The following is a 55,537-nucleotide window of genomic DNA, read 5'->3' as shown; positions in this document are numbered from 1 at the left end:
CTCGACGTCAAGCGGTCGGATGCCACCGCGTCGGGGTTCGTCGTGACCACCCACGGCGGTCGCACCGAGACCTCGCTGGACGCCCTTGATTGGGCACGTGAGGCGATCGCGCGCGGCGCCGGCGAACTGCTGGTGAACTCCATCGACGCCGACGGCACCAAGGAGGGTTTCGACCTCGAACTCGTGGGCCTCATGCGCGAGCTCTCCAGCGTCCCGGTCATCGCCTCCGGGGGAGCGGGGACCGTCACCCACTTCGCCCCCGCCGTGCACGCCGGGGCCGACGCCGTGCTGGCGGCGTCGGTGTTCCACTCCGGACAGCTGACCATCGCCGACGTCAAGGACGCACTGGCTGCCGACGGCATCCTGGTGCGCGGACGGGAGAACGCGACATGACCGAGACCGTGGACGAACGCATCGCCCGGGTCGCCTTCAACGCCGACGGCCTGGTCGCCGCGATCATCCAGCAGTGGGACACTCGCGAGGTGCTCATGCTGGCGTGGATGGATGCCGAAGCCCTCCGCCGCACCCTCACCACCGGCCGGGTGACCTTCTGGTCCCGCTCGCGGGGCGAGTACTGGCGCAAGGGCGACACCTCCGGTCACATCCAGCTCGTCCGCGGGGCGCGGCTGGACTGCGACGGCGACGCCGTGCTGGTCGAGGTGGAGCAGGTGGGCGCCGCCTGCCACACCGGAAACCACACCTGTTTCGACGCCGACGACCTGCACCCGCAGACGGCGCCGTCATGACCCGACGGGCACGCCTGGTCGCCGTCCTCGCAGTGCTGGTCGCGGGCGGGGTGTGCGTCATCTCCTCGACGCAGACGTGGCTGGACGTGACCCTCACCGGCGGTGCCGAGCAGGCGCTTGCCGTGTCGGGCACCGCCGCCCTACCGGTCCTGGCGCCGCTGGGCCTGGCCGCGCTCGCATTGGGGCTGGCGCTGACGATCGTGGGGCGCGTGCTGCGCTACGTCTTCGGTACGTTGGCGGTGGCGATCGGGGCCACCCTGATGGCCATGACATGGCCGGTGACGCAGCCACGCCCGATCGACCAGGTCGCGGCCACCGTCACCGACGCGACCGGGCTGAGCGGAACCCAGGCGGTCTCCGACCTCGTCGCGCAGACCACCGCGACCCCGTGGCCCTGGGTGACCCTCGCTGCCGCGATCGTGCTCATGGCAGGCGGCGTCTTCACGCTGATCACCGCTCACCGCTGGCGCGGATCGGGTCGCCGCTACCGCACCGACGCTGACACCGCCGGGCCCGCCACCTCACGTCCGCACGACGCGATCGACTCGTGGGACGACCTCTCCCGCGGCGCCGATCCGACATCCTGACCCCGCTAGACTGAAATTCAGCGGCCACCCAGCCGCTGCGCACGCGAAGGAGACCCATGAGCAACCCCATCGGCGACCCCGGTCACGGACACTCCCCGGCAGCGTGGACCGCCGTCGTGATCATGCTGCTCGCGGTGGTGCTCGGCACCGTGTTCTTCTGGCTCGACATGCCGGCACTGGTCTGGGCCTCCGCCGGTCTCCTCGTCGTCGGCGCGGTCGTGGGCCTGATCATGGCCAAGGTCGGTTACGGCGTCAACGGCCCCAAGTACGCGTCGAAGCAGCATTGAGCATGCTCGCGGGCCTCACGGCCGGCGCAGTCGAGGATGCCGAGCAGCGAGCGCTGCTGCGCCCGCTCGCCGAGGTCGAGAGACTCGCCGCCGCGCAGGCACCGGCGCGTGACGCGCTGGCAGCGCTGGCACCGGCCGCACGGGTGAAGATCATCGCCGAGGTCAAACGCGCGAGCCCTTCGCGCGGCGACCTCGCGGCGATCCCCGACCCCGCCCACCAGGCCTCGCTGTACGAGACCGGCGGCGCCAGCGCCATCTCGGTGTTGACCGAAGGGCGCCGCTTCAAGGGGAGCCTGGCCGACCTCGAGGCGGTCAAGGCCGCCGTGACGGTGCCGGTGCTGCGCAAGGACTTCATCGCCACGCCCTACCAGGTGCTCGAGGCCCGCGCCTGTGGCGCCGACCTCGTGCTGCTGATCGTCGCGGCGCTCGAGCAGCCGCTGCTGGCCGAGCTGCACGCCCTCGTGCTGGAATTGGGCATGACGCCGCTGGTGGAGACCCATTCGCTGGACGAGGTGCACCGCGCCGCCGACGTGGGAGCGCGCCTGGTGGGCGTGAACGCCCGCGACCTGTCGACGTTCCAGCTGGACCGCGACCTGTTCGGCCGTCTGGCTGAGCACCTCCCCGCGGATGCCGTGAAGATCGCGGAATCCGCCGTACTCACCCCCGCCGACGTCGCCCACTACCGCGGTGCCGGCGCCGACGTCGTGCTCATCGGGGAGGCGCTGGTCACCGGCGACCCCGTCTCGACACTCACTGCTTTCCTGGAGGCCGGCTCATGAGCCTGCGCGATGCCGCTGGACCCTTCTTCGGCGAGTTCGGGGGCCGGTACATGCCGGAATCCCTCATCGCCGCGATCGACGAGCTGACCGCCGTATACGAGGCGGCCAAGGTCGACCCCGCCTTCCAGGCGGAGTTCGAGGGCCTGCTGCGCTCCTACGCCGGTCGGCCGTCGCCGCTGACCGAGGTGCCGCGGTTCGCCGCGCACGCCGGCGGCGCCCGCATCTTCCTGAAGCGCGAAGACCTCAACCACACCGGTTCGCACAAGATCAACAACGTCATCGGGCAGGCGCTGCTCACCCAGCGTCTGGGCAAGACCCGTGTCATCGCCGAGACCGGCGCCGGCCAGCACGGTGTCGCCACAGCCACCGCGGCGGCGCTGTTCGGCTTCGACTGCACCATCTACATGGGCGAGGTCGACACCGAGCGTCAGGCGCTCAACGTCGCCCGGATGCGGCTGCTGGGCGCCGAGGTCATCCCCGTCACCACCGGATCGCGCACCCTCAAGGACGCGATCAACGAGGCATACCGCGACTGGGTCGCCAGCGTCGAGACGACCAACTACATCTTCGGCACCGCCGCAGGCCCCCACCCGTTCCCGGCGATGGTGCGCGACTTCCAGAAGATCATCAGCGAAGAGGCCCGCGCCCAGCTGCTGGCGGAGATCGGGCGCCTGCCCGACGCGGTCATCGCGTGCGTCGGCGGCGGATCCAACGCCATCGGCATGTTCCACGCCTTCCTCGACGACGAAGACGTGAAGCTGTACGGAGTGGAGGCCGCCGGCGACGGCGTCGACACGCTCCGTCACGCCGCCTCCATCGAACGCGGCCGCCCCGGCGTGCTGCACGGCGCGAAGACGTTCGTGCTACAGGACGAGGACGGTCAGACCGTCGAGTCCCACTCCATCTCCGCCGGCCTGGACTACCCCGGCGTCGGACCCGAGCACGCGTGGCTGTCGGCCATCGGCCGCGCCGAGTACATCCCCGCCACCGACACCGAGGCGATGGACGCCCTGCGCCTGCTCAGCCGGACCGAGGGCATCATCCCCGCGATCGAGTCGGCCCACGCCCTCGCCGGCGCGCTGCGCCTGGGCCGCGAGATGGGCCCCGATGCTGTGCTCGCGGTGAGCCTGTCCGGCCGCGGCGACAAGGACATGGACACCGCGGCGCGCTGGTTCGGCCTGTACGGCGACGAAGCACCCGCACCGGTGGTCACCCCGCCGGAAGACGACGCCGCCACCGGCGAAGGGATCGAACTGTGACCTCCCGCGTCGCCGCCGCGCTCGATCGGGCCGCCGCCGAGGGGCGCGGTGCGTTCGTCGGCTACCTTCCGCTGGGCTTCCCCGACCTGCAGACGAGCATCGACGCCGCCGTCACCCTCGCCGAGAACGGCGCCGACGTGCTCGAGCTCGGCCCGCCGTATTCGGATCCGGTGATGGACGGCACCGTCATCCAGGAGGCCACTCAGGCCGCACTGGCCGGCGGCTTCCGGCTGCGCGACACGTTCACGGCGGTGCGCGAGATCGCCGCCCGCGTCGACGTGCCGATCCTGGTGATGACCTACTGGAACCCGGTCATGCAGTACGGCGTCGACCGCTACGCAGACGACCTGCTCGCCGCGGGGGGAGCGGGGCTCATCACGCCCGACATCACCCCCGACGCCGCCGCCGAGTGGATCGCCGCGTCCGAGCGCACCGGCCTTGACCGCGTGTTCCTCGCCGCCCCCACCTCCACCGACGAGCGCCTCGACCTGATCGTGGCGGCCTCGACGGGCTTCGTGTACACCGTCTCCACGATGGGCATCACGGGGGAGCGGGCCGATCTGGATGCCGCGGCGCGCACGCTCGTGCAGCGCCTGCGCGACCACGGCTGCGAGCGCGCCTGCGTGGGCATCGGCATCTCCACTCCCGAGCACGTCGCCGGGGTGCTCGACTACGCCGACGGCGCGATCGTCGGCACCGCGCTGGTGCGGGCGCTGCGCGACGGGGGACTGGACGGCCTCGCCGCCACGACCCGCGCACTCACCGCCGGCACCGCCGCGAACTAGACTTCTCAGGCCGGACCGCCGCCGGCCCTCCGAACGCAAGGACACGATCGCCCATGATCAACGCCGCCCTGAGCGTCGTCGCCAGCATCCCGAGCCCCGACGTGGCCTACTGGGATCTGGGCCCGCTGCGCATCCACATCTACGCGCTGTGCATCATCGCCGGCATCCTCGCCGCCGCCGTGCTCACCAACCACCGCCTCACCAAGCGCGGTGCCGAGCCCTGGGTCGTCATCGACATCGCCCTGCTCGCGGTGCCGCTGGCGATCATCGGCGCCCGCATCTTCCACGTGCTCACCCACCCGGGGTTCTACTTCGGTGCGGACAAGAACCCGTGGGCGGTCTTGTTCATCTGGGAAGGCGGCATCGCGATCTTCGGCGCACTCCTGGGCGGCGCCGTCGGCGCGTGGCTGGGCTGCCGCTGGACCGGCATCCGCTTCTGGAGCTTCGCCGACGCGCTGGCCCCCGGCCTGCTGCTGGCGCAGGCCATCGGCCGGTTCGGCAACTGGTTCAACCAGGAGCTGTACGGCCTGCCGACCGACCTGCCGTGGGGCCTGGAGATCGACTACCCGAACGCGGCGTGGCCCGTCGGCCTGCCGGAGGGGACGCTGTTCCACCCCACGTTCCTGTACGAAGTGCTCTGGAACCTGCTGGGGGTCGTGGTCCTGCTGTGGGCCGGTCGCAAGCTCCGCCTGCAGTGGGGGCGCCTGTTCGGGCTGTACCTGGTCTGGTACAGCGCCGGTCGAATCGTGTGGGAGTCGCTGCGCATCGACCCCAGCGAAGTGATCCTGGGCCTGCGTACCAACGTGTGGGTCGCGATCCTCGGCGTCGTGGTGGGTCTGGTCATCATCGTCGTCCAGAAGCGCCGCCACACGGGCGGTGAACCGTCGGTGTACGTGCCCGGCCGCCAGTGGTACCCCGACGGGGTTGTACAATCACAGAACACCGAAGACTTCGTCGACGTGAGCGCACCCCCCGCGTCCGATGGTTCCGAGGAGACAGCCACAAGCGCAGTCCCCAGCAAGTAACGCCCAGGGCCGACGGCGTCCCATCTTGAGTATCAGAGTGAGGACGGAAGGTATGCCTTCGAGCCCCCGTCACAACGCCGGCGCACCAGCGGCGTTCCCCCCGCGTCAGGGGATGTACAACCCGGCCTTCGAAAAGGATGCGTGCGGGCTGGCGATGGTCGCCACCCTGCGCGGCCACGCCGGGCATGACATCGTCGAGCTCGCGCTGACGGCCCTGCGCAACCTGGAGCACCGCGGGGCCATCGGCTCCGACGCGGGCACCGGCGACGGAGCAGGCATCCTCACGCAGATGCCGGATGCCTTCCTGCGCGCGGTGGTCGACTTCGACCTCCCGCCGGTGGGGGAGTATGCCGCCGGCATGGCGTTCCTGCCGCTGGATGACGAGGCCCGCGAGGAGCTGAAGTCGGGCATCGAACAGCTCGCCGCACGCGAGGGACTGACGGTGCTGGGCTGGCGCGTGGTCCCCACCGTCGAGGACAACCTCGGCAGGCTCGCCTACGACGCCCGCCCCACGTTCGAGCAGCTGTTCGTGTCACGGCCCGCCATCGGCGGCGCCGCAGCGCTGTCCGGCATCGAACTGGACCGCCGCGCCTACCGGCTGCGCAAGCGCGCGCAGCACGAACTGGGCGCCTACTTCGTCTCGCTGTCCTGCCGCACGCTCGGCTACAAGGGCATGGTCACGACGCTGCAGCTGGAGCCGTTCTACCCCGACCTGCAGGACGAGCGCTTCGCGTCAGAGCTGGCTGTGGTGCACTCGCGCTACTCCACCAACACGTTCCCGTCGTGGCCGCTGGCCCAGCCGCTGCGCATGCTCGCCCACAACGGCGAGATCAACACCGTCAGCGGCAACCGCAACTGGATGCGTGCCCGCCAGTCGCAGCTGGAATCCGAGCTGCTGGGCGACATCCGTCCGCTGCTGCCGATCTGCACCGACGGGGCGAGCGACTCCGCGTCGTTCGACGAGGTGCTGGAACTGCTGACCCTCAGCGGCCGGAGCCTGCCGCACGCGATCATGATGATGGTGCCGGAGGCGTACGAGAAGCAGGCCGACATCGCGCCGGATCTCCGGGCGTTCTACGACTACCACTCCATGCTCATGGAGCCCTGGGACGGCCCGGCCGCGCTCATCTTCACCGACGGCACGCAGGTCGGCGCCACGCTTGACCGCAACGGCCTGCGCCCCGGGCGCTGGACCGAGACCACCGACGGGCTCATCGTCATCGGCAGCGAGACCGGCGTGCTCGATTTCGAGCCGGAGCGCATCAAGCGTCGCGGCCGGCTGCGCCCCGGGCGGATGTTCCTCGTCGACACCGCGGAGCGGCGCATCGTGGAGGATGCCGAGATCAAGGCGCGCCTGGCCGCCTCCGAGCCCTGGGAGCTGTGGCTGCGCCAGCGGCTGCAGCTGTCGGAGCTGCCCGAACGCGAGCACATCGTGCACCCCATCGCCTCGATCACCCGTCGTCAGCGGACGTTCGGCTACACCGAGGAGGAGGTGCGCATCCTCCTCACCCCGATGGGGCAGAACGGCGCCGAGCCGATCGGCGCCATGGGCTCTGACACGCCCATCGCCGTCCTCAGCGAGCGACCCCGCCTGCTGTTCGACTACTTCGTGCAGCAGTTCGCGCAGGTCACCAACCCGCCGCTGGACTCCATCCGCGAAGAGGTCGTCACCAGCCTGCGCGCGGGCCTGGGCCCGGAGCGCAACCTGCTGTCCTCCGGTCCCGACCACGCCCGTCAGATCACCCTCGATTTCCCGGTGATCGACAACGACGAGCTCGCCAAGATCCAGAACATCGAGCGCATCATGCCCGGCCGCCGCGCCGTGACGCTCAAGGGGCTGTACCACTCCGACGCCGACCCGGGCACGCTGAAGGCGCGCATCGACGAACTGTGCGCCGAGGCGGAGCGGGCGATCGAAGACGGTGCGGAGTTCCTCATCCTCTCCGACCGCGACTCGACCAAAGACCTCGTGCCGATCCCGTCGCTGCTGATGGTCTCCGCGGTGCACCACCACCTCATCCGCAAGCAGAACCGGATGAAGGTCGGCCTGGTGGTCGAAGCCGGCGACGTGCGCGAAGTGCACCACGTGGCGACGCTCATCGGCTACGGCGCATCCGCGGTGAACCCCTACCTCGCGATGGAGTCGGTGGAGTACCTGGTACGCGCCGGGTTCATCACCGGGCTCACCCCCGAGAAGGCCGTCGCCAACGTGCTGTATGCGCTGGGCAAGGGCGTACTGAAGATCATGTCGAAGATGGGCATCTCCACGGTGTCGTCCTACGCCGGCGCGCAGGCGTTCGAAGCGGTGGGCCTGTCGCAGGAATTCATCGACGACTACTTCACCGGCACCGAGAGCAAGCTCGGCGGCATCGGCGTGGCCGAGATCGCCGCCGAGAACCAGGCGCGTCACAACTGGGCGTACCCCGAGGACGGCGCGGCCCGTGCGCACGAGCGGCTGTGGACCGGCGGCGAGTATCAGTGGCGCCGCGACGGCTCCCCGCACCTGTTCAACCCGGACACGGTGTTCCGCCTGCAGCACTCCACTCGCTCCCGCCGGTACGACATCTTCCGCGAGTACACAAAGCTCGTCGACGACCAGGCCAAGCAGCTCAAGACGCTGCGCGGCATGTTCACGCTCCGCAGCGGCCTGCGACCGCCCGTGCCGATCGACGAGGTCGAACCGATCTCGGCGATCATCAAGCGGTTCTCCACCGGCGCGATGAGCTACGGCTCCATCTCGAAGGAAGCGCACGAGACGCTCGCGATCGCGATGAACCGCATCGGCGGCAAGTCGAACACCGGCGAAGGCGGCGAAGACGTCGACCGGCTGCTGGACCCGCAGCGCCGCAGCGCCATCAAGCAGGTGGCATCCGGTCGGTTCGGCGTCACCAGCATGTACCTCACCCACGCCGAGGACATCCAGATCAAGCTCGCCCAGGGCGCCAAGCCCGGTGAGGGCGGGCAGCTGCCGCCGGCGAAGGTGTATCCCTGGATCGCCCGTACCCGCGGCGGAACCCCCGGGGTGGGACTCATCTCGCCGCCGCCGCACCATGACATCTACTCGATCGAAGACCTCAAGCAGCTGATCTTCGATCTCAAGCGCGCCAACCCGGCCGCCCGCGTGCACGTCAAGCTCGTCAGCCAGTCCGGCATCGGCGCGGTCGCCGCAGGCACCGCCAAGGCCCTCGCCGACGTCATCCTCGTCTCCGGCCACGACGGCGGCACCGGCGCGAGCCCGCTGAACTCGCTCAAGCACGCCGGAACCCCGTGGGAGCTGGGTCTTGCCGAGACCCAGCAGACGCTCATGCTCAACAACATGCGCGACCGGGTGGTCGTGCAGGCCGACGGGCAGCTCAAGACCGGCCGCGACGTGATCATCGCCGCGCTGCTGGGTGCAGAGGAGTTCGGTTTCGCCACGACCGCGCTGGTGGTGGAGGGCTGCATCATGATGCGGGTCTGCCACCTCGACACGTGTCCGGTGGGAGTTGCGACGCAGAACCCGGTGCTGCGTTCGCGCTTCACCGGCAAGGCCGAGCACGTGGTGAACTTCATGGAGTTCCTCGCCCAGGAGGTGCGCGAGTACCTCGCCGAGCTCGGGTTCCGCTCGATGGAAGAAGCCATCGGCCACAGCGAGCTGCTCGACGTCAACGGCGCGATCTCGCACTGGAAGGCCAGCGGCCTGGACCTGACGCCCATCCTGCGCGGGCCGGCGTTCGCCGAGTCGGCACCTCGCCGCAACATGCGCGGTCAGGACCATGAGCTCGAGGCGCACTTCGATGTGCAGCTGATCGAACGCGCTCAGGACGTCATCGCGCACGGCGGTCAGATCAGCATCGACCTGCCCATCCGCAACACGGAGCGGGCGGTGGGCACCATGCTCGGCAACCGGGTCACCCTGGCGCACGGCGTCAACGGGCTGCCGTCCGGGTCGATCGTGGTGAACCTCACCGGCTCGGCGGGGCAGTCCTTCGGGGCGTTCCTGCCCGCCGGCATCACGCTGCGGCTGGAGGGCGACTCCAACGACTACGTCGGCAAGGGTCTTTCCGGCGGGCAGATCGTGGTGCGTCCGCCGCGCGGAGCCGGGTTCGACGCGTCCCGCAACGTGATCGCCGGCAACGTGATCGGGTACGGCGCGACGCAGGGCACCATGTTCCTGCGAGGCGTGGTGGGGGAGCGGTTCTTCGTGCGCAACTCCGGCGCGACCGCGGTCGTCGAGGGCGTGGGCGACCACGCGCTGGAGTACATGACCGGCGGACTCGCCATCATCCTCGGCGCCACCGGGCGCAACCTCGGTGCCGGCATGTCCGGCGGCACCGCGTACATCTACAAGCTCGACCGGGCGCTGGTGAACCGCGAGTCGCTCGCCAGCGGCGAGCTGGAGCTGCTGGAGATGGGCTCCGGCGACATCGAGATCCTGCGCGACCTGCTGCTGCAGCACGTCGCCGAGACGGAATCGTCGCTCGCGGCATCCCTGCTGGAGAACTTCGACGTCGAGGCGGGCAACTTCGTCCGCGTCGTGCCGCGTGACTACGCGGCCGTGCTGCAGACCCGCCAGGAGGCGGCCGCAGAAGGACTCGACCCCGACGGCGACGTCGTCTGGAACCGCATCATGGAGGTGACGGGTGGCTGACCCCAAGGGCTTTTTGAAAGTCACCGAGCGCGAGCTGCCGCCGCGCCGGCCGGTGCCGGTGCGCATCATGGACTGGAAAGAGGTGTACGAGCCGGGGGATTCGGCCGTGCTCCGCCGCCAGGCCGGCCGCTGCATGGACTGCGGTGTGCCGTTCTGCCACCAGGGGTGTCCGCTGGGCAACCTCATCCCGGAGTGGAACGACCTGACCTGGCGTGGCCAGTCCCGCAGCGCCATCGAGCGGCTGCACGCGACGAACAACTTCCCGGAGTTCACCGGGCGGCTGTGCCCGGCGCCCTGCGAGAGCTCGTGCGTGCTGGGCATCAACCAGCCCGCCGTGACGATCAAGCAGGTCGAAGTCTCGATCATCGACGAGGCTTTCGCGCGCGGCTGGGTCGAACCGGAGCCGCCGGGACGCCTCACCGGCAAGACCGTCGCCGTGGTCGGATCGGGCCCGGCCGGCCTCGCCGCCGCGCAGCAGTTGACCCGCGCCGGCCACACCGTCGCCGTGTTCGAGCGGGACGACCGCATCGGCGGGCTGCTGCGTTACGGCATCCCCGACTTCAAGATGGAGAAGCGTCACCTCGAGTCCCGGCTGCGCCAGATGCAGGACGAGGGCACCCGCTTCCGCGCCGGCGTCGAGATCGGCAAGGACATCCCCTGGGATCAGCTGCGGGCACGCTATGACGCGGTCGTGGTCGCCACCGGCGCCACCGTGCCGCGTGACCTGGCGATCCCGGGGCGCGATCTTGCCGGCGTGCACTTCGCGATGGAGTTCCTGGTGGAATCGAACAAGGCCGTCGCCGGCGACCAGGTTCCCAACCAGATCAGCGCGCAGGGCAAGCACGTCATCGTCATCGGCGGCGGCGACACCGGCGCCGACTGCATCGGCACGGCCCACCGCCAGGGTGCGCTGAGCGTGACCAACCTGGCGATCGGCAAGCAGCCGCCCGCGGCCCGGACCGACAGCCAGCCGTGGCCGATGGCGCCGACGATCTTCGAGGTGTCCTCCGCGCACGAGGAGGGCGGTGAGCGGGCATATCTGGCCTCCACCGTCGAGTTCCTCGGCAACGAGGTCGGCGAAGTGCGCGCGCTCCGGGTGGCCGAGACCGAGTACATCGACGGCCGCCGCGTCCCCAAGAGCGGCACCGAGCGCGAGATCCCCGCCGACCTGGTGCTGATCGCGATGGGCTTCACCGGCCCCGAGCGTGCCCAGCTGGAAGATCAGCTCGAGGCGCAGTTCACCTCGCGCGGCGCCATCACCCGCGACGACGACTACCAGGCGACGCACCCCGGTGTGTTCGTCGCCGGCGACGCCGGCCGCGGTCAGTCGCTCATCGTCTGGGCGATCGCCGAGGGCCGGGGAGCGGCGGCATCCGTCGATCGCTACCTCATGGGGGCGACGGAGTTGATTTCTCCCGTTCGCCCCACCGATATCGCAATCGGCCTGCAGGCGTAGGCTGGTACCTGCGGCAGTTGTCCGCCAATCCCCCCAACGACCGGAGCACCACACGATGAGACGCGCGAAAATCGTCGCCACTCTCGGCCCAGCCACGTCCACCTATGAGATGGTCCGCGCGATCATCGACGCCGGTGTCGACGTAGCCCGATTCAACCTGAGCCACGGGGACTACTCCGTGCACGAGAACAACTTCGCCAACGTGCGCAAGGCGGCCAAGGATGCCGGTCGCGCCGTTGCCGCACTGGTGGACCTGCAGGGACCCAAGATCCGTCTCGGCAAGTTCGCCGCAGGCCCGCACCACCTCTCCGAGGGTGATGTCTTCAAGATCACCACCGAAGACATCGAAGGCACCAAGGAGCTCGTCTCGACGACCTTCAAGGGCCTGCCCGCCGACGTCAAGCCGGGAGACTTCCTCCTGATCGACGACGGCAAGGTGCGCGTCGAGGTCACCGGCGTCGAAGGCCAGGTCGTCACGACCAAGGTCATCGTCGGCGGTCCGGTGTCCAACAACAAGGGCATCAACCTGCCCGGCGTCGCCGTCAACGTCCCCGCACTGTCGGACAAGGACGAAGCGGACCTGCGTTGGGGCCTGCGCGCAGGCGCCGACCTCATCGCCCTGTCGTTCGTGCGCAGCGCCGAGGACGTCACCCGCGTGCACGAGATCATGGCTGAAGAGGGCCGCCGCGTCCCCGTCATCGCCAAGATCGAGAAGCCGCAGGCCGTGGAAAACCTCGAGGAGATCATCGACGCGTTCGACGGCATCATGGTCGCCCGCGGTGACCTGGGCGTCGAGCTTCCGCTGGAAGCCGTCCCGATCGTGCAGAAGCGGGCCGTGGAGCTGTGCCGTCGCATGGCCAAGCCCGTCATCGTCGCGACGCAGATGCTCGAGTCGATGATCAACAACCCGGTGCCCACCCGCGCCGAGACCAGCGACGTCGCCAACGCCGTCCTCGACGGTGCCGACGCGGTCATGCTGTCCGGTGAGACCAGCGTCGGGGACTACCCCGTCGTGGTCGTGCAGACGATGGCACGCATCATCGAATCCACCGAAGACCACGGGCTCGAGCGCATCGCGCCGCTGAACACCAAGCCGCGCACGCAGGGCGGCGCCATCACCCTCGCGGCGATGGAGGTGGCCGAGTTCGTCGACGCCAAGTACGTCTGCATCTTCACCGAGTCCGGTGACACCGCCCGACGCATGTCGCGGCTGCGTCCGAAGATCCCGATGATCGGCTTCACCCCCGACCCGGCCATCCGCCGGCGGATGGCGATCACGTGGGGTGTGCAGTCGACCCTCGTGGAGCACGTGGCTCACACCGACCTCATGTTCATCCAGGTCGACGACTACCTGCTCTCCAACGGCCTGGCCGAGGTCGGCGACCGCGTCGTGGTGATCTCCGGATCCCCTCCCGGAATCATCGGGTCGACCAACGACATCCGCATCCACAAGGTGGGCGACGCCGTGCACGGCAAGGCGCCGATCTACAAGGCCGAGCAGTAAGGCCGGATGCCACCAGAAGAGGGATGCCGCGATGCGGCATCCCTCTTCTGTCGTTGGTACCGGTGGTGGGAGTCGAACCCACACGTCCGAAGACAACCGATTTTGAGTCGGTCGCGTCTGCCATTCCGCCACACCGGCAAGTACCTCAATGACGATACCGCAGGTACACAGCCTCGACTGGCCTAGAATGGAGACGTGACTGAGCTCGACGAAACCGCCACCCCCATGGCCACAGCCCCCCGACGCGTCGTCGTCGCCGAGGACGAGTCGCTGATCCGTCTCGACATCGTCGAGATCCTCCGCGACAACGGATTCGATGTCGTGGGCGAGGCCGGTGACGGTGAGACGGCCGTGCAGCTGGCCACGGAGCTGCGCCCGGACCTCGTGATCATGGACGTGAAGATGCCGGTGCTGGATGGCATCTCCGCAGCCGAGAAGCTGAGCAAGGCGCACATCGCGCCGGTCGTGCTGCTGACGGCGTTCAGCCAGAAGGAGCTCGTGGAGCGGGCGACCGAGGCCGGCGCGCTGGCCTACGTGGTCAAGCCCTTCACCCCGAACGACCTGCTGCCGGCGATCGAGATCGCCCTGGCCCGCTACGAGCAGATCATCACGCTCGAGGCCGAGGTCGCCGACATGGTCGAGCGGTTCGAGACCCGCAAGCTCGTGGATCGCGCGAAGGGTCTGCTCAACGAGAAGATGGGCCTGACCGAGCCCGAGGCATTCCGCTGGATCCAGAAGGCATCCATGGATCGCCGTCTCACCATGCAGGACGTCGCCAAGGCGATCATCGAGCAGCTCGCGCCGAAGAAGTAACCAGACACCACTTTTCGGATGAGAAACACCGCAATGCGGTGGGTCTCATCCGATTTTTGGTTTCTCGCGGGGCACCGGGCACCCCGGGCGTCGGTTCAGCGTTCCCGGATCAGGTTCGTGATGCGCACCGTCGAGCAGCGTCGCCCGGCGTCGTCGCTCACGACGATCTCGTGCACCGTCATCGAGCGGCCCAGGTGGATCGGCGTGCAGACGGCGGTGACCTGACCGCGCGTGGCGGAGCGCGTATGGGTGGCGTTGATGTCGGTGCCGACCGCCAGTCGTCCGGGGCCTGCGTGCAGGTTCGCGGCCATCGAACCCAGCGATTCGCCGAGGACGACGTAGGCGCCGCCGTGCAGCAGCCCCACCGGCTGGGTGTTGCCCTCGACGGGCATGGTCGCGACGCACCGATCGACGGTGAACTCGGTGAATTCGATCCCCATCTTGTCGGCGAGGGCGCCGAGTCCACGTCGGGAGACCCACTCGAGTCCGGCGATGGGCGCGGCATCCTGATCGGTCATGTCCTGCTCTCGGCTCAAGGTGTCCCAGCCCGAAGTTAGGCTGTCATGGTGACGGATGCCGCAAAGCCTACCCTTCTCATCGTCGACGGCCACTCGCTGGCATACCGGGCGTTCTTCGCCCTCCCGGTGGACAACTTCACCACTAAGGACGGCCAGCACACCAACGGCATCTACGGGTTCCTGTCGATGTTCGTGAACCTGCTGAAGGCCGAGAAGCCCACGCACGTCGCGGTGGCGTTCGACACCTCACGGCAGTCGTTCCGTACCCGGGAGTACCCCGAATACAAGGCGAACCGCTCCGAGTCGCCCGCGGAGTTCAAGGGGCAGATCCCGCTGCTCCAGGAGTGCCTGGCGGCGATGAACATCACCGTGCTGCAGAAGGAGGACTTCGAAGCCGACGACATCCTGGCGACCCTCGCGACGGAGGGCGCCGCCGCCGGCTTCGACGTGCTGGTGTGCTCCGGCGACCGCGACACGATCCAGCTGGTCAACGACGACATCACGCTGCTGTACCCGAGCGTGCAGGGCGTGTCGCAGCTGAAGCGCTACGACCCCGCCGCGGTGGTGGAGAAGTACGGCCTGCCGCCGGAGAACTACCCCGACATCGCCGCGCTCGTGGGCGAGACCAGCGACAACCTGCCGGGCGTGCCGAAGGTGGGGGAGAAGACGGCGGTGAAGTGGCTGACGCAGTGGGGGACGCTCGATGCCCTGCTGGAGAACGCCGACAAGATCCCCGGCGTCGTCGGCGGCAACCTGCGCGAGCACCTCGACGGCGTGCGCCGCAACCGCATGCTGAACCGCCTGCTGCGCGACGTCGAACTGCCGGTGACCCCGCAGGACCTCGCGGTGCAGCCCATCGACACCCAGGCCGTGCGCGACATCTTCGCGCGGCTGGAGTTCCGCACCCTGCTGCCGCGCGTGTTCGAGGCCGCCGGCGCCGTCGATACCGGCACGCACGAGGACACCCGTCCCGTCACCGCCGCACCCACCCCGATCGCGCCGGACGCGGCGGGGCTGTCCGACTGGTTGCAGGCGGCGCAGGGCGAAGTGTCCGTCACGGTGACGATCTCCGGCGGACTGCCGCAGCGCGTGGGTCTTGCCACCACGGATGCCGCGGCGGAAATCGACTGGAACGACGAGACCGCCGCAGTGCTCGCGCCGTGGTTCGCCTCGGCCGCACCCAAGGTCTTCTCCGACGCCAAGCCACAGGTCAAGGCGCTGCGCCGCGCCGGCGTCACCGTCGACTCGCTCGTATTCGATGCGATCGTGGCCGGCTGGCTGCTGCGCCCCAGCTTCCCGGACAAGAACCTCTCCGACCTGGTGGACCGCTACCTCGGCGAGAAGCTCCCCGAAGCCGACCCGACCCAGCTCGTGCCCGAGACCGAGGGTGCGACCCCCGGCCAGGTGTCGTGGTTCACGCTGCGGGTGGCCGAGGCGCTGCGCGCAGAACTGCCCGACAGCGTGGCATCCGTCCTCACCGACATCGAGCTGCCGACGCTGCTGACCCTCGCCGACATGGAGCTGGCCGGTGTCGCCGTCTCGCACGAGAAGCTCTCGGCGTTCTCCGGCGAGCTCGCCGAACGCGCCGAGACCATCGCGCAGCAGGCGTACGTCACGATCGAGCGGGAGGTGAACCTCGGTTCGCCCAAGCAGCTGCAGGACGTGCTGTTCGAGCAGCTCCAGCTGCCGAAGACCCGCAAGACCAAGACCGGCTACTCCACGGATGCCGCGGTGCTCGCCGACCTGCAGGAATCCAACCCGCATCCGTTCCTGGACCAGCTGCTGCAGCACCGCGAGGCCACGAAGCTGCGGCAGATCATCGAGTCGCTGGACACCGCGATCGCCGCCGACGGCCGTGTGCACACCACGTACGTGCAGACCGGCAGTCAGACCGGGCGCCTGTCCAGCACCGACCCCAACCTGCAGAACATCCCCATCCGCACCACCGAGAGCCGCCGCATCCGTGCCGCGTTCCAGGTGGGCGAGGGCTACGAGACGCTGCTGACGGCCGACTACTCGCAGATCGAGATGCGCATCATGGCGCACCTGTCAGGCGACCCCGGACTCATCGAGGCGTTCCGCTCCGGCGAGGACCTGCACCGCTTCGTCGGCGCCCGCGTGTTCGGTGTGGAGCCGGAGGAAGTCACCTCCGCGATGCGCACCAAGGTGAAAGCCATGTCGTATGGGCTCGTCTACGGCCTGTCGGCATTCGGCCTGTCCAAGCAGCTGCGCATCGAGCAGTCCGAGGCCAAGGGACTCATGCTCGAGTACTTCGCCCGCTTCGGCGCGGTGCGCGATTACCTGCGCTCCTCGGTGCAGCAGGCCAAGATCGACGGGTACACCGAGACGATCTTCGGCAGGCGGCGGCCGTTCCCCGACCTGTCCAGCCCCAACCGGGTGCTGCGCGAGAACGCTGAGCGGGCCGCGCTGAACGCGCCCATCCAGGGCAGCGCCGCCGACATCATGAAGATCGCGCTGTTCCGCATCCACGCCGAGTTCGCCCAGCAGCAGCTGCGCTCGCGCGTGCTGTTGCAGATCCACGATGAGCTCGTGGTGGAGGTCGCACCGGGGGAGTGGGACGCCGCAGAGCGGATCGTGCGCGAGCGCATGGGCGATGCCGCCGAGCTTTCGGTGCCGCTGGATGTGCAGATCGGCCGCGGCGCCGATTGGGACGAGGCGGGTCACTGATGCGCGTTTGTCCTCCGGTCCCCAGCCGCGGGTTCTAGGCTCAAGGGATGACCGAGACCTCACGGCCCACGACCCCGATCGACGAGATCGCGGATGCCTGGGTGGACACCGCCGCCGAACTCTCCCCGATCCTGGCGACCTACATCGGACGCACCGAGCACAACGGCAGGTTCGACGACCTGTCGCCCGCCGGTGTGGCGCGCGCCGCGGAGGCCGCGCGCACGACGCTGGCAGCGCTCGAAGCGGCCGAGCCCGTCGACGACGTCGACCGGGTCACGAAGGAGGACCTGACGCGCGAGCTGCGCCTGCAGCTGGAACTGCACGACGCGAAGGCCCATCTGCGCGACCTCAACGTCATCGCCTCGCCCGCACAGGATCTGCGCTCGGCGTTCGACCTCATGCCCACCGACACCGTCCAGGACTGGGGCGTGGTCTCCACCCGACTGAAGGCGCTGCCCGCGGCGATCGACGGCTACATCGAGACGCTCCGTGAAGGCATCGCGGAGGGCGTCGTGCCGGCGCGACGTCAGGTGCTGGAGGTCGTCACGCAGATCGCCCGGTACACCAGCGACACCGGGTTCTTCGCCGGCTTCGTCGCCGACGCGGCACCGGCCGAGGGACACCTACCCGCGTCCCTGGCCCGGGAGCTCACCGACAACAGCAACGCCGCCCGCGTCGCGTACGACGAGCTGTCGTCGTTCCTGTCGAACGAGCTGGCCCCCGAGGCCTCGGAGCAGGACGCGGTGGGGCGCGAGCTGTACGCCCTGCACTCCCGGCGGTTCCTCGGCGCCGAGATCGACCTGGACGAGACGTACGAGTGGGGGATCGAAGAGCTCGCCCGCATGGTGGCCGAGCAGGAGTCGATCGCGAACCAGATCTCTCCCGGTGCCACCGTGGAAGAAGCCGTCGCGCTGCTGGAAGCCGACCCCGCCCGCCAGCTGCACGGCACCGAGGCGCTGCAGCGGTGGATGCAGGAGACCAGCGACCGTGCCGTCGAGGAGCTGGGCCGGACCCACTTCGACATCCCCGAGCCGATCCGCAAGCTCGAGTGCATGATCGCCCCGACCAACGAGGGCGGCATCTACTACACCGGCCCCACCGACGACTTCTCGCGGCCGGGCCGCATGTGGTGGTCGGTACCCGAGGGCGTCGACACGTTCGACACCTGGCGGGAGCTGACCACGGTGTATCACGAGGGTGTTCCGGGTCACCACCTGCAGATCGCGCAGGCGGTGTACAACCGCACCCAGCTGAACTCGTGGCGCCGGCTGCTGGCCGGCACCAGCGGGCACGCCGAAGGGTGGGCGCTGTACGCCGAGCGTCTCATGGAGCAGCTGGGCTACCTCGACGACCCCGCCGACCGCCTGGGCATGCTCGACGGGCAGCGTATGCGTGCCGCCCGCGTGGTGCTGGACATCGGCGTGCACCTGCAGAAGCCGCGTCTGGACGGCACCGGCACGTGGGACTTCGACTACGCGCTGGAGTTCATGCGCCGGAACGTCAACATGTCCGACGAGTTCGTGCGGTTCGAGGTCAACCGTTACTTCGGGTGGCCGGGACAGGCACCGTCGTACAAGGTCGGCCAGCGCATCTGGGAGCAGCTGCGCGACGACGTCGCCGAGCGCGAAGGCGCGGACTTCTCGATCAAGCAGTTCCACAAGCGTGCGCTGGACGTCGGCGGCGTGGGCCTGGACACGCTGCGCGCCGCACTGCAGGCCTGATCCGGCTCAGCGACGGGGAGTGTCGTGGAGAAGCGCCACGACCTCCTCGTCACTGGTCTGGTTGAAACGCTCGTAGAACTGCCCCACGGCCCAGAAATCCCGCACCGGCTGCACGCAGACCCAGTCGTCGGCGGCATCCGGCGGCGGACGCCACCGCGCCGGCGCCACCGGCGCTGCGAGCACGACCCGCGCCGCCCCCTGCGCGCGCACCGCCCGGCAGGCGGCCGTGGCCGTGGCACCGGTGGCGACACCGTCGTCCACGACGATCGCGGTGCGTCCGGTGAGATCCGCTTCTCCCAGCCCGTACCGGTCGGTGCGCCGCTGCAGTTCCACGCGTTCCCGGCGCTCGACGGCGGCCAGCTGGTCCGAGGTGAGCCACCGGCGGGCCACCGCCTCGTCGTTGAGCACACGCACGTCCTGCGCGATCGCGCCGGCGGCGACCTCGGACTGCGCCGGGACACCGAGCTTGCGCACCGCCACGGCCGTGAGCGGCAGCTGCAGCTCGCGGGCGACGGCGGCGGCCACCACCACGCCGCCGCGGGGGATGCCCACCACGACCGCGTCGGTGCCGCGCCAGGCCTCCAGCGCTGCCGCCAACGCGACACCCGCAGCGACCCGATCGGCGTACACGGTCACGCCTCCACCGTACGCTCGCGGCATCCGTCCGTCACGCCTGTCGCGAGCGTAGGAGATGTGGCGAAGGTAGGACCGATCGCCACCGAACCTCCTACGCTCGTCCCATCTCCTACCCCCGGCACGCCCTGGAATGCGGACGCACCCCGTAACGTTGCATGCACGTGAATAGAAAGGAGCCGCGGATGACTGGCACGGCACTGCAACTGGGACTCGACACGTTCGGCGACATCACCCGGGGATCGGATGGCGAGCTGCTGAGCGCCGCGCAGACGATCCGTCACATCGTGGACCAGGCGGTGCTGGCCGACGAGCTGGGTCTCGCGGCGTTCAACGTGGGGGAGCACCACCGCCGCGAGTTCGCCGTCTCGAGCCCCGAGATCGTGCTGGCCGCGATCGCGGCGCGCACCAGCGGCATCCGGTTGGGCACGGCGGTCACCGTGCTCTCCAGCGACGACCCGGTGCGCGTGTACGAGCGGTTCGCCACGCTCGACGCGCTGTCCGCCGGGCGCGCCGAAGTGATCCTCGGTCGCGGATCCTTCACGGAGTCGTTCCCGCTGTTCGGATACGACCTGCACGACTACGAGGTGCTGTTCGAGGAGAAGCTCGACCTGTTCTCACGGCTGCTGACAGAGCAGCCCGTCACGTGGGAGGGCACGACGCGAGCAGGACTTGCGGATGCCGATGTGTTCCCGAAGACGGAAGGCGGCCTCACCGCGTGGGTCGGCGTCGGGGGGAGCCCGGAGTCGGTCGTGCGCACGGCCCGCTACGGTTACGGGCTCATGCTCGCGATCATCGGCGGTCCGGCGGACCGCTTCCGGCCGTTCGTCGACCGCTTCCACCGGTCGCTGGAGACCTTCGGTCACGGCCCGCGCCCCGTCGGCATCCATTCGCCGGGCTACGTCGCCGAGACCGACCAGCAGTCGTGGGAGGAGGCGTACGAGCACTTCGAGGTGATGAACAACACGATCGGCCGCGAACGCGGCTGGCCCGCGTACAGCCGGCTGCGCTTCCAGCACGACGTGGGCCCCGAGGGGGCGCTGTACGTCGGATCCGCCGAGACGGTGGCACGAAAGATCGTCGACACCGTCACGATGCTGGGCGCCGACCGGTTCGACATGAAGTACTCCACCGGCACTCTGCCGCACGAGAAGATGATGCGATCGATCGAACTGTACGGCTCGGTCGTCGCCCCGCTCGTGCAGGACATGCTCGCGTCGCACTGAGTTGCCGCGGTGGGGGCCGCCGCATCAATACGATGACGGTATGACCGAAGCCGCCACAGCTCCTGCGACCGCGTCGGAGCGCCTGGACCGTCTGCCGTTCACCCGTCGGCATCTGCGGGTGCTCACCGGCTCCGGCATCGGCTGGGCGCTGGACGCGATGGACGTGGGACTGATCTCGTTCATCATCGCCGCCCTCGCCGTGCAATGGTCGCTGCAGCCACAGGAGACGGCGTGGATCGCCTCGATCGGGTTCGTGGGCATGGCGATCGGCGCGAGCCTGGGCGGCCTGCTCGCCGACCGCTTCGGGCGCCGCCAGGTGTTCGCGCTGACCCTGCTGGTCTACGGCATCGCGACCGGCGCGAGCGCGCTGGTGGGGGGCCTGGCGATGCTGCTGGTGCTGCGGTTCTTCGTCGGGCTGGGCCTGGGTGCCGAGCTGCCGGTGGCGAGTACCTACGTCAGCGAGTTCGCCCCGGCCCGCATGCGGGGCCGTCTCATCGTGATCCTCGAGGCGTTCTGGGCCGTCGGGTGGACCGCCGCCGCGCTCATCGGCTACTTCGTGATCCCCGCCTCGGACGACGGCTGGCGGTGGGCGTTCTTCCTCGGCGCGATCCCGGCGGTGTACGCCCTGATCGTGCGGTGGAGTCTGCCGGAATCGGCCCGCTGGCTCGAGCGGCGGGGACGGCTGGCCGAAGCGGATGCCGTCACGAGGTCGTTCGAGGATGCCGCACCGGCCGGGGCCGTCGCGGTCTCCGTGCGAGTCGTCCCGGTGGCGCCGACGGCGCCGCCGGCAGCCGTGCGCACCGGCGACCGGCTGAAGGCGCTGTGGTCGGCGGAGTTCCGCGTGCGCACGGCGTGCTTGTGGCTGGTGTGGTTCTGCGTCAACTTCTCGTACTACGGCGCGTTCATCTGGATCCCCACCATCCTGGTGGCTCAGGGCTACGACCTGGTGCGCTCGTTCGGTTTCACGCTGATCATCACGCTCGCGCAACTGCCCGGGTACGCCGTCGCGGCGTGGCTGATCGAAGTGTGGGGGCGGCGGCTCACCCTGTCGGTCTTCCTCGCGGGTTCCGCCGTGGCCGCCGTGCTGTTCGGCACCGCGACGGGGGAGGGGGCGATCATCGCGACCGGCATGGCGCTGTCGTTCTTCAACCTGGGTGCGTGGGGCGCGCTGTACGCCGTCACGCCCGAGATGTACCCGACGTCGCTGCGCGCCACCGGGTCGGGGTGGGCCGCCGGTGTCGGCCGCATCGCGTCGATCGTCGCACCGCTGACGGTGCCGCCGCTGCTGGCCGGCGGGGGCGCGCCCCTGCTGTTCGTGGTGTTCGCGAGCTTCTTCGTCATCGCCGCCGCCGCGGCCTGGGGACTCGCCGACAGGCGGGGCCTCGCCCTGGACGACAGGTGACCTGCGCGTAGGCTGATCCGATGGCATCCGTGCGTTACGTCGCGATCGGCGATTCATTCACCGAGGGCATCGGCGACGACCTCCCCGACGGACGCGTCCGCGGCTGGGCGGACCTCGTGGCGCAGGCGTGGGCGGATGCCGCAGGTGAACCGCTCGAGTATGCCAACCTCGCCATCCGCGGCAAGCTCATCGACGGCATCCTCGCCGAACAGCTGGAGCCCGCCCTCGCATTGAAGCCGACGCACCTGTCGTTCAACGGCGGCGGCAACGACATGATCCGCCCGCGCACGTCGATCAGGCACGTGGCCGACGGGTTCTCGCACGTGATGCGCCGGTGCGACGAAGAGGGCGTACAACTCATCATGCTGTCGGGGGCGAACCCCTCCGGCCAGCTGCCGCTGAGCCGCGTCATCCAGCGGCGCGGTGACCTGCTCACCGCCGCCGTCGAGCAGCGCGTCGCCGACCGGCCCGACGTGGTGACGGCGTTCAACTGGCCCGACCGGGAGCTGTCGACCCCGCCGTACTGGTCCGAGGACCGGTTGCACATGAACACGCGCGGGCACCACCGGGTCGCGGCGCGCGTTCTGGAGGCGCTCGATATGGACGCGCCGGAGGGGTGGTGGTCGCTGCCGCATCTGCCGCCGGTGGCCCTGCGCGGCGCGGCGTACTACCGCGCCCACGTCGGCCCGTGGGTGCGGCGACGGCTGACCCGCACCTCATCCGGGGACAACCGCGAACCGAAGCACCCGTTCTGGGTACCGGTGGAGCCCCGTCAGGAACGCACGGCGTAGGTCAGCTCGGCGAACTGGCCGTTGCGGCGCACATCTGTGAGTTTCAGCCGGTCGGCACCGAATCGGCGGGGCAGCAGCGGCCTGCCGGCGCCGAGCGTCGCCGGCGCGACCGAGACCCGGATCTCGTCCAGCAGCCCCGCGTCGACGAACTGACCGGCGAGATCCCCGCCGCCGACGACCCAGACATCCAGGTGCCCGGCCGCTTCGCGGATCTGCGACCAGTAGTCGGTGACGGGGCCGGCGGCGAACCGCACGTCGGCGCCGGGGACGGCAGGCAACTCGCGCGTCGTGAACACCCACGTGGGACGAGGACCGTAGAACGCAGGCCACTTCTCGGGGTGGGCGATGAGGTCCTCGTGGTCGAGGACCCACTGGTACGTCGTCGAGCCCTGCACCAGCACTCCGATCCCGTCGAGGAACGTCTGGAAGTCGGCATCCCCACCCTCTCCGCCGGGAACGGCGAACAGCCAATCCAGCGAATCGGCCTCGTCTGCCAGGTAGCCATCGAGCGTCGTCGCGGTGTAGAAGATCACGCGTGCCATGGGCGCCACGCTACCGGCGCGCGCCGACCCGCACAGTACCCCTGGCTGTGTCAAGCCCTCCCGGGCGAACCGGCGCCTACGAGAGGATTCCGAAGTTACCCGAACCGAAAGGAACTGCCATGAGCATCGGAGCCGGAATTGCGCTCTTCGTCATAGGAGCGATCCTTGTGTTCGCCGTCAACGTCCAGGTGGAATGGTTCAACCTCGACATGATCGGCTACATCCTGATGGGCGCCGGTGTGCTGGTGTTCATCATCGGCATCGTGCTGATGGCACGCCGCCGTTCGACCGAGACCGTCTCACGCACGGCCGTCGACCCGGTCGCCGGCGAGCGGATCACCCGTCGGTCCACCACGACGTCCGGCGACGACACCGTCTGACCCTCGCGCGGCCCGGTGCCGCCGCACGCGCGACTAGAGTCCTGGAGTGACGGATTTCGAGATGGCGCGCGTGGCCGGCGGCACCGTCACGCTGCACGATGCCCGGCAGCAGCGTCGCTGGCACGTGACCCTCGAGCCGTTCGAGATCGGGGTCTATCCCCTCACGCAGGAACAGCTCGCCGAACTGCTGGGGGAACCCGCTCCGCACCCGCGGCGTCCCGCGGCCGACGTGAGCTGGTTACGCGCCGTGCGGGTGTGCAACGCGGCATCCGAATGGGAGGGCCTCGACCCGGCGTACACCTTCGACGGCGAAGAGGTCACGTGGCACGTGGACTCCGACGGGTACCGGCTGCCGACCGAGGCGGAGTGGGAGTTCGCATGCCGCGCCGGGTCGACCGGCGCTCACTACGGGCCGCTGGACCAGGTGGCCTGGACCGCCGCCGACGGCGGCTCGGCACCGCACGACATCGGCGGCAAGCTGCCGAACCTCAACGGCCTGTTCGACACCCTCGGCAACGTCTGGGAGTGGTGCTGGGACCTGCTGGACCCGGCACGCTACGGCGACTACCGCGTCTTCCGCGGCGGCGGGTTCGCCGACGACGCGTGGAGTGTGCGCGCGTCGACCCGTCGCGGCGGAGCGCCCCGCATGCACCACGACGACGTGGGACTGCGCCTGGCCCGGGGCGGGTTCGACGCCGTCGACGCCGCGCAGGGATGGTCGGCCGCCGCAGACCGCGAGCGCGCGATGACCGACGGCCCACTGCCGCCGGGCTGGACCCCGCGGCGCTGAGCCGCGGCGCGGGCCGTCTCCCGCCGTCGGAATTCAGCCTCAGCGGCATCCACTAGTCCTTCCGGGTGGGATTTCGGCCCCACAGGCTGAATTCCGGCGCCCGGCGACCGATACCCCGCGGGAGAATCGACGTTGTGACGTTTCACCGCATCACCCCCGCCGATACCGGCATCCTGCGCGATTTCCTCCGCGACGCGGATCTGACGCTCGCCGGCCTCAACGCCCCCGCGGTGCGGCTGTGGGTCCAGCGCGACGCCGACGGGTCGATCATCGGCAGCACCGGATATGAACTGAGCGACGACGGCACGCACGCGCTGATCCGCAGCGTCGCGGTCGCGTACGCGCACCGGGGGAGCGGGGCCGGTTCCCGCCTCGCGATGTTCGCGATGGCGGATGCCGCGGCCTCCGGGGCCACCCGAGCGTGGCTGTTCTCCCGGCGGTCGGGGCCGTTCTGGCGCAAGCTCGGGTTCGCCGAGGCAGACCGCGACGAACTCGCCACCGTGCTGTCACAGACGTGTCAGGTGAGTCTCTTCGTCGAGACCGCCCAACTCGACCACGAGGTCGCCTGGTCACGTGCCGTCGCCGACCTCGCGCTTGACGCGCGCGACGGGGGCTATGCCAGCATGGCGCAATGACAGCGGTGACCGTGCGCCCGATGACCCCCGAAGAGTACGCGCAGTGGCAGACGCTGCTCGCGGAGGAGTACGCGGCCGAACAGGTCGCCGCCGGGAGGTGGCCGCAGGAGGGATCGGTGCAACGAGCGCGCGACGAGACCGCGAAGCTCCTTCCGCAGGGACTGGCAACCGAGCGGATGCTGATCCTTCGCGGTGTCGACGCCGAGGGCGTGCCGGTCGGACGCGCCTGGGTCAGTCTGGATCACCCCCGCGGCGCACCGGGGGTGGCGTTCCTGTATGACATCGAGGTCGTCGAGACCAAGCGGGGCCAGGGATTCGGCCGGGCTCTGCTCGCCGCGGTGGAGGACGCCACGCGCCGGGCCGGTGCGGCCGCGCTGGAGCTGAACGTGTTCGGAAGCAACGCCGTGGCGATCGGGCTCTACGGCTCCGCCGGCTACGACGTGGTCACGCAGCAGATGCGGAAGGCGCTGTAACCGCTGGAGGCGTGGGGGGGGGGGGGGCGGTATTGCCGGCGGCGCGCCCCCCCCGCCCCCTACCGGGGGCGCGGGGGCCCCCTCCGCTTTTAGCCCCACGGGGGCGACCAGGTGCGCGCCCCTAGAGTGGTCCCCGGCGGCATGCCCCTGATGGAAAGAGCACGACCGATGAGTGAGCCGTGGGACGAGCGCGTCGCTGCCTTCTGGCGCGATGCCGACGACGACCGGCCGGAGGCGATGCTGGCGCAGATGCAGGCCCTCATCGACGAGCGCGGCGCGGAATCACCGGAGGCGCTGTACGAGTGGGCCTCTGTGCACGACTTCCTCGGACGCGAAGGCGACGCCGTCCCGCTCTATCGCGCCGCTCTTGAGCGCGGGTTGGCGGGGGAGCGGCGGCCGCAGGCGGTCGTGCAGCTGGCCAGTTCGTTGCGGAACGTGGGCGAAGCGGATGCCGCGGTCGCACTGCTGCAGGATCACCCGGGCGATACGGTGACCGGCGCTGCCCCGCGGGCGTTCCTGGCGCTGGCGCTACGAGACGCCGGCCGTCCGGACGAGGCGCTCCGGGTGGCGCTGAAGGCCCTCGCACCCACGTTGCCGACGTACCGGCGGGCCGTCGAGGCCTACGCCGACGCGCTGGTGGACTCCGACCCGGCTCGCTGATCCCCTGCGGGGCGTCGGAATTCAGCCTGAGAGGCGCATCGCGCGCCGCCGCGAGGCTTTCCAGCCCGCACAGGCTGAATTCCGACGCTGCCCGAGAGTTAGTCGCGTTCCACCGGCATCCACAGTTCGCAGGTCGCCGAGCTGAAGTCATCGGCGCGGTCGAGCACGGCGACGATAGACGGGCCGGGACGCAGCCGCCACGGGTTCGAGGGGAACCAGTCGGTGGCCGTCGCAGCCCATGTGGACTGCAACGCGGCAGGGTAAGGGCCCGTGACCGGGAACACCACCCAGGCCCCGGTGGGAACCTCGATCGCCGTGAGGTCCTCGGGCACAGGCGTCGCTGCGCTGACGGCGACCCCGTGCAGGTAGGTCAGCTCGCTGCCTTCGGCATAGTCGGGGTCGACGTCGGCGCTCACCTGCAGCAGCCCGGCCGGCTCAGCGTCGCTCAGTCCCTTGAGGCGGTCATGCTCGGCGGCTGGCAGTGACGCGATGTGCGCCTGGATGTCTGGATTGACGCCCTGGTGAATCAACGGCACGCGAGCCGCGTGGCCGATCAGCCGGAATGCCGGACGGTCGGTGATGCGAGTGTCCATGGGGGTAGTCCCTTCTACGGTCAGGCGGAACCTGAGCTGCGGTTGTGTCCGAAGGGGGCCACCATTGCGGCGCACGTCGCCAGGACTGACGCCGTGCACCGCGCGGAACGCGCGGCTGAACGCCTCGGTGGAGCCGTATCCGCAGCGCACCGCGATGCCGAGCAGCTCACCGTCGCCGAGGACATCTGCGGCAGCCACCGACATGCGACGGCGACGGATGTACTCGGACAACGGCATGCCCGCCAACGATGAGAACATCCGGCGAACGTGGTACTCCGTCGTGCCGAGCATGCGCGCGAGGCCGGCGATGTCGATCTCCTCGGTGAGGTGATCCTCGACGTACTCGACGAGCCGATTCAGCACTGCGATCACGGTTTCCCCTTTCGGCATCCAGCCTGCAAGCCCGCCTCCGCCGGCATCCGACTATCGCGGTCCGATTCAATCGCGTCGATGGTGGATGCCGCGAGGCCGCAGACGTCGAGATGATTGCCGCGCCGCGCTTTGGCTATTTCCACCGGAACACTCCACTCAGCCATCGAGTCCACGGCCGTGATTTCGACACTGGAGTTCTGACGTATCCAACGTCACCGGCCTGGATCGGCTGCGGACGCCGAGCGGACGTACAGCCCAGCCTGGCTACGGTGGGCATATGAGCACCCACATCGCCGCAGCACCCGGCCAGATCGCCCCCGTCGTCCTGTTTCCGGGGGACCCGCTGCGGGCGAAGTGGATCGCCGAGACCTTCCTCGAGGATGCCAAGCTCTACACCCAGACCCGCGGGATGCTGGGATTCACCGGCACCTGGCAGGGCCACCGCGTCTCGGTGCAGGGCTCGGGAATGGGCCAGCCGTCGATGGCCATCTACGCCACCGAGCTGTTCGAGTCGTATGACGTGCAGACGATCGTCCGCGTGGGGTCCTGCGGGGCGCTGACCGAGCGGTTGGCGGTGCGGGACATCATCATCGCCAACGGCGCCTGCACCGACGCCGGGATCAACCGCACCCGATTCCACGGCCTCGACTACGCACCCGTCGCCGACTTCTCCCTGTTGCGGGCGGCGGTCGAAGCGAGCGAGAGCGAGCCGCCGGCATCCGCCGTGCACGTCGGCCTGCTGCTGTCGAGCGACCAGTTCTACAGCACCCGCCCCGAGCTCAACGACCCGTTCGTGCGACACGGCGTGCTGGGCGTGGAGATGGAGACGAGCGGTCTGTACACCCTCGCGGCCTATTACGGCCGGCGCGCGCTGAGCATCTGCACGGTCTCGGACCACATCGTCACGGGCGCGGAGACCAGCGCCCAGGAGCGGGAGCAGACCTTCGGCGACATGATCTCCATCGCGCTGCGAGCGGCGACCGCGGTGCGCTGACCGCGCTGCGACCGAGTTGCATCGGCGGATTCAGGATGCCGAGCGGTCGAGGTCGTCCAGCAGCCCGACCGCGGCCTTCATGTGTTCGCTGATCCAGCGGTCGTGGATCCGCTTGATGGGCAGCGGGCTGAGCGTCAGGATCCGCTCGCGCCCCTGGCGGGTCCCGATGACGAGCTCGGCGGCCTCGAGCACGCGAAGATGCTGCAGGACAGTGGTGCGGTTGTGTTCGGGGAAGAGCGCGCACAGGGCTCCCGTCGTGAGCGGGCAGTCTTTCAGTGCGTCGAGCATTGCGCGACGCACGGCGGATGCCAGTGCTCGGAAGACCCGATCATCCGCAGAACCCTTGTCAACGACTGCGTTCATGTTATAAAAATACAACATGACTCAATCGGAATTCACGGAACTCTCCTTCACCGTGTCGGGGCGCGTCGCGCGCCCGGTCGCGGAGGTGTACGAGGCGGTCGCGGATCCGGAGCAGCTGTCGCGGTATTTCACCACCGGGGGAGCGAAGGGCCGACTGGAGGCGGGCGCCGACGTCAGCTGGGACTTCCACGACTTCCCCGGCGCGTTCCCGGTCACCGTGGTCGAGGCCGACCCGCCCCGCAAGATCGTCATCCAATGGGGCGGCGAGGCGACCAAGTCAGGCGCGGACTACACCACGACGACGTTCACCTTCGAACCACTCGATGAGGACACTCGCACGCTCGTGACAATCACGGAATCCTCGTGGGCGCTGAGCACTGATGGCGCGAGGAACGCGTTCGACAACTGCGAGGGGTGGACCACCATGCTCGCGGCCATGAAGGCCTGGATCGAATACGGGATCAACCTGCGCGAGGGCTTCTACACCTGATCCCCACGACTCGGCGCGGCAGCACCGTAGCGGGCGACGATCGTCCGAGCGGCTTCGTCGACGGTGCGGCGCTTCTCCTCATCCGTGAGCGACCAGGTGCCGTGCACCAGGTAGGGCCAGAACACGACCGTGGCGATCATGCCGAGGAACTGCGCCGCGGCGACATCGAGATCGTCCACGCTCGCGGAGCCGTGCGCGTTCGCCGTCTGGAAGTAGCGCCTCAACGCGCTGAGCACGGGCAGTGTGCCGAAATCGAAGGTCCGCTGGCGCAGCTCGGGGAACCTCGCGGACTCGGCGATCACCGCCCGCATCAGGTCCACAATTCGGGGCCGGGACAGCAGTTCGGCGTACGCCGATCCGAGGTGCACGAGCCCCGCGTGGAAGTCCTCGGGCGTCGGCTCCGCGAACTCGGATGCCGGCGTGTCACCCGCCGCGAGCGCGGTTGCCTCGAAGAGCTCGGCCTTCGTCGGAAACTGCTTGAACAGGGTCGCCTTGGAGACGCCGGCACGCTCGGCGACCCGGGCCAACGACGTCCGGTCGTAGCCGAACTCGAGGAACAGATCGGTGGCGGCGTCGAGGATCACCGCCCGGTTACCGGAGGAGATCTGGCGGTGGTACGCAGAGAGTTCGCGTGGCATCCACCCAGTATGACCTAAAGGCGAGTCGGTTGACTCATAACAAACGCATCGGTACTCTTACGAGGTGAGTCCAGCGACTCACCATTAACGCCGGGTGATGCTCAAGGAGGAGCAATGGCAAAGGTGCTGGTTCATGCGACGGTGAGCCTGGATGGCTTCATGGCGGATGCCGATGGGGGAGTCGACTGGATGGACGGCTTTCCCGTGGCTCCCGGGGACGAAGAACTCGTCGGAAGGGTTGTCCAGGAGCTCGGCGCCGTCATCGGGGGAGCCAACAAGACGCAGACCGTCGACGACGGTGAGGTGCCCTACGGGGGCATGGCCGGCGTACCGGTGTTCCTGATGACGCACAGCGCGCACGAGCCGATCGAGAAGGACGGCGTCGTGTACACGTTCGTCGTCGACGAGATCCCGCAGGCCGTGGCATCCGCGAAAGACGCCGCAGGTGAGAAGTGGGTCAGTCTGCTGGGCGGCAGCATCTCGCGGCAGTGCCTCGAACTCGGGCTCGTCGACGAGATCCAGTTGCACGTGGTGCCGATCGTGCTTGGCCACGGGATCTCACTGTTCGCCGGCCTGAGCAGGCCCGTCAGGCTGGAGCGGATCGACACGTCGGCGTTCGCCGGAGAAGTCCACCTGCGGTATCGCGTGCTGGCGTAAAGAGTGAGCAGGGAAGCGGCGCTGTGAGCGGATTGTCATAATGTGCATTATCGGCGTTCAGCGGAATGCTCGGCTGAGCGCACTGCCGGTCTGGAACAGTCCCATCCACACCACGAACTTCTGCATCGGACGCAGCGGAAAGCCGATGAGCCGTCGCCAGCCGTCGTGCCCGGACCACGTCGTCGTGATGGTGACCTGCGTGCCACCTGTCGTGGGCGCCAACGTGAACTCGGTGAGAAATGGACGGCTCTGCGTGGCGTCGGGGTGGGCGAAGCGCCAGGCGACCCGCTCCGGTCGATGCACTGCGACCAGTTCGATGCGGCGGCGAAGGAATTGCGGCTTCACCTTCACCGGCTTCCCACCCGGGCGATCTGTGGCCGCGTGACCCCGCCAGATCGCACCCGGACTCACCTCCTGGTCGGCCAGGTCGACGGAGCCGACGCTCAACTGCCACTCCGGGATGCGTGCCGGGTCTGCCAGGAACTCCCACACCTCATCAAGTGATGCGGGAACGAAGGTCTCTGTGGATCCCGCGACACGCCCTTTCGCCTTTGCCGCGGTGGGCGCGGGCTTCTCCCCCGATGAGTCGAACTGGTCGAGACGCTCGAGCAGTTCATCGGATGTCGTACCGAGGCGGCGAAGGATCTCCGCGATCGAGCCGCTGGGCTCTGCGAGGAGTTCGCGGAGCACGGCGGCGGCGTCGCCGTGCTTGTCTTTGCCACTGGCGCGCACGATGAGGTCGTAACCACGCCTGCTCCACTCATACCCGACCGTCTCATGGGACACGATCCGTCCAGCCTCGGGGAATGACGCGTCGATGCCCAGCAGCGCCAGTTGCGCTTCATACTGCTCCTCGACAGCGCGACGGGCGGAATCCAGATCGATGCCCAGGCTGCGCAGCGCGCGCCCCGCGGATTGGCCGCTGATCACGAGGGCGAGGAACAGGTGTTCGATGTCCGCTTCGCGGAGCCCGAGCCGAGAGGCTTCCTCCATGGCGGCAAGCGACAGAGATTGGCTGGTCTGAGCGACGAGAACGAACTTGCTCATGCGTTCCTCCTGGGGATCGGGATCGTGGGGTCCACTCGTTTGGCGTGCTTCTTATGGACGGCCTGCCGGGTCACCCCGAGCGCGTCGGCGATGTCCTGCCACTTCATGCCCGCGCGCAGCGCCGCCTCGACTTGCCGCAGTTCCAGGGCGTCCGCAAGCAGGCGCAACGACGCGACGGCCCGGAGCCCCGCCCGCGGATCACTCGTATCCGCTGCCGTTGCCGCGATCTGTACCGACTCCATGCCGTCAACCTATGTTGCTAAGCATCGCTCTGTCAACCTGAGTTGCGACTATCCCGCCTTCGATGCCGGATACGCGCCCCAAACCCACGCAAACCGCCGTTCGGTGCCAGATACGCGCCCCAAACCGGGCATGCACGGAACAGACAACTTTCGCAGCCAGCGCCGAGGCGAGTTGTCGCAGGACGCCAACAAAGCTCTCACAAGCCACATTTCCGCCTACGATCAGGGAAAAGACGGGTCCCGGCCGTCGCCATTCGGCGCTGTAGGAGGCGCAATGAGCGCGAATCGAAGTACGCAGAATGCCGCGCACCTTCCCGCGGGTTTCCAGGCAGATCACACGGTGAGCCTCCGGCAGAAGAGGTACGCATTCGCCGTACAGACCATATTCATCCTGGCGTCGCTGCTGTCGGTGGGAGCCGCGCTGCTGTTCCGACTCCCGCTCGAAACCGCCTGGCCGCCGGCGATCACGATCCTTGTCACCTTGCTCGCGTTGCTCGTCTACATGGCACTGCATGAGCTCTCCCACGGGGTCGCGCTGCAACTCATGACGGGAGTGAGGCCGACGTATGCCCTGCGGTTTCCCTTCCTGACCACGGGCACCGACGCATACCTGAACAGGCGCACGGCGGTCATCGCGGCACTGACACCGGTCATCGTGTGGGGCCTGGTGCTGTTCGCAGCCCTGACCACCGTGCCGCAGGATTGTCGCCTGACCGTCTATATCCTCCTCACACTGAATTTCGCCGGATCCGCCGGGGATTTCGTCGAGGTGTACGTGGCATCACGGCAGCCCGCGGGGGCACTGATCCAGGACGACGGGGACATCGTTCACGTCTTCGTCCCCACACCCCGGACGTAAGCCCCCGGGCCGAGCCCCCTCTAGGCTCAAGTTGTGTTGGATGTAGCCACCGGATTCGTCGTCATCGGCGTCGCCATTCTCATCGGCTACATCATCGGCCGCATCGACCTGCTCGGGCCTCACGGTCGCCACGTGCTGAACCGCCTCACGTTCTTCGTGCTCTCGCCGTTCCTGCTGTTCGTCGTGCTCGCCCAGGCCGACGTGCAGACGCTGTTCTCCGCTCTGCTCCCGGTGTCGGCGATCGCCGCCGTCGTGGTCATCGCGATCCAGGCGGCGTTCTCCCGGTTCGTGTGGCACCGCTCCGCGGGCGAGACGACGATCGCGGCACTGTCGGCCGGTCAGGTGAACTCCAACAACATGGGCATCCCGCTGTCGCTGTATCTGCTGGGCAGCGCCGCGTTCCCCGCCCCGGTGATCCTGCTGCAGCTGCTCGTGTTCACGCCGATCTCCATGGCGATTCTGGATGCCGCGACCTCGGGACAGCGCTCCGCCCGCCGCATCCTCCAGCGCACCGTGACGAACCCGATCGTGGTCGGCTCCGTACTCGGCGTAGCCGTGTCGCTCAGCGGCTGGAATCTGCCCCCGCTGATCCTCGATCCCGCGCAGTCCGTCGCGAATGCGTGCGTACCCGTGCTACTGATCAGCTACGGCATGTCGCTGTACGGACAGCGAGTGCTCGGCTCCCCCGGCCGGCGCCGCGACGTGCTGCTCGCGACGGCATTGAAACTCCTCGCCATGCCGCTGGTGGCCTGGGCGGTCGCCGCCTACGTCTTCCACCTCTCCCCCGCCGAGATCCTCATCGTCACGGTGCTCGCCGCCCTTCCCACGGCGCAGAACATCTTCACGTACTCGCAGCATTACGACGTCGGCGAGACGATCTCCCGCGACACGATCTTCCTCACCACGGTGGGCTGCGTGCCGGTGCTGCTGCTCGTCATGCTCCTGCTGGGTTAGCGCTCGCGCACGCCACCCCCCTCCTGTCGCGCCACTGAAGCGGGCTAGGATGGCGCCGTCCTCACAGGGGATCCTCAGAAAGGACGGACCATGACCTGGGAATCGATCGATAGGCCGGTACTCAACGGCATCCGCACGGCCCTCGGAATCAGCGGCGTGCTCGCCCTGCTCCTCGGTATCCTCATCCTCGTCTGGCCCGGACGCACCGCAATGGTCGCCGTCGCGATCGTCGCGGTCTACGCGATCGCCGCCGGCCTCGTCTACGCCGGACTCGGCATCTTCAGCGCGCAGAAGGGCGGCTGGGCGCGGGTCGGGCACATCGTGCTGGGCGTGCTGTTCATCATCGCCGGCATCATCGCGTTCATCAACCTGCAGGCAGCAACCGCCTGGTTCGGCATCTTCATCGGCGTCCTGGTCGGCATCATGTGGATCATCGAGGGCATCGTCGCGCTCTCGACGTTGGGCGACTCCCCCACCAAGGGATGGACGGTCTTCTTCGCGATCCTCTCCATCGTCGCCGGCATCGTGCTGCTGTTCTCGCCGCTGTGGGGCGCGGTCGCGCTCTGGTGGCTGCTGGGCATCTCGGCGATCGTCCTGGGTATCGTCCAGATCATCCGCGCGTTCACTTTCGGCAAGTAGCTCACACACAGCGAAGGGCCCCGGTATCCCGGGGCCCTTCGTCGTGTGCGCGGTCAGCGTGCCGGCAGGTACCTGTCCCACCAGTCCAGCACGGCGGCGAACCGCTCGATCCGGTGCCGCGGCTGCCCGGCGCGGGTGAGTTCGTGATTCTCGCCCGGGAACACCAGCATCTCTGCCGGCGTGCTCTGGCGTTTCAGCGCCGTGTAGTACCGCGTGGCTTGCTCCAGCGGGCAGCGGAAGTCCAGCTCGGAGTGCAGCACGAACGTCGGCGTGCGCACCTGCGACACGACCGCGAAGGGGCTCTGCGCCGCGATCGCCTGCGGATCGGTGCCGACGTACTCGTCACCGAAGAACGAGCCGATGTCGCTCGTGCCGGCGAACGCCACGGGATCGAGGAACCCGCGCTCCACGATGGCACCGGCGAAGCGGTGATCGTGCGCGATCACCCAGGCGGTGAGGTACCCGCCGTAGGAGCCGCCCATGACCCCGACGCGGTCGCCGTCCAGGCGCACGTCCGCCGCGATAGCCCCGTCGAAGAAGTCGATGACGTCGGTGAAATCCACCGTTCCCATCGCATGGCGAATGCTGCGTCCGTGGGCCCGGCCGTAGCCTGCCGACCCGCGCGGGTTGCAGTAGACCACCGCGTAGCCCGCGTCGGCCAGCACCTGCATCTCGTCGAACGCGTGGATGCCGTACGTGGCATACGGGCCGCCGTGGATCTGCAGGATGACCGGGAACGGCCCGTCGCCGGCGGGCGTGACGACCCAGCCGTGCACGGGGTACCCGTCGCGGCCCGTGACGGTGCGCTCCACCGGCTCCATGATGCCCGCCTCGCGCAGGCGGGCACCGAAGTCGGTGAGCGTGCGCGGCTCGCCTTCGCCGACGAGCAGCAACTCGCCGAACGACGTGGGGGTGGCGACGGCGGCGACGATGTGACCGGCCGCCGCGGCGTGCCCGATCACCTCGACGTCCCCGCCGAGGACTTCGGATGCCTCGCCGGCGCGCGTCACCCGCAACAGGCGCACCCGGCCGCGAGTGCGGTCCTGCACGAGCACGTCGTCGCCGTCGAAGCCGATGTGGCTGCCGACCTCGCCGAGGTCCACGCTCTCCACATCGGTGAGCAGCCGCAGCCCGTCGCCGGCGAGCAGCCACAGCCCCACGCCGGGGGCGACGAAATCACGGCCGGCGGCCCCGACCTCGTGGGCGAGCAGGAACACGGTGCCGTCTGCGGCGACCGCCACCTCGTTGACGGCCAGGCCCGCGTCGCGCTCCAGCACGGCGCGCTTCCCTGCACCGTCGACGCTGACCGCCGCGACCCGGCTGCGCAGATCCCGCGCGGCATCCTCGATCTCGTCCACGACGGCCAGCAACTCGCCGCCATCGGCGGTGAACACCGGCGCACCGTAGGACGCGGTGCCGTGGGTCAACTGTTCGGCGTCCACGGCCACGACCCGGGGCTTCGGCGCGTCCTCGCCCTCGGGCCGCACCGCGGCGGCGGGAGCGTAGAACGGCTCCGCGTCCGCATCCGGCGCATCGACGACGAACAGCTGCGACGGCCGGTCGCCGATGTAGCCCAGGCCATTGGCATGCCAGCGGATGCCGGTGATGTGTCGCGGCGCCTCCGCCGTGGCATCCAACCCCTCGACCGATCCGTAGCGACCGCGTTCGGGGACGCGGGCGCTGAAGGCGATCGTGGCGCCGTCGGGCGACCACGCGAATCCACCGACGCCGAGCGGAGCGTCGGTGGCCTGCACCGGCTCCCCTCCCCCGGCGCGCACCACGAAGATCTGCGGGCGTCCCTTGCCGTCAGCGCGCAGGAAGGCGACGACCTCACCGTCCGGCCGCAGTCGCGGCGAGGAGTCGGCGATGCCACGCGTCAGCCGGCGCGGCGTGCCGTGCGGCAGGTCGATGCGCCACAGCTGGCCGACATCGCGATTGGCGTCGAGGTCCGGCCGGGATATGGCGAACACCGCGAACGCGCCGTCCGGCGCGAGGACGGGGCGGCCGACCGAGACGAGGGCGCTGATGTCCTGCGCGCGCACCCGGTCACTCCCCCGCGAACGAGCTGGTGTCGCCCACGAGGCGGGTGTTGTCGGCGGGCACGTCGTCGACGGCGGCACGGGCGACCTCCGCGGCGAACTCGGACACGTTGTAGAGCTTGCCGGCCGACTCGCGGCGTGACGCGATCGCACCGGGATTCGCCCGCTCCAGCAGCGTGGCCGTGATGGTGCCCTCGATCATGTCGCCGGAGACGACGACGAATTCGATGCCGCGCTCGTCGAGGTCACCGATGCGCTCGCGCAGGGCGTCCTCGCCGGCGCGCTTGGACAGGGCGACGACCTCGTACTCGGCCATCGTGGGGGTCGTCCGGATGAAGTGCGCCTGGTGGCTCGTGACGAACACGACGCGCGAGCCGGGCCGCAGCAGCGGCAGCGCCGCCTCGAGCACGCCCACCTGGGCGTCACGGTTCAGCTGCAGCGCGTAGTCCTCGGCCATGCCCGACTCCATGCCGCCGGAGGCGTTGAGCACCAGGATGTCCAGCCCGCCGAAGGCGCGCTGCACCTCCGCGAACATCGCCTGCACGGCGTCGCGGTCGGTCAGGTCGGCACCGACGACCAGGACCTGCACGCCCAGCTCGCGCAGCTGTGCGGCGAGCTTCTCGGCGCGCGGCGCCTTGTTGCGAAAGTTGATCACGACGTTCGCCCCCGCCTCGGCGAGGTAGCGGACCGTGTCGGCGCCGATGCCACGGGATGAGCCGGTGACGAGAGCCGTCTTTCCGCTGAGCGAGCCGGCGGTGAGGATCTGTGACATGGGGGCGGCGCTCCTGGTCGGGGAGCCCGGAACGGGCGTCGCCGGGCGCCACCGAGCCTATCAACCACGACTCCGCCTGCCCCGGTGTTAGGGTTCCGTCAACGACCGAGAAAGGCTCCGAGATGCTGCCGGATCTCACGCAGTACATGTGGATCGCCTGGCTGTCTCTCGCCCTCGTGTTCGTGATCATCGAACTGCTCACCTTCGAGTTCACATTCCTCATGCTCGCCGCGGGCTCCCTGCTGGGCGGACTCGGCGTGAACCTGCTCGGCGGCCCCTGGTGGCTGCAGGTCGCTGCCGCCGCAGCCCTGTCGGCGCTGTTGCTGTTCACGATCCGGCCGCTGCTGCTGCGGACGCTGCACGGCGGCAAGGAACGCGAACGAACCAACGTCGATGCCCTGTACGGCATGGGCGCACGCGTCGTCGCACCGTTCGTGGACGATCTCGGCTCGGTCAAGCTCGACAACGGCGAGACATGGACCGCCCGCCTCAGCGCAGACGCCGCACCGGTCGTCGTCGGCGACCGCGTACACGTGGTGACCGTGCTCGGCTCCGCCGTCGAGGTGGCCCCCTCCCCCACTCGAGAAAGGACGTCGGACGATGGTTGACGTCGGCGCGTTCGTCGGACAGATCTTCGTGATCGTTCTGCTGGTGGTGCTCGCGATCTTCGTGATCGTGGTGATCTTCCGCTCCATCCGCATCATCCCGCAGGCCTACGCCGGTGTCGTCGAACGCCTCGGCCGGTATCTGCGCACCCTCAACCCCGGGCTGAACCTGCTCGTGCCGTTCATCGACCGGGTGCGGCCTCTGGTGGACATGCGCGAACAGGTGGTGTCGTTTCCGCCGCAGCCGGTGATCACCGAGGACAACCTCGTGGTCTCGATCGACACCGTGGTGTACTTCCAGGTCACCGACGCCCGCGCGGCCACCTATGAGATCGCCAACTACCTCGGTGCCGTCGAGCAGCTGACCACGACGACGCTGCGCAACGTCGTCGGCGGACTCAACCTCGAGGAGGCGCTGACCAGCCGCGATGAGATCAACGGCCAGCTGCGCATCGTGCTGGATGAGGCCACCGGCAAGTGGGGCATCCGGGTGTCGCGCGTCGAGCTGAAGGCGATCGACCCGCCGCACTCGATCCAGGACTCCATGGAGAAGCAGATGCGCGCCGAGCGAGACCGTCGCGCGGTCATCCTCACTGCGGAGGGCTCCAAGCAGTCGCAGATCCTCGAGGCCGAGGGCCGGCGACAGGCGGAGATCCTCAGGGCCGAGGGCGACAAGCAGGCCGCGGTACTGCGGGCGCAGGGCGAGGCCGAGGCGATCGAGACCGTGTTCCGTGCGATCCACAAGGGCAACCCGGACGACAAGCTCCTCGCCTACCAGTACCTGCAGACCCTGCCGAAGATCAGCGAGAGCGCGTCGAGCAAACTGTGGATCATCCCGAGCGAGTTCACCGAGGCCCTCAAGGGCGTCAGCAGCGCGTTCGGGCCGAAGGCGACGGATGCCACGCCCGGCCGACCCGGACCCACCGCCCCGTGATACACCCGTGGTTCGAGCGGCCGTCGCCGCGTGTGCTGGCCCATCGCGGTCTCATCCCTGCCGACGCCGACGGTATCGCCGAGAACAGCTTCGCCGCCGTTGCCGCTGCCCACGCCGCGGGCGCCGCGTACATCGAGTCGGACTGCCACCTCACCGCCGACGGCGAGGTGGTGCTGTTCCACGACGCCGATCTGTCCCGGGTGATCGGCGACCCGCGCCCGGTGTCGCAGGTGCCGCTGGCCGAGCTGGAACGGCTGATGGCCGGCATCGGAGGTCTCATCTCGCTGCGGCAGGCGCTGGAGGCGTTCCCCGACGTGCGGTTCAACCTCGACATCAAGTCAGAGGCCGCCGCCGTACCGGTGGGCCGGATCGTCGCGCCGCACGCCGAGCGGGTGCTGCTGGCGAGCTTCTCCGACGTGCGTCGCCGGACGGCGCTGGAGGCCGCCGACAGGTTCGGTCGCGGCATGCGGCCCGCCACGTCTGCGGGAACAGCGACGATCGGGCGGGTGGTGTCGGCGATGGCGATGCGGTCGCGGCCGCTGGTGCGCCGCGCGCTGGCGGGCGTGGACGCGCTGCAGGTGCCGGAACGGCAGGGGGCGGTGCGGATCGTCTCGCCCCGCCTGATCGACGCGGCGCATGCGTGCGGCGTCGAGGTGCATGTGTGGACGGTGAACGACCCGCTGCACATGGCACGGCTGCTCGATCTCGGGGTCGATGGTCTGGTCACCGACCGGGCCGATGTGGCGTTGCGAGAGGTCGCCAAACGTCGCTGAGGGCGCCCCTTCGGTGGGGCTGGGGATCGGCTGTGAATGCCACCCACGCGGGGCTCGTTCGGAGTATGCGCACAGGTCGCAGCGTTATACCTGAACAGGCGACGAGAGGACCACACAATGGCAGACCGCAGCTTGCGCGGCATCCGACTCGGCGCGTCCAGCCTACAGAGCGAGGACGGCGTCGTATTTCATGAGCGCACTACCCACACGTACGTGTGCACCGAGTGTGGCAAGGAGACCAGCCTGCCGTTCGCGGTCGATGCTGAAGCGCCCCAGACCTGGGAGTGCCGCACCTGCGGCGCCGAGGCGGTATTGCGCGTCGGCGACAAGACCGTCGAGGTCGATCACAGCGGCGACAAGATCCCGCGCACGCACTGGGACATGCTGCTGGAGCGGCGTACGCTTCCCGAGCTCGAAGAGCTGCTCGAGGAGCGTCTGTCATTCATCCGTGAGCGACGCGGCACCAGCCAGGACGTGACGGCGAAGAAGAGCGCCTGACGACTCAATCGGATTCGACGACGCCGGTCCCTTCGGGGGCCGGCGTCGTCGTTGTTGCACGCTCGGCGCGACGCCGCCGCGCCAGGTGCGCTCCGGCGACGAGGGCCAGCGCCAGGATGCTGCCCCAGCCGAGAATCAGTTTCACCGTCGCGCCCACGATGACCGCGGGCGTCAGCCCGGTGCGCAGCGGAACGTCGGTGAGCATGGCGCCGGCCTCGCCTGCGGGCAGTGCGTCGATCACCGCGCCGTCGGGCGCGATCACCTGACTGGTGCCGACCGTCGACAGGTTCACCACCGAGCGACCCGTCTCGATCGCGCGCATCCGCGCGAAGGCGAGCTGCTGCAGGTTCTCGTCGGTGTCGCGGAAGTCGGCGTTGTTGGTCTGCAGCATGTAGACCTCGGCGCCGTCACGGGCGCCCTCCCAGATGACGTCGTCGTAGATGACGTCGAAGCAGATCGCCAGGCCCACATCGATCCCGTCGACGTCGAACACCGGAGGGTTGGTGCCCGGGGTGTACTCGCGCTGGATGAGCCCCACCAGGTCCGGCACGACCGCCTCGAAGAACCAGCGGTCGGGCACGTACTCGCCCATCGGCACCGGGACGCGCTTGTCGTGCAGCGCCACCGGGTTGTCGGCGCCCGGCTCCCACAGCATCGAGGTGTTGTACCCCGCCTCGTCGCGGGTGGTGGCGGCGTTGACGATGAGCGGCGCGTCGATCGTCTCGGCGAGGCGGTCCAGCGTCCTGGCGACCGATTCGTTCTGCAGCGGGTCGGCGTCGATGCCGCCCTCGGGCCACAGCAGCACGTCGAGGTCCTCGTCCAGCAGCGGTTCGGTGGCATCCAGCTGCGACTGGAAGACGTCGTACGCCTCCCGCTCGTCGAAATACGCCGCCGGGCCGTTGCCCTGCACCGCGCCCACCCGCAGCGACCCGGCGGGTGTCGTGGGGAACGCGGGGGTCAGCAGCAGCACCGCGAGGGCGACCACGGTGGGAAGGGCCGTCTGCCAGGTGCGCCAGCGCCCCAGCCGCACCCATTCGATCGCGGCGGCGGTGGCGAACACCATCACGAAGGTGAGCCCGGCCACGCCCGTCCACGACGCCAGATGCGCCAGCGGGCTCTCGGACTGACTCATCCCCAAGCGCGCCCAGGGGAAGCCGGTATAGGGCCAGGAACCCATGAACAGCTCTCGAGCGGTCCACAGCCCCGCGACGAGGGCCGGAAGCGCGAGCAGCCGCCCCCAGGTGCCGCCCAGCACCTGCGGCATCCACCGGTAGGCCAACGCGATGAGCAGGGACCCGAGCGCCCAGAGCAGCGTCTGCAGCCCGGCGAGGGCGAACCACGGAATCGCGCCGAGGTAGCGGGTGATCCACACGATGTGCGTGAAGAAGAAGGAGGCGCCGAACACCGCGCCCGCCAGCAGCGCTCCCCCGCCGGAGCGGCCGATGAGCGAGACCAACGCGAACGCGACGCCGACGAATGCCAGCGGCCACCAGCCCACATCCGGATAGGCGAGATCCAGTACGGGGCCGCCGACGAGCGCCGCCAGCAGTGCCACCCACAGGGGCACCAGCGGGCGCGGCAGCGGGGCGCGCGCGGCGGTGCGGTTCATACGCCGCTGTACGCGACGATGCCGCGTCGCACGGCGTCGAGGGCTTTGCGGGCGGTGGCGGCGACGGGGCCGTCCGCGACGAGCGACAGCTGGTCGAGCAGGTCGATGGTCTGCTTGGCCCAGCGCACGAAGTCGCCGGCGGCGAGGTCCGCCTCGGTGAGTACGCGGTCGAGCATCCCGCCGCGAGCCCAGGTGTGCATCGCCTGCGCCAGCCCGGTGGCCACCGGTTCGCTGCCGGGGAGGTGGTGGTCACGCTCCAGGTCGTCCAGCTGTGCCCACAGCAGCTGCGTCTCGGTGAGCGCGGTGCGGAACGCCCCTCTGGGCAGGCCGTACTCCCCCGGCCCCTCCGAGTCGCGGCGCGGTTCGTAGACGAGGCAGCAAGCCAGGGCTGCGAGCGATGCGGCATCCAGGTTCTTCCAGATGCCGCGGCGCAGCGCTTCGGCCACCAGCAGATCGCGTTCGCCGTAGATACGGCGCATCGTGCGCCCGGCGGCGGTGAGCGTCGTGCGCCCGTCGTCGTCGACCGCGACGTAGTCCAGCGCGGTGAGCACGTCCACAACCCGGTCGAACACCCGCGCGACGGTGCCGGTGCGCGTCTCGATCTCCCGGCGCAGCTTGTCGGTGCGCCGCTTGAGCTTGAAGTAGCGCTCCCCCCACCGGGCGTGGTGCTCACGGTCGGGGCAGCTGTGGCAGGGGTGATGCTGCATGCGGCGGCGCAGCGACTCCATCTCCTGCTGACGCTGGCGACGCAGCTTGGCCGGCGCGGTGCGGTCTGCGCGGTTGAGCTTCTCGAGGTCGGTGAGCTCACGGCGCAGCCCCGCGTACTCCACGAAGTCGCCGCGGTCGCAGGTCTGCGCCTTGCGGTAGCCGGCGAGGGATTCCTCGGCCTCGCGCACCTGGCGGGCCAGGCCTACGACAGACCGGTCTGCCTGGAACTGCGCGAACGAGGATTCCAGGATCTCGCGGGCCCGGGCGCGGCCGAACCGATCGATGAGGTTCACGGCCATGTTGTACGTGGGCCGGAAGCTGGAGTTGAGCGGATAGGTGCGCCGGGAGGCGAGCGCGGCGACCGCCTGCGGGTCCACGCTCTCGGTCCACTGGATCACCGCGTGACCCTCGACGTCGATGCCGCGCCGTCCGGCCCGGCCGGTGAGCTGCGTGTACTCCCCCGACGTGATGGCTACGCGGGCCTCGCCGTTGAACTTCTCGAGCTTTTCCAGCACGACGGTGCGGGCGGGCATGTTGATGCCCAGCGCCAGCGTCTCGGTGGCGAAGACGGCCTTGACCAGCTTGCGCCGGAACAGCTCCTCGACGACCTCCTTGAACGCCGGCAGGAGCCCGGCATGGTGGGCGGCGATGCCCCGTTCCAGGTTCTCGCGCCACTCCCAGAACCCCAGCACGCCGAGGTCTTCGTCGTTCAGCGCGGCGGTGCGCTCCTCGACGATGCGGCGGATCTCGGCCCGTTCGTCGGCGTCGGTCAGCTGCAGCCCCGAACGGCGCACCTGCTGCACGGCGCCGTCACAGCCCGCGCGGCTGAAGATGAAGAAGATCGCCGGCAGCAGGTTGGCCCGCTGCAGCAGCTGCACCACCTGGGGTCGGTCAAGCCGCTCCACCCGCTCCACGTTGCTGGGGCGCACCGGGCGTCTGCCGCCGCGCTGCGGGCGGCGGTGAGTCGACTCGTAGCCGCCGTGGCGGGCGCTGTTCATGCCCTGGGCGCGACGATTGTTCTCGAACGTCGCTCCCTTGACCGACCGGATGCGCATGAGCTCCTGGTTGACCTGGGCGGTGGCGATGCCGGCGCGGTCGTCGAACAGCGGCAGCAGGTCGCCGCGCACCAGCATGTGCTGCTCCAGCGGCACCGGCCGGATCTCGGAGACGATCACCTCGGTGTCGCCGCGCACGGTGTCGAGCCAATCGCCGAACTCCTCGGCGTTGGACACCGTCGCCGACAGCGACACCAGCCGCACGCTCGGTGGCAGGTGGATGATGACCTCTTCCCACACCGCGCCGCGGAACCGATCGGCCAGGTAGTGCACTTCGTCCATGACGACATAGCGCAGCCCCCGCAGCGCCGGCGAGTCGGCGTACAGCATGTTGCGCAGCACCTCGGTGGTCATCACCACGACCCGTGCATTGCCGTTGATGTTGGTGTCCCCGGTGAGCAGGCCCACTTCGTCGACGCCGTAGACCTCCTGCAGCTCACGGAACTTCTGGTTCGACAGCGCCTTCATCGGCGTCGTGTAGAACGCCTTCACCCCGGGTTCGCGCATCGCCAGGTGAACGGCGAACTCGCCGACGATCGTCTTGCCCGCACCGGTGGGTGCGGCCACCAGTACGCTGCGCCCATCCTCGAGGGCGTGGCATCCGGCGATCTGGAACGGGTCGAGCGTGAACCGCTGCTGCTCGGCGAAGTCGGCGGTCAACGGATGCCGGCGCGCTTCGGAGGCCGCGGTGTACCGGTCCGCCGGGCTGGGTGCACTCACAGGGCGGACCCCGGCTGCAGCAGCGCCGCATCACGCTTGCTGCGTCGTCGGTCGAACAGCATCGACAAACCCGCCGCCGCGAAGAACAGGACGACGAGGATGCCGGCGAGCAACAGCATGCTGACGGCATCCGCCGCGGGCGTCGCGACCGCGGCGAAGATCGTGGCGATGAGCACAGCGGCGCGCCAGCCTTTCAGGATCGCCCGGCCCGACATGATGCCGGCGAGGTTCATCGCCACCAGGAACACCGGCAGCACGAACGAGATGCCGATGACGATCATCAGTTTGAAGACGAAGTCGTAGTACTCCGCGGCGTTGTAGAAGTTCACCGCGCCGTCGGGCGTGAACGACCACATCACCTCGATCACGTGCGGGACGACCAACATGCCGACGTAGCAGCCCGCGAAGAAGAGCGGAATGGCGGCGGCGACGAAACCGACGGTGTACCGGATCTCCTTGCGGGTGAGCCCGGGCATGATGAACGCCCAGATCTGCCACAGCCACACCGGTGCGGACAGGAACAGCCCGATCGAGAAGGCGATGCGCATCCGCAGGTCGAACGCGGAAGTCACGGTGCCGAAGTTGAGCGCGGAGAAGTCGTCGCCTCGCTGTGCGGCGATCTGCTCGATCGGACCGGTGATCCAGTCGATCACCGGGTCGGTCACGATGAACGCGACGACCATCGCCACGACCAGCGCCGCGGCGGCGATCATCAGACGACGGCGCAACTCCAGCAGGTGCGCGCCGAGGGACATCCGTTTCTCGCGACGGGGCGGGTCGGGCTCATCCACCCGCTGCTGCTCGGCCGTGGCCACGTCGGGCTACGGCTTTGGTTCGGAGGGCCCGCTCACGCTGTCCGGAGCCGTCGTGGAGGCGGTCGAGTTCGCTATGCCGATGGTCGGCGGCGTGACGACGGTCGGCGGCGTGCTGGCGGGAGGGACGTCCTCGTCCTTCATCGCCTTCATCTCGCCCTTGAAAACTCGGGCCGACTGGCCGACGCTCTTGGCCAGTGCGGGAAGCTTCGCCGCGCCGAACAGCAGGAGAATGACCGCGAGGATGATCAGCAGATGCGGCCATCCGAATGCGTTGCCCATGGAAGTCTCCTCGGATTGGGGTTCGAAACAGTCTAACCCGGTACCCCGGGGCAAGCCTCAGCGGTATTGCGCGAGTCCCGCGGTTGCCCACGCGGCGGTCGCGCGGCGCGCACCGGCGGGGGCGAGCACCTCGACTTCGCCGCCCAGGCGCGCCGCGACCCGCTTGAGGCTCTGGTCGTCCGCCACCCGCATGGTCGCCGTCTCACGGTCGCGCTCGGCGACGATCTCGGCCCGCGTCAGGTAATCGCCCAGCAGCGGCGCGGTGTGGTGCGGATAGCGGATGCGCGCGACGACCTCGGTGGGGTTCGGTTCGAACAGCTCGGGCACCGGATCGCCGCCGTGCGTGATGGGGATCTCGGTGAGGGTGACGTCGCTGACCCGCTCGAGGTGGAACGTGCGCATCGCCTGCCGCATATGACACCACCCCTGCAGGTACCACTGACCGTCGGCGATGTGCACCTTGGCAGGATCGACCGTGCGGGTGGTGGGCGTGGCATCCGGAGCTTGATAGGTGAACGACACCGCCACGCCGCGGCGCAGGGCATCCGCCACGGTCACGCGCACGTCGTCGACGGGACCGGGGGCGACGATCACGTCGGCCGGCACGCTCGCCGCGCCGCGGGCGAGCTTGGTCAGCAGGGACTGCACGACCCCGTTGTCGCCGACGCCGGGGAGCGTGGCCGCCAGCTGCAGACCCGCCAGCAGCGCGGCGGCCTCACGAGCGGTGAGCCGAGGGGCCCGCTCGAGTCCCACGGTGTTGGTGATGACGATGATGTCGCGCTCGTCCAGCAGGTCCCAGTCGATGTCGAACAGATCGTGGGGCAGCTGCCAGAAGCCGCCGTCGCCGGGGCGCCCGATGACGGTGAGCTTCTGCACCATGTCGCGCATCTGGTCGGGGGTGACCTCGAACTCGTCCGCCGCCTCCGCGACCGACACCTCCCCCTTGCCGATCAGGTATGGCACCAGCTGCAGGATGAGCGCCGCCCGCTCGGTGGCGTGCATCGGCCGGGCGTTCATGCCGAGACTCCGTCGGCGATGGCATCCGCGTGCAGGGCGAGCGTCGCCTCCAGTCGGCGGATCACCTCGTCGCGCAGCACGGCGGGTTCCACCACGCGAACCTCGGGTCCGTAGGAGGCCAGTTCGTCGGCGAACACGTGGACGTCGACGTAGGGCACGAGGATCCCCTGTTCGGCCGGCTGCGCGCGTCGGCGCAGCCGCAGTGACGCCTCGGTGCCGGGGTGGACCTCCAGCAGGGCGCACTGCCGGGCGGCCACATCGTCCAGACCGGCGACGGCGCGCTCCCCGGCACCGTCGCGCAGCGCCGGGTCGAAGCTCTCGCGGGTGAGGGTCACGTCGCCGACGATGCGGGACAGGAGGAACGTGCGCTCGGCGCCCTGATCGAGGTCGAAGCCGTGGACGTGCCAGCGCGATTCGTAGTCCACCAGCGCCAGCGGGCGGATGCGACGCACGCGCGGGCGCTCCTCCCCTGGTTTCAGGTACGGGAACGACACCACCCGCGTCTGCTCCATGGCGCGCTGCAGCGGCGCGAACGCGGGCGTTCGCACACTCAGCCGCGGTGAGAAGCCGAGGATGGGCTCGTCGACGTCGTTGCCGAGCGCGCGGATCTTGCGCAGCCCGCTGCGTGCTTCCGCCGACAGCGAGCTTTCGCTCCACACTCCCCCAGCAACTGCCAGCACGGCGAGTTCGGCGGGGGTGAAGGAGATGTCCTCGGGCAGGCCGTACTCGTCGTTCGGCACGCGGTAGCGGGCTTCGCGCAGGTCGTCGGGGTCGGCGTAGTCGCCGATCGTCTCGATCGGCACGCCCAGGCCGCGCAGGCTCTCCTTGTCGCGCTCGAACATCTTCTCCAGCGCGTCCTTGGACGCACCGGCTTCGGCGTGCTCCCGGTAGCCCGCAACCGACGCGAGGATCGTCTCCTTGGTCAGCCCCTGGTCGGTCGCCATCAGCGCGACGAGCAGGTTGACCAGGCGCTCCTCGGGTGCGCTGCGGCTCGACGGGGCGGCCAAGGGTGCTACTCCGCGACCTCGTCGAGACCGAGGATGTCGATCACGAACACGAGGGTCGCCCCCGGAGGGACGGCGCCTTGCCCGGCATCGCCGTACGCCTGGTCCGGCGGGATCACCGCGAGGATCTGCGACCCGACGGTCTGTCCTTCCAGCGCGGCGGCGAATCCGGGAACGACCTGGTCCAGCGACAGCGCGGCGGAGGTGCCCGTCTCCCATGTGGAATCGAAGACCTCACGCTCGTCCCAGGTGACGCCGGTGTAGTGCACGCGCACCGGCTGGTCGCCGGTGACGACCTCGCCGTCGCCCTTCTTGAGAACCTGCACGACGAGCTCGTCCGGCGCCTCGGCGTCAGGGACGATGATGCCGGGGGTGCCGTCGGGGGCCAGGACCACGCTGGGCATGCCACGGCGATCGTTGTACTGATCGGCGCCGTCGGCCTTGCCGAGGTACACCCTCTGCAGGTCGATGACGAAGACCGCGGAATCGCCCTCCTGCAGCCCCAGGCTCTGCGCGGCTTCGGGCGCGAGGTCGTCCGGCGCGATCGCGCCGACGATGAGCGAACCCTCGGTGGCACAATCGAGCATCTGGGCGATGCCGTCGTAGAACTCGGCCCACTGCGAGACCGGCGCCACCTGGGTGCCGCTCTGCACGAGCGTCTCCCCCGTTGTGCCGCTGGCGATCGTGATGTCGAACACGACATCCTGCGCTTGAGAGGTGACCGTGGGGCCCTCGCCGACGGTGATGTCCTGGAACACCGTGTCGTCGGCGTGTACCGGTGCGGACAGCTCCACGGTGTCGCCCGACACCGTGATCAGGTCGAGCACCGACGCGTCGGAGGCAGCGCGATCACACGACGCTCCGCTGGAAGCGGGCGTACAGCCGACGAGGGCGAGAGTGGACAAGCCGATGACGGCGGCGATGGCGGGAATCCTGCGCACCGGTACAGCCTAATCGGTGGCGGCGTCCGTCTCGGTCGATGCCGCGATGCGCGCGCCGTCGACGGCACGCTGGGCCTCACGCACGCGCTTGCGCAGGTTCTTGTCGGTGATCTCACGGTCACCGACCGCACCGGGCGTCCACAGCTCGACGTCCACATCGGCGTACGACGGCTTCTTGAGCGCCCGCTTGCGCACGTCTGGCGGCACTGCGCCCGGAGCGAGGCGACGCGCGGTGATCAGGAACCCGGTGTGGGCGACCATGCGGTGGTCGGGGCGTACGGCGAGTCCCTCGACGTGCCAGCCGCGCACCATCGTCTCGTTCGCCTCGGGTTCGGTGTACAGCCCGGTGCCGCGGATGTACTCCGCAACGCGGCTCAGCTGGGTCGCAGTCGCGACGTAGCACAGCACCACGCCACCAGGCGTCAGCGCGTCGGCCACCGCGTCGATGCACTCCCAGGGGGCAAGCATGTCGAGCACGACACGGTCGACGGATGCGGGTTGCACCGCCTCGGGAAGCGCGGCGACCAGGTCGCCGACGACGACGTCCCAGTTGGCAGGCGGTGCCCCGAGGAAGGTCTCCACATTGGCCTTGGCCACGTCGGCGAACTCCTCGCGGCGCTCGAACGACACCAGATGCCCGGTGCTGCCGATCGCCCGCAGCAGCCAGAGCGACAGCGCACCCGACCCGACGCCGGCTTCGACGACGGTCGCGCCGGGGAAGATGTCGGCCGATGCGAGGATCTGCGCGGCATCCTTCGGGTACACGATCGCCGCGCCCCGGGGCATGGACATGACGAAGTCGCGCAGCAACGGCCGCAGCGCGAGGTACTCGTGGCCGCCGCTGCCGGTGACGACCGAGCCGTCGGGAAGGTCCACCAGCTGCGCGTGACGCAGCACGCCGTGGTGGGTGTGCAGCTCGCCGCCCTCACGCAGGGTGATCGTGTGCAGACGCCCCTTCGGTCCGGTCAGCTGCACCCGGTCGCCGTAGCGGAACGGGCCGGTCGGTCGGGTGAGATCGACGCTCATCGCGCCTCCTTTGCGCGGTGATCGGCATGAAGCGCCATGAGATCCGCGACGGTGCGGCCCTCCAGCGTCGGCCACAGCGCGTGAGCGCCGACGCCGGTGAGCGAAACCATGAGGGGCACGCCGATCGTCGTCGCCCCGGAGGCGATCGCCGATCGCAGCCCGTTGGGCGAGTCCTCGATCGCGACGACCTCGTCGGGGCTGACCCCGAGCAGTTCGCAGGCCTGCAGGTACGGGTCGGGGAACGGCTTGGGCCGGGTGGCGTCGTCGCCGGCGATGATGACGTCGAATGCGTCGAACGGCATCTGCGACACCACCGTCTCGGCCATGCGCCGCAGCGACATCGTCACCAGCCCGGTCTTCACCCCGGCCGCGCGCAGGCTCACCAGCAGCTCCTGGGCGCCGGGGCGGAAGGGGTTGCCCAGTTCGCGCAGCTGGTCCATCACCTGACCGGTGAGGTGATCGACGATGGCATCCTCGTGCATGCGCACGCCGGCGTCCTGCAGGATGCGGGCGGAGTCGTGCAGGCCCAGCCCGACGAGCGTCAGTGCCTGCTCGTGCGACCAGGTGCCCCCGTAGCTTTCCACCAACGGTGTCTCGGCGGCCATCCAGTACTGCTCGGTGTCGACCAGGGTGCCGTCCATATCCCACAGCACGGCACGAAGTGTTGGAGCGGGGGCTGTCACCTCCCTATCGTACCGGCGCGTGCCGCGCCACCCGCCCGCGCCGGCGGCACGCGGCCTATCCTTGGGGGGACGAAGGGAGTCGTGTGGAGGGACTAGGACGACGCGTACTGGTGGCCGCGTTCGACGGCTGGAACGATGCCGGCGAGGCCGCATCGGCCGCTGCCACGCTGTTACGCGAAGAGGGCTCGTACGAGCCGGTCTTCTCCGTCGACCCCGAACTGTACTTCGACTACCAGTACACGCGGCCGCAGATCAGCCTCGACGCCGAGGGCCGTCGCGTGCTGCGCTGGCCCGAAACGACGCTCTGGCGCCCCTCGCGTCGCGCGCGCGGCACGCAGCTGTGGCTGCTCACCGGCGTCGAGCCGGCGCGCGCCTGGCAGGCCTTCGCCAGCGAGATCATCGACGTCGCGCTGCGCGAGGACATCACCGGGATGGTCTCGCTCGGCTCGATGATGTCGGACGTGCCGCACACCCGCCCCATCTCGGTGTTCGCCGGCAGCCACAACGAGGAACTGCGCACCAAGCTCGAGCTGGAGAAGTCCACCTACGAAGGACCCGTCGGCATCCTGAGCGTCATCGATCAGGCAGCGGATGCCGCCGGCATCCCCGCCGCCTCCCTCTGGGCGAGCGTGCCCCACTACGTCGCCGGTCACACACCATCGCCCAAGGCGACGCTCGCGCTGCTGGACAAGCTCGAGGACCTCACCGGCGCCCGCGTGCCCCGCGCGGCGCTCGCGACGGAGGCCGCCGCGTGGGAGGCATCCATCGACGCTGCGGCTGCGGAGGACGAGGAGATGACGGAGTACATCCGTCAGCTCGAGCGCACCCGCGACACGTGGGACTCGCCGGAGGCATCGGGAGATGCGATCGCGCAGGAGTTCGAGAAGTACCTGCGTCGCCGTGGCAGCGGCGAAGGCCCCACCAAGCCCGGCCGCGACGAGCCGCCGCGCCGCTGAGGCGGGCGGCTCGCCCCGGCGTCAGGGCTGGAGCACGCCCATCGACAGCAGCACGAGCAGCACCGTACCGAGCGCGACGCGATAGATCACGAACGGCAGGAAGCTGTTCTTGGAGATCCACCGCATGAAGAACGCGATGACCGCCAGCGCCACGGCGAACGCGATGACGGTGGCGACAAGGGTCTCCGGAAGTGTGAACGGACCCTGCTCGTCCCAGCTCTTGAACAGCTGGAAGAACCCACTGCCGAAGACGGCCGGGATGGCCAGCAGGAACGCGTAACGGGCGGCGGCGGCGCGTTCGTAGCCGAGGAACAGGCCCATCGTGATCGTGCCGCCCGAGCGGGAGACGCCGGGGACGAGGGACAGGGCCTGCGCGAAGCCGAAAGCCACGCCGTGGGGGTAGGTGATGTCCTTCAGCGCACGACGCTTGGCACCGACGATGTCGGCGATCCCCAGCAGGATGCCGAACACGATGAGCATGGTGGCGACCAGCCACAGCGAGCGGAACACCGTCTCGATCTGATCCTGGAACAGCAGCCCCAGCACCACGATCGGGATGCTGCCGATGATGATGAGCCACCCCATGCGGGCGTCGGGGTCGTTGCGGGGCGCCTTGCCCGTGAGCGAGCGGAACCACTGCGTGATGATCCGCACGATGTCGCGCCAGAAGAACACCACGACGGCAGCCTCGGTGCCGATCTGGGTGATCGCGGTGAACGCCGCGCCCGGGTCCTCGGCCCCGGGGAGGAACTCGCCCAGAATGCGCAGGTGTGCGCTGGAGGAAACAGGGAGGAATTCGGTCAGACCCTGGACGAGACCCAGGATGATCGCCTCGAAGAAATGCATGCGCGCCTTTCGGGTGACTGCGTCAGTAGCTGCGGAGCAGGTCGGTGAGGACGGCCTGCCCGAATACGAGGGCGTCCAGCGGGACTCGTTCATCGACCCCGTGGAACATACCGGTGAAATCGAGCTCGGCGGGAAGGCGCAACGGGGCGAAGCCGAAGCCGGCGATGCCGAGGTACGCGAGCGCCTTGTTGTCGGTGCCGCCGCCCATCAGGTACGGGATGACCGGGACCCCGGGATCGTGCCGGCCGAGGGCGGCGACCATCGCGTCCACGAGCGAACCTTCGAACGGCACTTCCAGGCCGATGTCGCGGTGGACCACCTCGATCTCGACGTCGGACCCGACGATCGCGGCGATGTCGGCGAGCACGGCGTCTTCGGTGCCGGGGATCGTGCGCACGTCGATGAGCGCCTCGGCGGTGTCGGGGATGACGTTGTGCTTGTAGCCGGCGGTCAGCCCGGTGGGGTTCGTGGTGGTCCGCAGCGTCGAGCGGAGGAACCCCGCGGCGGGGCCGAACCGGTCGGCGACGGCATCCGGATGCCGCGTGTCGCCGTCGACGAGGGCGGCGAGTCCCTCGACGAGCTGGCGTGAGGTCTCGGTCATCGCCAGCGGCCACTCGGTGCGCCCGAGTGCCGCGACGGCCTCGGCAAGGCGGGTGACGGCGTTGTCGGGGTGCAGGCGGCTGCCGTGGCCGGCGCGGCCGCGGGCGCGCAGCCGGATCCAGATCAGGGCCTTCTCCCCCGTCTGCAGCAGGTACGCGCGGCGGTCGCCGGCGGCAATCGAGTACCCGCCGACCTCGCTGATGGCCTCGGTCGCGCCGGCGAACCACTCCGGGTGGTCGCGGACGACCAGAGCCGAGCCCTCCACGCCGCCGTTCTCCTCGTCGGCGAAGAACGTCACGATCACGTCGCGCGCCGGCTGCTCGCCGGCGCGCAGCAGTTCGCCGACGGAGCTGAGGATCATGGCATCCATGTCCTTCATGTCCACCGCCCCGCGCCCCCACAGCATGCCGTCACGGATCTCACCGGCGAACGGGTCGACGCTCCAGTCCGCCGCGATCGCGGGAACCACGTCGAGGTGGCCGTGCAGCACGAGGGCGGGCTTGTCGCGGTCACGGCCCGGCACCCGCGCAGTGACGTTCGTGCGGCGCGGGATCGGCTCGAAGTACTCGGGCTCAAGACCCAGGCTCTCGAGGTAGGCGCCGACGTATTCGGCTGCTTCGCGCTCGCCGCGGGCATTGCCGCCACCGAAGTTGGTGGTGTCGAAGCGGATCAGATCGCGGGCCAGGCGCACGACCTCGGGAAGGTCGGCATCGGTCTCGGGCATGCGACTACGCTACCGGTGCCGCGGCGGCCCGCCGTGCCGCGCTGGTTCGAACATGCGTTGCGATCATGCTAGGCTCGACCCTCGGTTGCGCAAGCGATTTCACCCATGCGCGGGTGGCGGAATAGGTAGACGCGCTAGCTTGAGGTGCTAGTGCCCGAAAGGGCGTGGGGGTTCAAGTCCCCCCTCGCGCACAGAACGGAAAAGGCCCCCGAAAGGGGGCCTTTTTCGTGCCCCGGTGGTCACGTTCGTCGTGCCGCTTCCCCGGATCCCCGGCCGTACCCACCCCGGTTTGGGGCGCGTATCGGTCCCCGAATCCCCGGCATCCGCGGTTTGGGGCGCGTATCGGTCCCCGAGGCGCGTCTCCCACCGGTTTGGGGCGCGTATCGGTCCCCGAACCACCGGCATCACCGGTTTGGGGCGCGTATCGGTCCCCCGGGGAGGGTCAGCCCAGGGTGACGCCGAACGCGAGGCCCAGCAGATACGTGATCGCCGCGGCGCCGAGGCCGATCGCGAGCTGACGCAGCGCGCGGCGCAGCGGCGGCCCGCCGGAGAGCACTCCGACCATCGCGCCGGTGACCATGAGCGCGATGCCGACGAGCACGAGGGCCAGTACGATCGCCACCGTCCCATCGAGGCCGAACAGCCACGGCAGCACCGGGATCACGGCACCGGAGGCGAAGAACAGGAAGCTGGACAGCGCCGCACCCCAGGCGCCGCCGACGGCCTCATCCTCGTCGACGGCTTCGACCGGACGCCGGTACGGCACGGATCGGTCGGCGGCCTGCGCGGCCGACACCACCCGGCGCGCCCGCTCCAGTGCGTCGGCCGCGCTCATCCCCCGTGCCCGGTACACCAGGGCCACCTCGTTGGCGTCGAGGTCGAGATCGGGCAGCGCGGCGTCGACGTAGTCGCTGGGCCCGGTGGCCGCCAGCATCTCCCGCTGCGACCGGACCGAGACGAACTCCCCCGCCGCCATCGAAAGCGCCCCGGCGAGGAGCCCCGCCACCCCGCTGAACAGCACGAACTGCGCCCCGACACCGGTCGCCCCGATGCCCATCACGAGCGCCAGGTTCGACACCAGGCCGTCGTTGGCGCCGAACACCGCGGCGCGGAAGGTTCCCGACAGCCGACGGCGACCGCGGGCCGCGAGGCCCCGCACCACTTCGTGGTGCACCTTCTCATCGGCCACCATCGCGGGCGTGGCATCCGGCTCGTTGTCGTACGGCGACCGCCCCTCGGCGTTCTGCGCGAGCGCGAGCACGAAGATCAGGCCGAACCGGCGGGCCATCCAGCCGAGCATCCGGGTATCAAGGCTCGGCCGCGGCAGTCGCGCCGGCTCACCGCCCAGCAGCTGCACCCAGTGCGCCTCGTGGCGCCCCTCGGCCTCGGCCAGGGCCAGCAGGATCTCGCGCTCCTCCCCCGATCGGCGGGCAGCCAGCGTGCGGTACACGTGCGCCTCGGCCCGTTCGTCGACGAGGTACTGCGCCCACCGGCGGCGGACCCGTGGCGTCGGAGGGGTCGGCGCGGGGACGGGCGCGCTCATCGGGCCTCCGGTCGGGTGGGGTCAGGGACTTCTACACGGTAGTGACGCCGGCCGGCCGCGAGCGGCGCAACGCGACGATTGCCAGCATTTCGGGGTTCCGAACGGATGCCGCGCGGTGCGCGCCTACGAATGAACGCGGCGACGCAACAGCTCGATGCGCGCCTGCAGCTGGGCCACCGTCGCGTGCGAGACGGCCGGACCGCCGCACAGCCGCCGCAGTTCGGCGTGCACCGCGCCGTGCGGCTCCCCGCTCTGGCGCGCATAGACGCCGACGAGACTGTTCAGCAACTGCCGCTGCTCCTTGAGCGTGCGGTGCAGCGCCGGCGGCAGCGTCGTGGCGACATCCGTGCCCGTGGCATCCGCGACCTTCGCCTCACCCGCCTCACGGGTCTTGCGGTGCCGCGACTGCCGGGCCTGCCGCTGCATCAGCAGCTCATGGACGTGTTCGGGCTCGAGCAACCCCGGCAGTCCCAGGAACTCCTCCTCTTCGGGAGTGCCTGGCACGGCGAGCTGTCCGAACTCCTTGCCGTCGAACAGCACCCGGTCGAAGTGCGCCACCGATCCGAGCGCCTGGAAGGTGAACTCCTCGGTGAGCGAATCGGATGCCTTGTCATCGCGCTCGGCCTCGGCCAGCAGCGTGTCTTCGAGGCCGTCGTCGTCGCCGGATTCGCGGTCCAGGGCGTGGTCGCGCTCGCGCTCGAGTTCGTTCGCGAGGGCCAGCAGCGGCGGCACGTTGGGCAGGAACACGCTGGCCGACTCGCCGCGGCGGCGAGCGCGCACGAAGCGCCCGATGGCCTGGGCGAAGAACAGCGGCGTGGAGGCGCTGGTGGCATACACGCCCACCGCGAGCCGCGGCACGTCGACGCCTTCCGACACCATGCGCACCGCCACCATCCACCGTGACGTGCTGTTGCCGAACTCTTCGATTCGACCGGATGCCGCGGGGTCGTCCGAGAGCACGACGGTGGTCGGCTCTCCCGTGATGTCCCGCAGGATCGCCGCATACGCCCGGGCGGCGGTCTGGTCGGTCGCGATGACCAGGCCACCGGCGTCGGGCACCTCCTGGCGCACTTCGCTCAGCCGCCGGTCGGCGCTGCGCAGGACTGCGGGGATCCAGTCGCCCTGCGGATCCAGCGCGGTACGCCAGGCCTGCGAGTTGATGTCCTTGGTGTTGTCCTGCCCGAGGTGGGCCTCGTACTCGTCGCCGGCCTT

Annotated in this window: 56 protein-coding genes and 2 tRNA genes (2 of these 58 cut by a window edge); 34 read left to right on the top strand and 24 right to left on the bottom strand. The window is 69.5% G+C overall.

Features of this window, described 5'->3' with window-relative positions:
- The 11 genes in view from hisF to pyk are tightly spaced (at most 56 nt apart) and all read left to right on the top strand, a layout consistent with a single transcriptional unit that may run on beyond the window.
- Positions 1-393: the 3' portion of an imidazole glycerol phosphate synthase subunit HisF gene (hisF, locus tag NQ151_RS01120; RefSeq protein WP_257526751.1), read on the top strand. 387 nt of this gene lie to the left of the window's left edge; 393 of the gene's 780 nt are visible here — the last part of the coding sequence; its start codon lies beyond the left edge, outside the window; its stop codon occupies positions 391-393.
- Positions 390-746: a phosphoribosyl-AMP cyclohydrolase gene (hisI, locus tag NQ151_RS01115; RefSeq protein ID WP_257509852.1), complete on the top strand. Its 357-nt coding sequence runs from the start codon at positions 390-392 to the stop codon at positions 744-746. Before hisF ends, hisI begins: the two co-directional genes overlap by 4 nt.
- A complete protein-coding gene (locus NQ151_RS01110) occupies positions 743-1,333 on the top strand; it encodes a Trp biosynthesis-associated membrane protein (protein WP_257509853.1) in 591 nt (196 codons plus the stop codon). Before hisI ends, NQ151_RS01110 begins: the two co-directional genes overlap by 4 nt.
- A 56-nt stretch (positions 1,334-1,389) precedes the next feature.
- On the top strand, positions 1,390-1,620 hold the full coding sequence (locus NQ151_RS01105) for a DUF6704 family protein (RefSeq protein WP_257509854.1): 231 nt from the start codon (positions 1,390-1,392) through the stop codon (positions 1,618-1,620).
- A 2-nt stretch (positions 1,621-1,622) separates the two neighbouring features.
- Complete coding sequence (trpC, locus tag NQ151_RS01100) at positions 1,623-2,399, top strand: indole-3-glycerol phosphate synthase TrpC (protein WP_257526750.1); 777 nt, start codon at positions 1,623-1,625, stop codon at positions 2,397-2,399.
- A complete protein-coding gene (trpB, locus tag NQ151_RS01095; protein WP_257509856.1) occupies positions 2,396-3,658 on the top strand; it encodes a tryptophan synthase subunit beta in 1,263 nt (420 codons plus the stop codon). Before trpC ends, trpB begins: the two co-directional genes overlap by 4 nt.
- Entirely contained in the window at positions 3,655-4,443 is a 789-nt protein-coding gene (gene trpA, locus NQ151_RS01090; protein WP_257509857.1) for a tryptophan synthase subunit alpha, read from the top strand. Before trpB ends, trpA begins: the two co-directional genes overlap by 4 nt.
- A gap of 53 nt (positions 4,444-4,496) precedes the next feature.
- Entirely contained in the window at positions 4,497-5,468 is a 972-nt protein-coding gene (gene lgt / locus NQ151_RS01085; RefSeq protein ID WP_257509858.1) for a prolipoprotein diacylglyceryl transferase, read from the top strand.
- Positions 5,469-5,520: 52 nt separating this feature from the next.
- Entirely contained in the window at positions 5,521-10,098 is a 4,578-nt protein-coding gene (gene gltB / locus NQ151_RS01080; protein WP_257526749.1) for a glutamate synthase large subunit, read from the top strand.
- Positions 10,091-11,554: a glutamate synthase subunit beta gene (locus tag NQ151_RS01075; RefSeq protein WP_257526748.1), complete on the top strand. Its 1,464-nt coding sequence runs from the start codon at positions 10,091-10,093 to the stop codon at positions 11,552-11,554. Before gltB ends, NQ151_RS01075 begins: the two co-directional genes overlap by 8 nt.
- A 55-nt stretch (positions 11,555-11,609) precedes the next feature.
- Complete coding sequence (pyk, locus tag NQ151_RS01070) at positions 11,610-13,058, top strand: pyruvate kinase (protein ID WP_257509861.1); 1,449 nt, start codon at positions 11,610-11,612, stop codon at positions 13,056-13,058.
- A gap of 54 nt (positions 13,059-13,112) precedes the next feature.
- Here pyk and NQ151_RS01065 read toward each other — a convergent pair.
- Positions 13,113-13,196 (bottom strand) — tRNA-Leu (locus NQ151_RS01065).
- 87 nt (positions 13,197-13,283) lie between these two features.
- Here NQ151_RS01065 and NQ151_RS01060 point away from each other — a divergent pair.
- Positions 13,284-13,871 (top strand): ANTAR domain-containing response regulator, encoded by a 588-nt coding sequence (locus tag NQ151_RS01060; RefSeq protein ID WP_257493765.1) that lies wholly within the window; start codon positions 13,284-13,286, stop codon positions 13,869-13,871.
- A gap of 95 nt (positions 13,872-13,966) precedes the next feature.
- Here NQ151_RS01060 and NQ151_RS01055 read toward each other — a convergent pair whose 3' ends face one another.
- The gene (locus NQ151_RS01055; RefSeq protein WP_257526747.1) at positions 13,967-14,389 is read right to left on the bottom strand and encodes a hotdog fold thioesterase; all 423 of its coding nucleotides are present in this window, start codon (positions 14,387-14,389) and stop codon (positions 13,967-13,969) included.
- A 48-nt stretch (positions 14,390-14,437) separates the two neighbouring features.
- Between NQ151_RS01055 and polA the strand changes: the two genes are divergently transcribed.
- Entirely contained in the window at positions 14,438-17,077 is a 2,640-nt protein-coding gene (gene polA / locus NQ151_RS01050; RefSeq protein ID WP_257526746.1) for a DNA polymerase I, read from the top strand.
- Between the two features lie 47 nt (positions 17,078-17,124).
- Positions 17,125-18,798 (top strand): DUF885 domain-containing protein, encoded by a 1,674-nt coding sequence (locus tag NQ151_RS01045; RefSeq protein ID WP_257509864.1) that lies wholly within the window; start codon positions 17,125-17,127, stop codon positions 18,796-18,798.
- Positions 18,799-18,804: 6 nt separating this feature from the next.
- On the opposite strand, the gene NQ151_RS01040 is transcribed toward NQ151_RS01045, so the two are convergent.
- On the bottom strand, positions 18,805-19,434 hold the full coding sequence (locus NQ151_RS01040; protein ID WP_257509865.1) for a phosphoribosyltransferase: 630 nt from the start codon (positions 19,432-19,434) through the stop codon (positions 18,805-18,807).
- Between the two features lie 182 nt (positions 19,435-19,616).
- On the opposite strand from NQ151_RS01040, the gene NQ151_RS01035 reads away from it, so the two are divergent.
- The 3 genes from NQ151_RS01035 to NQ151_RS01025 are packed head-to-tail and all read left to right on the top strand — an operon-like array spanning position 19,617 to position 22,850.
- Complete coding sequence (locus NQ151_RS01035) at positions 19,617-20,657, top strand: LLM class flavin-dependent oxidoreductase (protein WP_257526745.1); 1,041 nt, start codon at positions 19,617-19,619, stop codon at positions 20,655-20,657.
- Between the two features lie 40 nt (positions 20,658-20,697).
- Complete coding sequence (locus NQ151_RS01030; protein WP_257509867.1) at positions 20,698-22,059, top strand: MFS transporter; 1,362 nt, start codon at positions 20,698-20,700, stop codon at positions 22,057-22,059.
- 20 nt (positions 22,060-22,079) lie between these two features.
- Positions 22,080-22,850 (top strand): SGNH/GDSL hydrolase family protein, encoded by a 771-nt coding sequence (locus NQ151_RS01025; RefSeq protein ID WP_257509868.1) that lies wholly within the window; start codon positions 22,080-22,082, stop codon positions 22,848-22,850.
- Here the strand turns inward: NQ151_RS01025 and NQ151_RS01020 are convergent.
- Positions 22,832-23,392: a dihydrofolate reductase family protein gene (locus tag NQ151_RS01020; RefSeq protein WP_257526744.1), complete on the bottom strand. Its 561-nt coding sequence runs from the start codon at positions 23,390-23,392 to the stop codon at positions 22,832-22,834. The genes NQ151_RS01025 and NQ151_RS01020 overlap by 19 nt on opposite strands.
- 119 nt (positions 23,393-23,511) lie before the next feature.
- Here NQ151_RS01020 and NQ151_RS01015 point away from each other — a divergent pair, with 119 nt between their 5' ends.
- The 5 genes from NQ151_RS01015 to NQ151_RS00995 all read left to right on the top strand — a co-directional run bounded on the left by NQ151_RS01015 (position 23,512) and on the right by NQ151_RS00995 (position 26,330).
- The gene (locus tag NQ151_RS01015; RefSeq protein ID WP_257509870.1) at positions 23,512-23,772 is read left to right on the top strand and encodes a DUF6458 family protein; all 261 of its coding nucleotides are present in this window, start codon (positions 23,512-23,514) and stop codon (positions 23,770-23,772) included.
- 46 nt (positions 23,773-23,818) lie between these two features.
- Complete coding sequence (locus NQ151_RS01010; protein ID WP_257526743.1) at positions 23,819-24,562, top strand: formylglycine-generating enzyme family protein; 744 nt, start codon at positions 23,819-23,821, stop codon at positions 24,560-24,562.
- A 134-nt stretch (positions 24,563-24,696) separates the two neighbouring features.
- Positions 24,697-25,197, top strand: coding sequence for a GNAT family N-acetyltransferase (locus NQ151_RS01005; protein ID WP_257526742.1), 501 nt, complete (start codon positions 24,697-24,699; stop codon positions 25,195-25,197).
- On the top strand, positions 25,194-25,670 hold the full coding sequence (locus tag NQ151_RS01000; RefSeq protein ID WP_257526741.1) for a GNAT family N-acetyltransferase: 477 nt from the start codon (positions 25,194-25,196) through the stop codon (positions 25,668-25,670). The genes NQ151_RS01005 and NQ151_RS01000 overlap by 4 nt, the downstream gene beginning before the upstream one ends.
- 168 nt (positions 25,671-25,838) lie before the next feature.
- Positions 25,839-26,330 (top strand): tetratricopeptide repeat protein, encoded by a 492-nt coding sequence (locus tag NQ151_RS00995; RefSeq protein ID WP_257526740.1) that lies wholly within the window; start codon positions 25,839-25,841, stop codon positions 26,328-26,330.
- A gap of 98 nt (positions 26,331-26,428) precedes the next feature.
- Here the strand turns inward: NQ151_RS00995 and NQ151_RS00990 are convergent, their stop codons facing one another.
- Positions 26,429-27,295 (bottom strand): AraC family transcriptional regulator, encoded by an 867-nt coding sequence (locus tag NQ151_RS00990; RefSeq protein WP_257526739.1) that lies wholly within the window; start codon positions 27,293-27,295, stop codon positions 26,429-26,431.
- 277 nt (positions 27,296-27,572) lie between these two features.
- Here NQ151_RS00990 and deoD point away from each other — a divergent pair, with 277 nt between their 5' ends.
- Positions 27,573-28,289, top strand: a complete 717-nt coding sequence (gene deoD / locus NQ151_RS00985; RefSeq protein ID WP_257526738.1) for a purine-nucleoside phosphorylase — start codon at positions 27,573-27,575, stop codon at positions 28,287-28,289.
- Between the two features lie 30 nt (positions 28,290-28,319).
- On the opposite strand, the gene NQ151_RS00980 is transcribed toward deoD, so the two are convergent.
- Complete coding sequence (locus tag NQ151_RS00980) at positions 28,320-28,652, bottom strand: ArsR/SmtB family transcription factor (RefSeq protein ID WP_257509878.1); 333 nt, start codon at positions 28,650-28,652, stop codon at positions 28,320-28,322.
- A 16-nt stretch (positions 28,653-28,668) separates the two neighbouring features.
- On the opposite strand from NQ151_RS00980, the gene NQ151_RS00975 reads away from it, so the two are divergent.
- A complete protein-coding gene (locus NQ151_RS00975; RefSeq protein WP_257526737.1) occupies positions 28,669-29,142 on the top strand; it encodes an SRPBCC domain-containing protein in 474 nt (157 codons plus the stop codon).
- On the opposite strand, the gene NQ151_RS00970 is transcribed toward NQ151_RS00975, so the two are convergent.
- A complete protein-coding gene (locus NQ151_RS00970) occupies positions 29,133-29,780 on the bottom strand; it encodes a TetR/AcrR family transcriptional regulator (RefSeq protein ID WP_257526736.1) in 648 nt (215 codons plus the stop codon). The two genes, NQ151_RS00975 and NQ151_RS00970, sit on opposite strands and share 10 nt — an antisense overlap.
- A gap of 114 nt (positions 29,781-29,894) precedes the next feature.
- Here NQ151_RS00970 and NQ151_RS00965 point away from each other — a divergent pair, with 114 nt between their 5' ends.
- Entirely contained in the window at positions 29,895-30,437 is a 543-nt protein-coding gene (locus NQ151_RS00965) for a dihydrofolate reductase family protein (protein ID WP_257526735.1), read from the top strand.
- 57 nt (positions 30,438-30,494) lie between these two features.
- Here the strand turns inward: NQ151_RS00965 and NQ151_RS00960 are convergent, their stop codons facing one another.
- On the bottom strand, positions 30,495-31,484 hold the full coding sequence (locus NQ151_RS00960; RefSeq protein WP_257526734.1) for an SRPBCC family protein: 990 nt from the start codon (positions 31,482-31,484) through the stop codon (positions 30,495-30,497).
- A complete protein-coding gene (locus NQ151_RS00955) occupies positions 31,481-31,726 on the bottom strand; it encodes a hypothetical protein (protein WP_257509883.1) in 246 nt (81 codons plus the stop codon). The genes NQ151_RS00960 and NQ151_RS00955 overlap by 4 nt, the downstream gene beginning before the upstream one ends.
- A 274-nt stretch (positions 31,727-32,000) precedes the next feature.
- Here NQ151_RS00955 and NQ151_RS00950 point away from each other — a divergent pair, with 274 nt between their 5' ends.
- From NQ151_RS00950 to NQ151_RS00940, 3 genes are all read left to right on the top strand, one after another.
- Positions 32,001-32,585 (top strand): DUF3267 domain-containing protein, encoded by a 585-nt coding sequence (locus NQ151_RS00950; protein WP_257526733.1) that lies wholly within the window; start codon positions 32,001-32,003, stop codon positions 32,583-32,585.
- 33 nt (positions 32,586-32,618) lie between these two features.
- The gene (locus NQ151_RS00945) at positions 32,619-33,539 is read left to right on the top strand and encodes an AEC family transporter (protein WP_257526732.1); all 921 of its coding nucleotides are present in this window, start codon (positions 32,619-32,621) and stop codon (positions 33,537-33,539) included.
- 90 nt (positions 33,540-33,629) lie between these two features.
- Positions 33,630-34,178 carry a DUF308 domain-containing protein gene (locus NQ151_RS00940; protein ID WP_257526731.1) on the top strand — a complete coding sequence of 183 codons (549 nt, stop codon included), beginning with the start codon at positions 33,630-33,632 and terminating at the stop codon, positions 34,176-34,178.
- A gap of 53 nt (positions 34,179-34,231) precedes the next feature.
- Here NQ151_RS00940 and NQ151_RS00935 read toward each other — a convergent pair whose 3' ends face one another.
- Positions 34,232-36,220 (bottom strand): S9 family peptidase, encoded by a 1,989-nt coding sequence (locus NQ151_RS00935; protein ID WP_257526730.1) that lies wholly within the window; start codon positions 36,218-36,220, stop codon positions 34,232-34,234.
- Positions 36,221-36,224: 4 nt separating this feature from the next.
- A complete protein-coding gene (locus NQ151_RS00930; RefSeq protein ID WP_257526729.1) occupies positions 36,225-36,989 on the bottom strand; it encodes an SDR family oxidoreductase in 765 nt (254 codons plus the stop codon).
- A gap of 122 nt (positions 36,990-37,111) precedes the next feature.
- Between NQ151_RS00930 and NQ151_RS00925 the strand changes: the two genes are divergently transcribed.
- From NQ151_RS00925 to NQ151_RS00910, 4 genes are all read left to right on the top strand, one after another.
- The gene (locus NQ151_RS00925) at positions 37,112-37,597 is read left to right on the top strand and encodes an NfeD family protein (RefSeq protein ID WP_257509889.1); all 486 of its coding nucleotides are present in this window, start codon (positions 37,112-37,114) and stop codon (positions 37,595-37,597) included.
- Positions 37,590-38,528, top strand: a complete 939-nt coding sequence (locus tag NQ151_RS00920) for an SPFH domain-containing protein (protein WP_257509890.1) — start codon at positions 37,590-37,592, stop codon at positions 38,526-38,528. The genes NQ151_RS00925 and NQ151_RS00920 overlap by 8 nt, the downstream gene beginning before the upstream one ends.
- Positions 38,525-39,301, top strand: a complete 777-nt coding sequence (locus tag NQ151_RS00915; protein ID WP_257526728.1) for a glycerophosphodiester phosphodiesterase family protein — start codon at positions 38,525-38,527, stop codon at positions 39,299-39,301. Before NQ151_RS00920 ends, NQ151_RS00915 begins: the two co-directional genes overlap by 4 nt.
- A 117-nt stretch (positions 39,302-39,418) precedes the next feature.
- Positions 39,419-39,799, top strand: coding sequence for an RNA polymerase-binding protein RbpA (locus tag NQ151_RS00910; RefSeq protein ID WP_257509892.1), 381 nt, complete (start codon positions 39,419-39,421; stop codon positions 39,797-39,799).
- 4 nt (positions 39,800-39,803) lie between these two features.
- Here NQ151_RS00910 and lnt read toward each other — a convergent pair whose 3' ends face one another.
- The 9 genes from lnt to NQ151_RS00865 all read right to left on the bottom strand — a co-directional run bounded on the left by lnt (position 39,804) and on the right by NQ151_RS00865 (position 49,656).
- A complete protein-coding gene (gene lnt, locus NQ151_RS00905; RefSeq protein WP_257526727.1) occupies positions 39,804-41,408 on the bottom strand; it encodes an apolipoprotein N-acyltransferase in 1,605 nt (534 codons plus the stop codon).
- Positions 41,405-43,891: a DEAD/DEAH box helicase gene (locus NQ151_RS00900; RefSeq protein WP_257526726.1), complete on the bottom strand. Its 2,487-nt coding sequence runs from the start codon at positions 43,889-43,891 to the stop codon at positions 41,405-41,407. The genes lnt and NQ151_RS00900 overlap by 4 nt, the downstream gene beginning before the upstream one ends.
- A complete protein-coding gene (tatC, locus tag NQ151_RS00895) occupies positions 43,888-44,646 on the bottom strand; it encodes a twin-arginine translocase subunit TatC (RefSeq protein ID WP_257509954.1) in 759 nt (252 codons plus the stop codon). Before tatC ends, NQ151_RS00900 begins: the two co-directional genes overlap by 4 nt.
- Positions 44,647-44,712: 66 nt before the next feature.
- Positions 44,713-44,985, bottom strand: a complete 273-nt coding sequence (gene tatA / locus NQ151_RS00890; protein ID WP_257509895.1) for a twin-arginine translocase TatA/TatE family subunit — start codon at positions 44,983-44,985, stop codon at positions 44,713-44,715.
- A gap of 57 nt (positions 44,986-45,042) precedes the next feature.
- Positions 45,043-46,002: a helix-turn-helix transcriptional regulator gene (locus NQ151_RS00885; protein WP_257526725.1), complete on the bottom strand. Its 960-nt coding sequence runs from the start codon at positions 46,000-46,002 to the stop codon at positions 45,043-45,045.
- Positions 45,999-47,009 carry a helix-turn-helix transcriptional regulator gene (locus NQ151_RS00880; RefSeq protein ID WP_257526724.1) on the bottom strand — a complete coding sequence of 337 codons (1,011 nt, stop codon included), beginning with the start codon at positions 47,007-47,009 and terminating at the stop codon, positions 45,999-46,001. The genes NQ151_RS00885 and NQ151_RS00880 overlap by 4 nt, the downstream gene beginning before the upstream one ends.
- A gap of 5 nt (positions 47,010-47,014) precedes the next feature.
- Positions 47,015-47,947: an FKBP-type peptidyl-prolyl cis-trans isomerase gene (locus NQ151_RS00875; RefSeq protein WP_257526723.1), complete on the bottom strand. Its 933-nt coding sequence runs from the start codon at positions 47,945-47,947 to the stop codon at positions 47,015-47,017.
- 9 nt (positions 47,948-47,956) lie between these two features.
- Entirely contained in the window at positions 47,957-48,973 is a 1,017-nt protein-coding gene (locus NQ151_RS00870) for a tRNA (adenine-N1)-methyltransferase (RefSeq protein ID WP_257509899.1), read from the bottom strand.
- Positions 48,970-49,656, bottom strand: a complete 687-nt coding sequence (locus NQ151_RS00865) for an HAD family hydrolase (protein ID WP_257526722.1) — start codon at positions 49,654-49,656, stop codon at positions 48,970-48,972. The genes NQ151_RS00870 and NQ151_RS00865 overlap by 4 nt, the downstream gene beginning before the upstream one ends.
- Positions 49,657-49,739: 83 nt before the next feature.
- Here NQ151_RS00865 and NQ151_RS00860 point away from each other — a divergent pair, with 83 nt between their 5' ends.
- Entirely contained in the window at positions 49,740-50,612 is an 873-nt protein-coding gene (locus NQ151_RS00860) for a PAC2 family protein (RefSeq protein ID WP_257509901.1), read from the top strand.
- Between the two features lie 21 nt (positions 50,613-50,633).
- On the opposite strand, the gene NQ151_RS00855 is transcribed toward NQ151_RS00860, so the two are convergent.
- Together NQ151_RS00855 and NQ151_RS00850 are read right to left on the bottom strand one after the other, a co-directional pair.
- Entirely contained in the window at positions 50,634-51,458 is an 825-nt protein-coding gene (locus NQ151_RS00855) for an undecaprenyl-diphosphate phosphatase (RefSeq protein ID WP_257509902.1), read from the bottom strand.
- A gap of 22 nt (positions 51,459-51,480) precedes the next feature.
- Positions 51,481-52,782 carry a M20/M25/M40 family metallo-hydrolase gene (locus NQ151_RS00850; RefSeq protein ID WP_257526721.1) on the bottom strand — a complete coding sequence of 434 codons (1,302 nt, stop codon included), beginning with the start codon at positions 52,780-52,782 and terminating at the stop codon, positions 51,481-51,483.
- 107 nt (positions 52,783-52,889) lie between these two features.
- Between NQ151_RS00850 and NQ151_RS00845 the strand changes: the two genes are divergently transcribed.
- Positions 52,890-52,973 (top strand) — tRNA-Leu (locus NQ151_RS00845).
- A 251-nt stretch (positions 52,974-53,224) separates the two neighbouring features.
- Here the strand turns inward: NQ151_RS00845 and NQ151_RS00840 are convergent.
- Together NQ151_RS00840 and NQ151_RS00835 are read right to left on the bottom strand one after the other, a co-directional pair.
- A complete protein-coding gene (locus tag NQ151_RS00840; protein WP_257509904.1) occupies positions 53,225-54,325 on the bottom strand; it encodes a VIT1/CCC1 transporter family protein in 1,101 nt (366 codons plus the stop codon).
- A gap of 123 nt (positions 54,326-54,448) precedes the next feature.
- Positions 54,449-55,537 carry the 3' portion of a DEAD/DEAH box helicase gene (locus NQ151_RS00835; protein ID WP_257526720.1) on the bottom strand. Its footprint extends 744 nt past the window's final position, so only the last 1,089 of its 1,833 coding nucleotides appear in the window; the start codon falls outside the window, past its right edge; its stop codon occupies positions 54,449-54,451.

The organism is Microbacterium sp. zg-YB36, assembly GCF_024623575.2.
GTDB lineage: Bacteria > Actinomycetota > Actinomycetes > Actinomycetales > Microbacteriaceae > Microbacterium.
This window is presented reverse-complemented; position numbering and strand designations above follow the sequence as displayed.

Excerpts from the sequence above, each read along its gene's own strand:
- hisI (WP_257509852.1), top strand. The coding sequence starts at position 390 with ATGACCGAGACCGTGGACGAACGCATCGCCCGGGTCGCCTTCAACGCC.
- NQ151_RS01110 (WP_257509853.1), top strand. The coding sequence starts at position 743 with ATGACCCGACGGGCACGCCTGGTCGCCGTCCTCGCAGTGCTGGTCGCG.
- NQ151_RS01105 (WP_257509854.1), top strand. The coding sequence starts at position 1,390 with ATGAGCAACCCCATCGGCGACCCCGGTCACGGACACTCCCCGGCAGCG.
- trpC (WP_257526750.1), top strand. The coding sequence starts at position 1,623 with ATGCTCGCGGGCCTCACGGCCGGCGCAGTCGAGGATGCCGAGCAGCGA.
- trpB (WP_257509856.1), top strand. The coding sequence starts at position 2,396 with ATGAGCCTGCGCGATGCCGCTGGACCCTTCTTCGGCGAGTTCGGGGGC.
- lgt (WP_257509858.1), top strand. The coding sequence starts at position 4,497 with ATGATCAACGCCGCCCTGAGCGTCGTCGCCAGCATCCCGAGCCCCGAC.
- gltB (WP_257526749.1), top strand. The coding sequence starts at position 5,521 with ATGCCTTCGAGCCCCCGTCACAACGCCGGCGCACCAGCGGCGTTCCCC.
- pyk (WP_257509861.1), top strand. The coding sequence starts at position 11,610 with ATGAGACGCGCGAAAATCGTCGCCACTCTCGGCCCAGCCACGTCCACC.
- NQ151_RS01060 (WP_257493765.1), top strand. The coding sequence starts at position 13,284 with ATGGCCACAGCCCCCCGACGCGTCGTCGTCGCCGAGGACGAGTCGCTG.
- NQ151_RS01055 (WP_257526747.1), bottom strand. The coding sequence starts at position 14,389 with ATGACCGATCAGGATGCCGCGCCCATCGCCGGACTCGAGTGGGTCTCC.
- NQ151_RS01045 (WP_257509864.1), top strand. The coding sequence starts at position 17,125 with ATGACCGAGACCTCACGGCCCACGACCCCGATCGACGAGATCGCGGAT.
- NQ151_RS01035 (WP_257526745.1), top strand. The coding sequence starts at position 19,617 with ATGACTGGCACGGCACTGCAACTGGGACTCGACACGTTCGGCGACATC.
- NQ151_RS01030 (WP_257509867.1), top strand. The coding sequence starts at position 20,698 with ATGACCGAAGCCGCCACAGCTCCTGCGACCGCGTCGGAGCGCCTGGAC.
- NQ151_RS01025 (WP_257509868.1), top strand. The coding sequence starts at position 22,080 with ATGGCATCCGTGCGTTACGTCGCGATCGGCGATTCATTCACCGAGGGC.
- NQ151_RS01020 (WP_257526744.1), bottom strand. The coding sequence starts at position 23,392 with ATGGCACGCGTGATCTTCTACACCGCGACGACGCTCGATGGCTACCTG.
- NQ151_RS01015 (WP_257509870.1), top strand. The coding sequence starts at position 23,512 with ATGAGCATCGGAGCCGGAATTGCGCTCTTCGTCATAGGAGCGATCCTT.
- NQ151_RS01000 (WP_257526741.1), top strand. The coding sequence starts at position 25,194 with ATGACAGCGGTGACCGTGCGCCCGATGACCCCCGAAGAGTACGCGCAG.
- NQ151_RS00995 (WP_257526740.1), top strand. The coding sequence starts at position 25,839 with ATGAGTGAGCCGTGGGACGAGCGCGTCGCTGCCTTCTGGCGCGATGCC.
- deoD (WP_257526738.1), top strand. The coding sequence starts at position 27,573 with ATGAGCACCCACATCGCCGCAGCACCCGGCCAGATCGCCCCCGTCGTC.
- NQ151_RS00980 (WP_257509878.1), bottom strand. The coding sequence starts at position 28,652 with ATGAACGCAGTCGTTGACAAGGGTTCTGCGGATGATCGGGTCTTCCGA.
- NQ151_RS00975 (WP_257526737.1), top strand. The coding sequence starts at position 28,669 with ATGACTCAATCGGAATTCACGGAACTCTCCTTCACCGTGTCGGGGCGC.
- NQ151_RS00970 (WP_257526736.1), bottom strand. The coding sequence starts at position 29,780 with ATGCCACGCGAACTCTCTGCGTACCACCGCCAGATCTCCTCCGGTAAC.
- NQ151_RS00965 (WP_257526735.1), top strand. The coding sequence starts at position 29,895 with ATGGCAAAGGTGCTGGTTCATGCGACGGTGAGCCTGGATGGCTTCATG.
- NQ151_RS00960 (WP_257526734.1), bottom strand. The coding sequence starts at position 31,484 with ATGAGCAAGTTCGTTCTCGTCGCTCAGACCAGCCAATCTCTGTCGCTT.
- NQ151_RS00955 (WP_257509883.1), bottom strand. The coding sequence starts at position 31,726 with ATGGAGTCGGTACAGATCGCGGCAACGGCAGCGGATACGAGTGATCCG.
- NQ151_RS00950 (WP_257526733.1), top strand. The coding sequence starts at position 32,001 with ATGAGCGCGAATCGAAGTACGCAGAATGCCGCGCACCTTCCCGCGGGT.
- NQ151_RS00940 (WP_257526731.1), top strand. The coding sequence starts at position 33,630 with ATGACCTGGGAATCGATCGATAGGCCGGTACTCAACGGCATCCGCACG.
- NQ151_RS00930 (WP_257526729.1), bottom strand. The coding sequence starts at position 36,989 with ATGTCACAGATCCTCACCGCCGGCTCGCTCAGCGGAAAGACGGCTCTC.
- NQ151_RS00925 (WP_257509889.1), top strand. The coding sequence starts at position 37,112 with ATGCTGCCGGATCTCACGCAGTACATGTGGATCGCCTGGCTGTCTCTC.
- NQ151_RS00920 (WP_257509890.1), top strand. The coding sequence starts at position 37,590 with ATGGTTGACGTCGGCGCGTTCGTCGGACAGATCTTCGTGATCGTTCTG.
- NQ151_RS00910 (WP_257509892.1), top strand. The coding sequence starts at position 39,419 with ATGGCAGACCGCAGCTTGCGCGGCATCCGACTCGGCGCGTCCAGCCTA.
- lnt (WP_257526727.1), bottom strand. The coding sequence starts at position 41,408 with ATGAACCGCACCGCCGCGCGCGCCCCGCTGCCGCGCCCGCTGGTGCCC.
- tatC (WP_257509954.1), bottom strand. The coding sequence starts at position 44,646 with ATGTCCCTCGGCGCGCACCTGCTGGAGTTGCGCCGTCGTCTGATGATC.
- tatA (WP_257509895.1), bottom strand. The coding sequence starts at position 44,985 with ATGGGCAACGCATTCGGATGGCCGCATCTGCTGATCATCCTCGCGGTC.
- NQ151_RS00885 (WP_257526725.1), bottom strand. The coding sequence starts at position 46,002 with ATGAACGCCCGGCCGATGCACGCCACCGAGCGGGCGGCGCTCATCCTG.
- NQ151_RS00870 (WP_257509899.1), bottom strand. The coding sequence starts at position 48,973 with ATGAGCGTCGATCTCACCCGACCGACCGGCCCGTTCCGCTACGGCGAC.
- NQ151_RS00855 (WP_257509902.1), bottom strand. The coding sequence starts at position 51,458 with ATGCATTTCTTCGAGGCGATCATCCTGGGTCTCGTCCAGGGTCTGACC.
- NQ151_RS00850 (WP_257526721.1), bottom strand. The coding sequence starts at position 52,782 with ATGCCCGAGACCGATGCCGACCTTCCCGAGGTCGTGCGCCTGGCCCGC.
- NQ151_RS00840 (WP_257509904.1), bottom strand. The coding sequence starts at position 54,325 with ATGAGCGCGCCCGTCCCCGCGCCGACCCCTCCGACGCCACGGGTCCGC.